The following is a 56,374-nucleotide window of genomic DNA, read 5'->3' as shown; positions in this document are numbered from 1 at the left end:
GGAGATGCTCACCGGCCCGGCTGTGAAGGAAGCGGAGATGCCCCACCGCCCGGCCTCCCCGGCGGCGGTGATTTCCGTGCTGCTTATCCCCTTGGTGTTGATCTTCTGCAACACGGGGCTGAACACGCTAGCGGCGGCCGGGGCCATCGACGGCGAGGCCACCTGGGCGCAGGTGCTCATCATGGTGGGTCAGACCCCCATCGCGCTGCTGATTACCACCTTCGCCGCGATGGCAATCCTGGGCCTGCGCCGCGGGGTGGACAAGAACGCGATGGAAAAGGCGATGGAGTCCTCGCTGGGGCCGATCTGCTCGGTGGTGCTCATTACCGGCGCCGGCGGCATGTTCGGCGGGGTGCTGCGCACCTCCGGCATCGGGGATGCGCTGGCGGATTCGCTGTCGGGCATCGGCATCCCGGTGATTTTGGCCTGCTACCTCATCGCGGTGGCGCTGCGCCTGGCGCAGGGTTCGGCGACGGTCGCGCTGACCACGGCCGCCGCGCTGATGGTCCCGGCGGTCGAGGCCGGCGGCTTCAACGAGGTCCAGCTCGCGCTCATCGTGCTGGCGACGGCCGCGGGCTCGGTCTTCGGCAGCCATGTCAACGACTCGGGCTTCTGGCTGGTCGGCCGCCTGATGGGCATGGACGTGGCCACCACGCTGCGCACCTGGACCGTCAACCAGATGCTCATCAGCGTGATCGGCTTCGTCTTCGCGCTGGTGCTCTTCGGGGTCGCCGCGGCCTTCTAACTCACGGTCTTCTAGCGGGCCGGGAGGGGGCCGCGGCTCGGGTGCGGCTTGGCCTTGGGCGCGGCTCGGCTTTAAGAGCGACCAAACGTTAAGAAGCCAGGCGTTAGGCGGCCAGGTACTCCGCCACCTGGCGGGCGATTTCCTCTTCCGGCTGGTCGACGTCGAAGACGGCGCCGGCTTCGTCGGCCTCTAGCGGTTCGAGGGTGTCGAACTGGGACTGCAGCAGCGAGGCCGGCATGAAGTGGCCGGCGCGGTGCTGCATGCGCTCGGCCAGCACGTCGAATTCCCCGGCCACGTGCACGAAAATGACATCGGGGCAGTGCTCGCGCAGGAGGTCGCGGTAGGAGCGCTTGAGCGCGGAGCAGCCGACCATGGTGCCCGCGGGCTGGGCGGCCAGCCAGGTGCCGATGGCGGTGAGCCAGGGCCAGCGGTCGGCATCGTTGAGCGGGGTGCCCGCGGACATCTTGGCGATGTTTTCGGCCGGATGCATGTCGTCGCCGTCGCGGTAGGCGTGGCCGGTCAGCGCCGCGACGTTGTGGCCGACGGTGGTCTTGCCGGAGCCGGAAACACCCATGATGACGACGTGGTAGGAACTCTTTGTCATTCTCCCGAGTTTAGTGGCGCTACCTGCGCGGCCAGCAAAGGGTGAGCAGGGGCACTTGACGGGGCGCGGTGTGAGGCCGTAAATTAAGCCGCAAACCACAATGCAAACGTTTGCAGCAATCGTTTGCACCCCTCCCCCTCCGACTGGGAAGAAGGTCCGCCCCTACCATGCCTGCCCACAGCGCCAACCTGAAAGACGTCGCCTTAGCCGCGGGGGTCTCGGTGTCCACGGCCTCCCGCGCGCTGGCCGGCAAGGACTCCATCTCCGCGGCCACGCGCCAGCGCGTGGAGCGGGCGGCCCAGGCGCTGAACTACCACCCGAATATCCAGGCCCGTGGGCTGCGCACCGCGCGCACCTACACGCTGGGCCTGGTCATCCCGACGCTGCTCAACCCCTATTTCGCCACCATGGCCGACGCGGTCCAGGCCCGCGCGACCGCCAACGGGCTGGCCACCATCATCACCTCCTACTCGGAGGACTCGACCCTCCTGCGCAACGCGGTGACCACGCTGTCGCAGCAGAACGTCGACGGCATGCTGGTCGTCCCCACCGCGGACGCGCTCTCCCTGCTCGGCGCGGTCAAGGCGGCCGGCACGCCGGTGGTCCTCATCGACCGATCGCTTTCCGGATCCGACCTGCCGACGGTGGTCTCCAACCCGGAGCCCGGGATTTCGGCGGCGGTGGAGTTGCTCTACGCGCGCGGGCACCGGCGCATCGGCTACCTGGCCGGCCCGGAGGAGCTGTCCACCGGCGCGGAGCGCCGGGCGGCCTTTAGTGCGGCGGTAGACCGCCTCGGCATCGGCGGCGACAACGTCTACCAGGGCGGCTTCGAGGTCTCGCAGGGCATCGCGGGCACGCGCGAGCTGTGGGAGGCCGGGTGCACGGCGGTCATCGCGGGCGATTCCATGATGACCCTCGGCGCGCTGGAGTACTGCCACCGCCAGAAGGTGCGCATCGGTAAGCAGCTGGCGCTGGTGGGCTTCGACGACCTGGACTATATGCGGGTCCAGCCCACGCCGCTGACCGTCATCGACCAGGACGTGACCCAGCTGGGCTACCGCGCCGCCGACACCCTCGTCGCCGCCCTGTCCGGCATGTCCCCGCCGGACGTGACCCTGCCGACCCGGCTTATCACCCGTCAATCGACCGAACACTATCTCCAGGAGGTGCCGCGATGAACCACCCGGTCATCATGCGGCTGGAAGGAATCAACAAATCCTTCGGACCCGTCAACGTCATCCGCGACGTCAGCCTCGACGTGCGCGCGGGCCAGGTGCACGCGCTGCTGGGCGAGAACGGCGCCGGCAAGTCGACGCTCATCAAGATGATGTCGGGCGTCTACCAGCCGGATACCGGCCGCGTCCTCGTCGACGGCGCCGAGGTCCAGCTGCCGAACACCAAGGCGGCGGAGGCGCTGGGAATTGCCACCATCCACCAGGAGCTCAACCTGGTGCCGACGATGTCCGTGGCCGAAAACATCATGCTGGGCCGCACGCCCTCGCGCTTCGGGCTGGTCAACAAGAAGTTCCTGCGCAACGAGGCGGCCGCCGCCCTGCGGCTTATCGGCCTGGACGTCAACCTGGACACGCCGGTCGGCGAGCTGGGCATCGCCCGCCAGCAGCTGGTGGAGATCGCCAAGGCGCTGTCGATGAACGCGCGCCTGCTCATCCTGGACGAGCCCACCGCCGCGCTGACCGGCAAGGAAATCGACCAGCTCTTCGCAGTGGTCGAGGACCTGCGCGCCAAGGGCGTCGGCATGGTCTTTATCTCCCACCACTTAGAGGAGCTGGCCCGGATCGCGGATTCCATCTCCGTGCTGCGCGACGGCAACGTCGTCGCCGAGGTCGGCCCGGACACCCCGGAAGCCGAGCTGGTCCGCCTGATGGTCGGCCGCGACATCGACAACCAGTACCCGCGCGAGGCGGAGGCGGCCGGCGAGGCTCTGCTCAGCGTGCGAAACCTCAGCACGCAGGGCAGCTTCGCAGACGTTAGCTTCGACGTCCACGCCGGCGAGGTCGTCGGCCTGGCCGGGCTGGTCGGCGCCGGCCGCACGGAGATCATCCGGGCCATCGCCGGCGCGGACAAGGTGGATTCCGGCGAGGTCCGCGTGGCCGGGAAGAAGCTCAAGCTGGGCGATATCGCCGCCGCCATCCGCGCCGGCATCGGGCACGTGCCCGAGGACCGCAAGTCCCAGGCGCTCATTTTGGACGCCACCATCGGCGAGAACCTCGGCCTGGCCACGCTGAATAAGACCAGCAAGGCCGGGCTCGCCGACCGGCGCGGCCAGAAGGCCCGCGCCCGCGAGGTGGCCGAGAAGCTGCGCATCCGCATGGCCGACATCGACCAGCCCATCCGGGACCTGTCCGGCGGCAACCAGCAAAAGGCCGTCTTCGGCCGCTGGGTGCTGGCCGGCTCCCGCGTGCTGCTGCTGGACGAGCCCACCCGCGGCGTCGACGTCGGCGCGAAGGTGGAGATCTACCGCATCATCAACGAGGTCACCGCCGCCGGCGGGGCCGTCCTGATGGCCTCCTCCGACCTGCCGGAGGTGCTGGGCATGTCCGACCGGGTGCTGGTGGCCTCCGGCGGGAAGATCGCCGGCGAGCTGCCGCCGACCGCCACCCAGGACGAGGTCATGACCCTCGCCGTATCCAACGTCACCAGCACGATTACCGAAAACCCCCACGACTTTGAGGAGATCGCCTCATGACCACCACCGCTACCGCCGCCAGCGCGCCCGCCGGCGCCCCGTCGGGCCCGAGCCGCTGGCACCGGGTATCCAACTGGATGATGAACAACGGCGCGCTTGTCGGCCTCATCGTCCTGTGCGTGGCGCTGTTTATCGCCACCCCGCACTTTTTGACCGTCAACAACCTGGTCAACATCGGCATCCAGGCCGCCACCGTGGCCATCCTGGCCTTCGGCATGACCTTTGTCATCATCACCGCCGGCATCGACCTGTCGGTGGGCTCCGTCGCCGCCCTGGGCGCAATGGTCTCGGCCTCCTTCTTCGTCAACACCGGCCTGCCGGGCTGGGTCACGCTCATCCTCGGCCTGCTCACCGGCCTGCTGGCCGGCGTCATCTGCGGCATGGCGACGGCCTGGGGCAAGATCCCGTCGTTCATCGCCACCCTGGCCATGATGTCGATCGCCCGCGGCGCCACCCTGGTCATCTCCCAGGGCTCGCCGATGCCGACCGCCGACGCCGTCAACTGGATGGGCTCCACCGTGGCCGGGGTTCCCATCCCGATCGTCATGATGGTCATCGCCGGCCTGGTGTGCTGGTTCATCCTGGAGCGCACCGTGCTAGGGCGTTCCATGTACGCCATCGGCGGCAACCTGGAGGCCGCGCGCCTGTCCGGCCTGCCGGTCCGCCAGATCCAGGTCGCCGTCTTCGGCCTGTCCGGCCTCTTCGCCGCCCTGTCCGGCCTGGTCATGGCCGGCCGGCTGACCTCGGCGCAGCCGCAGGCGGGCGTGGGCTACGAGCTGGACGCGATTGCGGCGGTGGTCATCGGTGGGGCATCGCTAGCCGGCGGCGCCGGCAAGGCCACCGGCACCCTGGTCGGCGCGCTGCTGCTGGCCGTCATCCGCAACGGGCTGAACCTGCTCAACGTCTCCTCCTTCTGGCAGCAGATTGTCATCGGCCTGGTCATCGCCCTGGCCGTGGGCTTCGACGTCATCCGTAACAAGACCGCTAACTAAATACTCTCCCCCTCCCCCCGGCGGCGCGCGGGAATACACCCCGCCGTCGCCGCAGAAGAAGTAAAGGAAAACCTCATGTCTGCATCCCGGACCCTTATCCGCAAGTCCCTGGCCGTGGCCTCCGTCGCCGCGCTGACGCTGTCCGTTGCCGCCTGCAATCGCGGCGAGGCCGCCAGCGAGAACGTCACCCTGGCGCTGTCGACCCAGACCAACCCCTTCTTCGTCGAGCTGCGCGACGGCGCCCAGGAAAAGGCCGACGAGCTGGGCATCAACCTGGACGTCCAGGACGCCTCCGACGACGCGTCCACCCAGACCAACCAGCTGAAGAACGCGGAGACCTCCGGCGCGGGTGTGGTGATTGTCAACCCGACCGACTCCGACGCCGTGGGCTCGGCCGTCCAGTCGCTCAACGCCGCGGACATCCCGGTCGTGGCGGTGGACCGCTCCTCGAATGCCGGTGAGGTCGCCTCCTTTGTGGCCTCCGATAACGTCGCCGGCGGCGAGCAGGCTGCCGACGCGCTGGCTAAGTCCATCGGCGAGGAGGGCGAGATCCTCGTCCTGCAGGGCATCTCCGGCTCCTCGGCCTCCCGCGACCGCGGCGAGGGCTTCGAAAAGGGTCTGAAGAAGTACCCGAAGATCAAGGTCGCGGCCAAGCAGACCGCGAACTTCGACCGCACCGAGGGCCTGAACGTGACCACCAACCTGCTGCAGGCCCACCCGAATGTCAAGGCCGTCTTCGCCGAGAACGACGAGATGGCCCTCGGCGCCATCGAGGCCCTGGGCGCGAAGGCCGGCAAGGAGGTCAAGGTCTTCGGCTTCGACGGCACCGAGGACGGCATCAAGGCCATCGAGGACGGCACCCTGGCAGGCACCATCGCGCAGCTGCCGGACGAGCTCGGCGCCAAGGCCGTGGAGCAGGCCGCTGCTATCCTGAACGGCGAGGACCCGGAAGCCGAAATCCCGGTCGAAGTTGTCACCGTCACCGAGCAGAACGTAGCTGAGTACAAATAATGACTGAACCGACCAGCACCCCGTCCACCGCGTCCGCCCAGCCCGGCCGTCTGGCCGTCGTGGGCTCCATCAACGCCGACCTCATGGTGGGCGTGGACCGTCACCCGCACCCGGGCGAGACCCTCCTGGGCAGCGGCGGCGGCATCCTGGCCGGCGGCAAGGGCGCCAACCAGGCCGTGGCCGCCGCGCTGCAGGGCGCGCACGTGGACTTCGTCGGCGCGGTCGGCGACGACCCCTACTCCGCCCCGGCGATGAGCCACCTGCACAGCAGCGGAGTGAACCTGGAGCACGTCGCGACCCGCTCCTCCACGACGACGGGCCTGGCGGTCATCACGGTCAGCGCGGACGGGGAGAACACCATCGTGGTCATCCCCGGCGCGAACGCCACCGTGGACGGCGGCTACGTCGACGCGCACTCCTCCGCGGTGGCGGCAGCCGACATCGTCCTGCTGCAGGGCGAAATCCCCGCGGAAGGTTTCGCGGCGGCCGCCCGGCACGCCCACCGGCTGGTGGTCAACCTGGCGCCGGTCATTGAGGTCGACCGGGACAGCCTGCTGCGCGCGGACCCGCTGGTGGTCAACGAGCACGAGGCCGACCTGGTCCTGGCCCAGCTGGGCGCGCCGGTAGCCTCGGCGGACCCGCACGATTTGGTCCAGGCGCTGCTGGAGGTCGGCTTTAACAGCGTCGTGCTCACCCTCGGCGCCCAGGGCGCCCTGGTGGGTGATGGTTCCGGCCTGACGGATATCCCCACCCCGCGCATCCACGCGGTGGATACCACCGGCGCCGGCGACGCCTTCACGGGCGCGCTGGTGGCCCGGCTGCTGGCCGGGGCATCGCTTAACGATGCCGCCCGGCACGCCGCCCGCGTCGGCGCTTTTGCTGCCCTTTCTGCTGGCGCCCAGCCGTCCTACCCCGGCTTGGACGCGGAACTACCACAGGTATAAAACATGCGTAAACAAGGAATTTTGAACCCCGAGCTGACCTGGGCGATTAGCCGCCTGGGCCACACCGATACCTTCGCCATCGGCGACTGCGGCCTGCCGCTGCCGGACGGCGTGAAGGTCATCGATTTGAGCCTCGTCTTCGGCGTGCCGAGCTTCGCGGACGTCGCCCGAGCCATCCTCAACGAGGTGGTCGTGGAGGCCGTCGCGATTGCCGACAGCACCCCACGCGAAATCCGCGAGCTACTCCCGAACGTGCCCGTCCGGGAGACCACTCACGAAACACTGAAGAACCGGCTCGCGGAGTGCCGGTTCATCGTGCGCACCGGGGAGACTACCCCGTTTGCTAATGCGATTTTCCGCAGTGGCGTCGCCTTTTAGTGGAAGACCATGCCGCCGTCGACCACTAGGGTCTGGCCGGTGACGTAGTCCGAGTCCTCGCCGGCCAGGAAGGAAATCGCCTTGGCGACGTCCTCAACCTCGGACAGGCGCTTGAGCGTGATGTTCTTGGTGAACTGCTCCCAGCCCCACTCCTCCGGCTGGTTGTTGCTCTTCGCCAGGTCCTGGGCGAGCTTTTCCATCAGCGGGGTGCGGACAATGCCCGGGGCGTAGGCGTTGACGGTGATGCCGTCGTCAGCCAGGTCCTGGGCCGTGGTCTGGGTCAGGCCACGGATGGCGAACTTGGTGGAGGTGTACAGCGGGATACCCGGGTTGCCCTTCACACCGGCCTGGGAGGCGGCGTTGATGATCTTGCCGCCGTGGCCCAGCTCGCGCAGCTTCTTCGCCGCGGCCTGGATGCCCCAGATGACACCCTTGACGTTGATGTCGTAGATGGTGTCGATGTCCTTTTCGGTCACGTCGAGGATATCGATCTGCGGCGCGATGCCGGCGTTGTTGACGATGACGTCGAAGCCGCCGAGCTTCTCCACGGTCTGGTCCACCGCCGCGTAGACCGAGTCCCGGTCCGCCGCGTTGACCTCGATGGCGATGGCACCGGCGGCCTCGCCGCCCAGGTCCTCAGCGACCTTCTGCGCGGTGTCCAGGTTCAGGTCCCCCACCGCGACGCGGAAGCCATCCCGGTGCAGGCGCTTGATAGCCGCCTCACCGATTCCCTGGCCGCCGCCGATCATCAGGGCGACCTTGCCGTTTTCTACGCGTTCCGTAGCTTGAGCAGACATTGGTTTTCTCCTTAAGTCCAGCACGTTGGAATCCAACGTAAACTTCTGAATGTGCTCATCCATTAGCCTACTCCGCACCAGCAAAAACGGCATCAACATTAGCTACGAACAGGTATTTCTCGTGAAATTAACCCGGTGCCCGATTGTTTTTGGGTCTTTTTGATTGAATTTTGGCGCACATCTTACTGCTAACGTTGCCTCTGTCACTGCGTTCGGAGAACAGGGCGGTCGGGGGTAGCGAAGATCCGCAGCTACCCAGCGGGTTTAGCACTTGTCCATCCGAGTGCCCGGCAGATGTTCATAATGAAAGAATGAGCGTTGTCATACGAGTTGTGGGCGCGGTCTTCCGCGCCGAGGACAAGATCTTGGCGTGCCGCAAAGCCCCCGGCAAGTCGCTTGCCGGCTACTGGGAGTTCCCGGGCGGCAAGATCGAGGCCGGCGAGTCCCCGGAGGAAGCGCTCGCGCGCGAAATCCGCGAGGAGCTGTCCGTCACCGCCGAGGTGGGGTCGCAAATGACCACCACGACGCACGAGTATGACTTCGCGACCATCGAGCTGACTACGTTCTGGTGCACGATCTCCGCGGACACCCCGCAACTGAGCGATCATGACGAGGCCCGCTGGGTCACCGCGGCCGAGGCCGCCGAGCTGACCTGGGCGCCGGCCGACGTCCCGGCGCTCAAGCTGGTGGTGGACGCCCTGTGAGCCACCACCCCGACGACTCCACGCTGCCCTTCGGCTACTACGAGACTCCCCTCTCCGCCCGGGTGCGGGAGGAGCTGCGCCGGAAAGAGGCCGCCTACCCTACCGCCGGCTTCCAGATTGCCGACGGCGCGAGCGAGGAGGTCTCCCGCCGCTACCAGGCTGCGGTCTCCCAGGGCATCGCCAGCATCCTCGAGCAAAAGCTTCGCGAGCTGACCAAGCCGGCCGACCGCCTGGCATTGGTCAACCGGCTGACCTCGGCTCTGGGCGCCGAGGAGGCCATCGATAGCGAAGAGTTGCTGTATGCCATCTTCGACACCGCGCTCGCCAGCCCGCCCCAGATGCCGGAGATCCCTTTCCATTCGAGCGCCCTTTTTACCAACGCGCCCGAGGAATCGAACCTCTGGACCGAACTCGACCGCGAGATCAAGACCGCCGACGAGGTGCACCTCCTGTGTGCTTTCGTGAAGAACACTGGCGTTTCTGCGCTTACGGAGCAGTTCGAGTACCTCCGCGATAAGGGCATCCCCCTGCGGGTGTTGACCTCTACGTACTGTGGCGCGACCGACGCCCTGGCGGTCAAGACCCTGGTGGAGCGCTACGGCGCGCAGGTGCGCGTGTGCTACGAGCACAAGAGCACTCGCCTGCACGCCAAGGCCTGGTTGTTTAAGCGTAATTCGGGCTTCGATACCGCCTTCATCGGCAGCTCCAACCTCTCCCGGTCCGCGTTGGTAGACGGCTGGGAATGGAACGTGCGCGGTTCTAGCAAGACCACACCGGAGGTCATCGATAAGTTCATCAAGACTTTCGATACGTACTGGCACGACCCCCACTTTGTGGATTTCCAGCCCGAGCGCGACTTCGACAAGCTCGATAGGGCCCTACTCCTGGCCCACGGCGGCGAGCGCAAGAACGAGTCCCTGGAGATCTCCGGCCTGCGGGTCGAGCCCTTGAGCTCTCAGCGGCCGATGCTCGAGGCTTTGGAATCCGAGCGCACCGAACACGACCGGCACCGCAACCTGCTGGTGGCGGCAACGGGTACTGGCAAGACCGTCGTGGCGGCCCTGGACTACCGCAACCTCTGCGAAAAATTCGGCCGCCGGCCGCGCCTGTTGTTCGTGGCGCACCAGAAGAGGCTTCTCCTCCAGGCCCAGCGCACGTACCGGGAGGTGCTCTCCGATGCCACCTTCGGCGAGCTCTTGGTCGATGGCCAGCGGCCCGGCCAGTGGGACTACGTCTTCGCCAGCGTGCAGTCCCTTAAGCCCGCCATCCTTGATCAACTGGCCCCCGATCACTTCGACGTCGTGGTCATTGACGAGTTCCACCACGCCGAGGCGAAGAGCTACCGCCGCATTTTGGACCACTTCGCCCCGCAAGAGCTGTTAGGGCTTACCGCCACGCCGGAGCGCGCGGATGGCGAGAACGTGCAGAAGTTCTTCGATTACCGCGTCGCCTACGAGCTGCGGCTGTGGGACGCCCTGCGCATGCAACGGTTGACGCCCATGCACTACTACGGCATCGCCGACGGCACGGATCTGACCGGGGTGACCTGGAACCGCCGGACCAACGGATACGACATGAACGAGCTCAGCGAGCTCTACGTCAAGGCCGGGCAGAAGCGCACGCGGTTTATCATCCAAGAGATCGAAAAGCGCGTCCTCGACATGTCCGAGCTCAAGGCACTGGGCTTTTGTGTGTCCGTCACCCACGCTCAGTTCATGGCCCAGCAGTTCACCGAGTTCGGAATCCCGGCCAAGGCCATCGACGGCAACACCCCGACGAACCAACGCGAAGCGATTATCCGCCAGCTCCAGGACGGGGACATCAAGGTGATTTTCGCCGTCGACCTTTTCAACGAGGGCGTGGACATCCCCCAGGTCAACACGTTGCTGCTCCTGCGCCCCACGCAGTCCCCAGTAGTCTTCATCCAGCAGCTGGGACGCGGCCTGCGCCTGTCCGAGGGCAAGGACTCCTGCCTGATCCTCGACTTCATCGGGCAGCAGCACCAAAACTTCGACTTCACGGAGCGCTACCAGGCGCTGACTAAGAAGCGCGGGCAGAACCTGGTCAAGGAAGTTGAGAAGGGCTTCTATTCCATGCCGGCCGGCTCCAATATCAGCCTGGACCGGGTGAGCCAGGAGCAGATTCTGCGAAGCATCAAGAAGGCTGCCAGCAGCTCGCTGAAGAAGATCAAGTCCTTGGTCGCGGAGATCCGGACGACCGATTTGTCGCAGTTTTTGGCCGAGTCCGGCATCGATATCAGCGATATTTACAAGACCCGCCCCAACCAGTACTCGTGGACCCGGTTCCTTCGGGAGGCTAACCTCCTGCCAGGCGACGCCGACGAGACCGAGACCTTCTTGCTCAAGCGCCTGCGCACCATGCTGCATATCAACGATCAGGACCGCGCGAACGCCTACCTGCGCTTGCTGGATCCGGACGGCCCCGACCCGGAGAACCTGGAAGGCGACGACCGCGCGTATGCACGCATGCTGGTCTTGTCGTTCTGGGGTGGGCAGTCGACCGTCACGCCGCCCGAGGACTTCGCTGCAGCGCTCCGCCTGCTGCGCAACTACCCCGCCGTGCGCACCGAGCTGGGGCAAATCATGGAATACGCCATCAGCTCCGCCCGCGTCATCCCGCGGCCGACGGGCATCTCGCTACTCAAAAGCCACGCCGAGTATTCGCTGTCCGAGCTCGTCGCCGCCATGGAAGAGCGGCCGCTGCCCAAGATGGTCAGTCTCCCGCGCGAGGGCGTGCGCTACTTCCCGAACCTGAACACGGATCTGTTCCTGGTGACCTTGAAGAAGCGCGAAGATATCAGCGCCTCGACCGATTACCATGACTATCCGGTCTCCCCTGAGCTCATGCGCTGGGAATCCCAGAACAGCACCACGCTAAAGAGCAAGACCGGGCAGCGTTATATTCACCATCAGGAGCTCGGCGGTTCCATCGCCATGGCGACCCGCTACCTCAGCAGCAACGAGGTGGGAACGGCCTCGGCCTATACCTTCCTGGGCAAGGTCGATTACGTCTCCCACCAGGGCGAAAAGCCCATCAAATTCGAGTGGGCCCTGGAGCGGCCCATGCCGGAAAAGCTCTTCGTCGAAGGCCGCACCGTGGCCTAGAACAGCCGGGCAACGCCCGGATCGGAGGAAGGCGACAACTTTCTTCCAAAAATTAACGTGACGCACGGCACATCGGAGTACAGTGACTTCCATCACTGTTCCCTAGTGTCGCCCGTGAAGGAGTGCGTCATGGAAGCTGCCCCTGCTGCCCTTCCGGTTGGTGCGTCCGGTGGCTCGCCGGCTGCTGATGAGGGCCAACAGAAGGTTCGCTGGACCCTGGTGGGGCCCGGCCTGGTGGCGGCGGCCACCGGCGTGGGCGCGGCGGACATGGTGGCCACGATGATTGCGGGCCAGCGCTACGGCTTTGCGCTGCTGTGGGCGGTCATCCTGGGCACGTTCATGAAGATCGTGCTCGTGGAGGGCGTGGGCCGCTACAGCCTGGCCACGGGCAATACCATCTTCCACGGCTGGCGGGAGCTAGGCCCGTGGACGGCTTGGTACTTCGCGCCGTACATCGTGATTTGGGGGCTGGTCTACGGGGCCGCGGCGATGTCGGGCACCGGCCTGGCGCTGTCCGCCCTCTTCCCCGGCACGAGCCTGAACATGTGGGCCATCGGCACCGGGCTGGTCTGTTTCGCGCTGACGTGGCTGGGCCGCTACCAGCTCTTTGAGCGGATCTCCGCGGTGCTGGTGGGCATCATGTTCGTCACCGTCGTGGGCGTCGCCGCGATTACCGCGCCCAACCTGCCCGGGATCATCGCCGGACTGGTCCCCACCGTCCCGGATGGATCGTTCGTCTACGTGCTCTCCATCGCCGGCGGCGTGGGCGGCACTATTACCCTGGCCGCCTACGGCTACTGGCTGCGCGAGAAAAAGTGGTACACCCCGAAGTGGATGAAGGTCATGCGCCTGGACAACTCGGTGGCCTACCTCGTCACCGGAATTTTCGTGCTCGCCATGCTGGTGCTGGGCGCGGAGCTGCTCTACAGCGCCAACGTGGCGGTCTCCGACAACGACGAGGGCTTGGTCGACATGGCTGACGTCCTGGAGGCCCGCTACGGCACCGTCCTGTCCAAGGGCTTCATCGTCGGCTTCTTCGCCGCCGCTTTCTCCTCCTGCCTGGGCGTGTGGAACGGGGTGTCCCTGATGTTCGCTGACTACATCGGCCACCTCAAGAAGCTGCCGCAGGACGATCCCTCCACCAAGACCGGCGGCAAGTACTACCGCGCCTACCTGGTCTGGCTGACCTTCCCGCCGATGCTGCTCCTGCTGCTGGGCAAGCCCACCGGGCTTATCATCACCTACGGGGTCCTCGGCGCGTTGTTCATGCCGTTTTTGGGGCTCACCCTCCTGGTGCTGCTCAACACGAAGCTCACGCCGAAGCGCTGGCGCAACGGCTGGATTGTCAACACCCTGATGGCGGTCATCTCCGTCGCGTTCGTCTACCTGTGCATCACCCAGGTCGCCGGGTTCTTTGACTAAAGGCCCTAGCCAATCTGCACCTTGGTCGAGCAATCAATCTTGGCGTACGGACGGCCCTGGTTGTCCACCGAGGTCAGCGCGTAGTTTCCGCCGTAGGCGCGGCAGCCGTTGTAGGTATCCGGCGCGGGTGCGGCGGGGGCTGGTGCGGCGGGGGCTGGTGCGGCGGGAGCTGGTGCGGCCGGGACATCGTTGGCCGGCGCGGGGTTGGCCGGCGCGGGGTAATCGGCGGTGTTGGGGCGGGCGGACTCGCCGGTCGGGCGGTGGGCTTCTTCCTGGCGTTCTTTATCGCGCTCGGCCTTCTCGACCGCGTCGGCGCGCTCATCGTGGAGGCGTTCCTCGGCCTCGTCGAGTTCGGCGCGGCGTTCGGCCAGGATGGTGTTGAGGCGATCGACCAGGTAGGTGCCGTAGAAGGCGTTGCGGGCGCCGCCCTCGATGGCGTCCAGATCGGCGCGGCGGGCGGCGGTGCCGGCCAGCAGCTTGTCGATGGCAGCCACCTCGTCACCGGAACCATAGGTCGTGGTTGGGGACGAGCTCAGCGCGGTGGCAGCTTCGCCACCGTCGGTGGCGAAGCACTCGGGACCCACCTCGAAGATGCCGCGGCGGTCCTGCTGGGCGGCATCGACGGCCGCCTGGACGGGCGGGTAGAACTTCCGGTTCTCACCGACCAGCATGGCCGCGGCCAGGCCCTCCTCCGCGATGCGCGCGTTGACCAGCTCATCGTCCAGGAAGACGCCGGCGAGCTCACGGCCGTATTTGTCCTGGCGCTCGACGTCGTATTCCAAACGCACGGCGGTGCCGGCGGGCAGGAGATCTGCCAGGAAATCGCGGGCTTCCTCCGCCAGGCAGTCGGCGGGGCGGCCGTCGCGGGCGAGCTCCGAGGTGTCGATGTTGAGCAGGCGGACGCGCTTGTCGCCGTCGGCGGTGTGCACGTCGATGGTGTCGCCGTCGATGACGCGGTTGACGGTGGTTTCCTCTTCCCCGCCGCCCAGGATGGCCACCCCGGCGACCGCGGCGAGGGCCACCCCGCCGACACCCAGAAGCGCTTTCCCAAAACCCATTGCGCAGGTCCTTTCTGTAAGAACAAAATCTTTCAGATCTTAGCCTGCCGGGGCTGTGGGGGTAGTCGGGGAATCCGTGAAACGTAACCCTATTCACAAATCGGCGTGACGCGCGCTACACTGGATCTATCAGATTGTTCAACAATTTTAGGGATGGTGTTGATGTCTTCGCTTGTTATTGATCTCAACGCAGACTTGGGTGAGACGACCGCCGGCAACCCCGTGGCCGATGACGCGGCCATGCTGGAGCTGGTCTCGTCTGCCAACGTGGCCACCGGCTTCCACGCCGGGGACCCGCACTCAATCGCGCAGACGGTCCAGGCCGCGGCCCGCGCCGACGTGGTCATCGGCGCGCACGTGGGCTATAACGATGCCGCCGGTTTCGGCCGCCGCTTCATCGACTACGCCCCGGCGGAGCTGGCCGATGAGATTACTTACCAGATCGGCGCGCTGGAGGCCCTGGCGCGCGCGGCCGGCACCCGGGTGCGCTACGTCAAGCCGCACGGGGCGCTCTACAACACCATCGTGCACGATAAGGCCCAGGCCCAGGCGGTGATCGACGGCGTGCGCGCCTTCGGCGACCTGCCGCTGATGCTGCTGCCCGGCGGCGTGGCCGTGGACATGGCCGAGGACCAGGGCCTGACCGTGGTGCGCGAGGCCTTCGCCGACCGCAACTACAACGCCGACGGCACGCTGGTCTCCCGGCGCGAGGCGCACGCGGTCATGCACGACCCGCAGGCCGTGGCCGACCGCGTCCTGCAGGTGGCCCGTACCGGCTCTATCACCGCCTACGACGGCACCGAGCTGGCCGTCGATGCCCAGTCCGTGTGCACCCATGGCGACTCCCCCGGCGCCGTCGAGCTGCTGCGCGGCGTGGTGGACCTGCTGGGCCAGGAAGGCGTGGAGATTCGGAGCTTCCTCGATGTCTAACCCCACCATCCACCCGGTCGGCACGCGCGCGATGCTCATCGACTTGGACGGGCTCGACCAAGTCATGAGCTGGCACGCGGAGCTGTCAGCGCACCCGCTGCCGCACCAGGTCGACTGCATCGCCGCCGCCACCACCCTGCTGGTCACCTTCGACGCCCCGCGCGCGGCCGAGCTTGCCGCCGAGCAGCTGGCCGAGTTCCAGCCCACGAAGGCGGGCCGACGCGAGCCGCGCACCGTGGACATCGACGTGCGCTACGACGGCGAGGACCTAGCCGACGCCGCGGAGCTGCTCGGCATGTCGGAGCAAGCGCTCATCGACTGGCACACCTCCACCACCTGGACCGCCGCCTTCGGCGGCTTCGCGCCCGGGTTTACCTACTGCGCGCCGGAGGACCCCAGCCAGGCCAAGGCCGTGCCGCGCCGCCCCGACCCGCGTACGGCTGTGCCGGCGGGCGCGGTGGGCATCGCGGGCGATTTCTCCGCGGTCTACCCGCGTGTGTCCCCCGGCGGCTGGCAGCTCATCGGCACCACGAACACCCCGATGTGGGAGTCCCACGCGGAGCCGCCGGCGCTGGTCCAGCCCGGCGACCGGGTGCGCTACAACGCCGTCCGCGAGCTGCCCGAGCTGACCCGCGACCACGACGGGGCCAAGAAGTCCCCGGCGCGCCTGCCCCGCATGGAGGTCGAGGACGCCGGCCTGCTGACCCTGTACCAGGACCTCGGCCGGCCGGGCCGCGGCGACCTGGGGGTTACCCCCTCCGGTGCGGCGGACCGCGCGGCGGCCGCCACCGCCAATATCGCGGTGGGCAACCCGCGCAATGCGACGGTGCTGGAAAACATCGGCGGCATCCAGCTCAAGGCGCTGACCGACACGGTCATCTGCGTCACCGGCGCGACCGCCGTGGTGCGCGTGGGCGAATACCCGCTGCAGCTGGCCCGGCCCATCCTGGTCACCGCCGGCACCACCCTGACCGTCAGCCCGGCCATTACCGGCATGCGCTCGTACATCGCCATCCGCGGCGGCATCATCGCCGACACGGAGCTGGGCTCTTCCGCCACGGACGTGCTCTCCGGGCTGGGGCCGGACCCGGTCCGCGCCGGCGAGGTCATCGGCGTGCTGCCGCGCTCGAACGCCATGACCGACGCCCAGCTGTCCAACCCGCTGCGCGTGCGCGACGACAACGGCACCACCACCGGCGTGCTGCGCTGCGCGCTGGGCCCGCGCGACGACTGGTTCGGCGAGAACGTCCAGCAGTTCCTGGACACCGAGTGGACCGTCACCTCGGACTCGAACCGCGTCGGCCTGCGCCTGGCCGGGGATGCCACCATCGAGCGCGTCGTCGACGGCGAGCTGCCCTCGGAGGGCATGGTGGCCGGCAGCGTCCAGATCCCGCCGAACGGCAAGCCCGTGGTCTTCCTGCGGGACCACGCCGTGACCGGCGGCTACCCCGTCGTCGCCACCGTCTTGGAAGAAGATATTGATATTGCCGCCCAGCTCCCGCCCGGGGCCCGGGTCCGCTTCGAACTAGTCTCAGGAGTCAACTAACCATGGCCATTTCTGCTGTACTGATTGCTAACCGCGGCGAGATCGCCGTGCGCATCGCCCGCGTCGCCCGCGACCTGGGCATCCGCTCCATCGCCGTCTACTCCGAGGCCGACGCCGGCGCCCTGCACACCGTGGTGGCCGACGAGGCCTACGCCCTGCCGGGCAACTCCGCCGGTGAAACCTACATGAACATCCCGGCGCTGCTGGACATCGCCGTGCGCGCCGGTGCGGACGCCATCCACCCGGGCTACGGCTTCCTGTCGGAAAACTCCGAGTTCGCCCGCACCGTCAGCGCCGCCGGCCTGACCTGGATCGGCCCGGGCCCGGACGCCATCGACCTGCTGGGCGACAAGATCGCCGCCCGCCGCGTGGCCGAGGAGGTCGGCGCCCCGCTGGCCCCGGGCACCTCCGATCCCATCGGCGACTGGCAGGAGGCCCGCGCCTTCGCCGAGGAGCACGGCCTGCCGATCGCCATCAAGGCCGCCTACGGTGGCGGCGGGCGCGGCCTGAAGGTCGTGGACACCATGGAAGAGATCGAGGGCGCGTTCAACTCCGCCGGCCGCGAGGCGATGGAGGCCTTCGGCCGCGCCGAGTGCTTCGTGGAGAAGTTCCTGGTCCACCCGCGCCACGTGGAGGCCCAGGTCCTGGCGGATACCCACGGCAACGTGCGCGTGCTAGGCACCCGCGACTGCTCCACGCAGCGCCGCTTCCAGAAGCTCATCGAGGAGGCCCCGGCCCCGAACCTGACCGAGAAGCAGTACCAGGGCATCATCGAGGGCTCCCGCGCCATCTGCCAGAAGGTCGGCTACACCGGCGCCGGCACCGTGGAGTTCATCGTCTCCGAGGACGGCACCATCTCCTTCCTGGAGGTCAACACCCGTGTCCAGGTCGAGCACCCCGTCACCGAGGCCGTGACCGGCGTGGATATCATCGCCGAGCAGTTCCGGATCGCCGCCGGCGAGGAGATCTCCATCGCGGAGGATCCGGTCTCCCACGGCCACGCCTTCGAGTTCCGCATCAACGCCGAGGACATCCTCAACGGCTTCGCCCCCTGCCCGGGCACCATCGTGTCCTTCGAGCCGCCGACGGGCCCCGGCATCCGCGTCGATGCCGCCGTGCGGACCGGGTCCATCGTGCCGCCGTACTACGACTCCCTGATTGCCAAGCTGGTGGTCTGGGGACCGACCCGCCAGGTGGCCCTGCGCCGCGCCCAGCAGGCGCTGCAGGAGTTCACCGTCTCCGGCGTGCGCACCGTGCTGCCCTTCCACCGCGACATGGTCAACAACCCGGCGCTGACCGGCGACGAGCTGGAGCTCTACACCGACTGGGTGGACCACAACTACCGCCCGTCTGCCGGACACCAGACCGAGCAGGTGGAGGCCATCTACACGCAGCGCCGCACCGTTGCCATCGAGGTCGACGGCAAGCTAATGAACATCGGCCTGCCCGTCGAGTTCTTCCAGGCGCCCGCCGGGGCCACTAGCTCCGCCGCGCCGGCCGGCGGCGAGGCCAAGGCCGGATCCGCCGGGGCCGTGACCGCCCCATTCGAGGCCAACCTGGTCGAGTGGAAGGTCGAAGACGGCGCCGAGGTCGCCAAGGGCGATGCCATCGCCACCATCGAGGCCATGAAGATGGAATCCGCGGTCAAGGCGCCCAACGCCGGCACGATTTCCATCAAGATCGACGCCGGCGAGCGCGTCACCCCCGACGACGTCATCGCCACCATCAACTAACCCCCTACCCCGCCGCGTCCCCCGGGCGGCAGTGCGGCCCCCTTTTCGCGGGGCGGTGCCGCCAAGCAGAAGGGCCAAAGTGCCCTGCTAGCCGGGGGTGCGGCATTAGACTGTTACGCATGCTTTCTCAGACCGTCGCGGCGGACCTTAGGGACGCCATCTCCCGGGGCGAGTACCAGCCGGGCGAGCAGCTCAGCGAGGTCAAGGTGGCCGCGCGCTTCGAGTGCTCCCGCAACACCCTGCGCGAGGCCTTCGCCCGGCTGACCGCCGAGCGGCTGGTGGAGCGCATCCCCAACCGCGGGGTTTTCATCGCCACCCCGGACCGCGCCTATATCCAGGATCTCTTCCGCGCCCGCGCCGCCATCGAGCCCTCCGGGGTGCTGTGGGGCGAGTTCGCAGACGCCGACGCGCTGGTCGCGCTGACCGAGTCCGCCCGCGCTTTCGCCGCCCGCGGCGAGCACCAGGAGGTCTCCAACATCAACCAGCGCTTCCACCGGGCGCTGGTGGCCGCGCTCGGCTCGCCCACGCTGGACGAGCAGATGGGCAACCTGCTCGCGCGCATGCGCCTGACCTTCCTGCTGGTCATCCCCCGCTACCCGCTGCTGCACGCCGATCACATCGACGGCAACGTGCAGCTGGCCGGCCTTATCGCCCGCGGCGAGCGCCGCGCGGCCGCCGATCTCTCGCACGCGACGCTGCGCGCGAGCTGCGAGAAGATTCTGGCTGTGGTTTAAGGCCGTGTTTTAGGCCGGCGGCCTAGGGCACCTGGTAGCCCAGGTCGCGGGCGTCGGTGACCAGCATCTGCCCCGGCGCGTGGGTAATCGCCAGGCGCGGCGCCGAGTTCATCACCACCGCCTGCGGGGTCACCCCGCAGGCCCAGAAGACCGGGATATAGCCGGCCGGCACGTCGATGGCCTCGCCGAAGTCGGGCGCGTCCAGGCTATCGATGCCAATCGCCGCCGGATCCCCCACGTGCACCGGCGCCCCGTGGACGCCGGGGTAGCGGGAGGTAATCCGCACGGCATCGGCTACCTGGGAGGCCTTAATAGGCCGCATGGAGACCACCATCGGCCCGCTAAAGACCCCGGCCGGGTTGGTGGCAATATTCGTGCGGTACATGGCCACGTTCTTGCCCTGGGCGATGTGGGGGATCTCCACGCCGTTGTCCAGCAGAGCGGTCTCGAAGGTGAAGGAACAGCCGATGAGGAAGCTGACCATGTCCGGGGTGTAGAAGGAGGTGGCATCGGCAGTTTCCTGCGTCAGCTCGCCGTTTTCGAAGACGCGGTAGCCCGGGATATCGGTGCGGATGTCCCCGCCGGCCAGCAGGCCCGAGGAGTGCTGGCCGGCCTCCAGCACGCCCACGATGGGGCACGGCTTGGGGTTGCGCTGGGCGAATAGTAGGAAGTCGAAGGCGTATTCCTGGGGCACGGCCAGCAGGTTGGCCTGCATATAGCCGCGGGCCAGCCCCGAGGTCGTCGGCAGCGGGTGGTGGCGGGCGAAGGCGCGCACCTCCGCCGGGGTCGAATTCGGGTTGAGTTGCTGGGTGCCTTCCGGTGCCATGGGGTGGCCTTCCTTCTTGTTATTTCGCTGGGGTGCTGGGATTAGGGTGCTGGGCCTAGGGCGCTGGGACTAGGGTGCTGCCGCCTAGGACCAGAGGGCGGCGATGCCGCTGAAGGCCATCACGCCGATGAAGATGGTCAGGAACCAGGCGAGGACGCCCAGGACCAGCAGCCAGGTCGGGTACTTGTAGCCCTGCAGCAGGTCGCGGCGGCGCCAGGCCACCCACATCACGATGGCGAAGCCGATGGGCAGGATGAGGCCGTTGATGGCTCCGGCGAAAATCAGCAGGGTCTGCGGGGCGGAGTTCAGCACCACGAAGGCCACCGCACACACGGCGATGAAGGCGACGGTGGCGAAATTGCGGACCTTGTCGCTGGAGTTCTGGGAGGTCACGAAGGACACGGAGGTGTACGCCGCGCCGATGACCGAGGACAGGCCGGCCGCGAACAGGACCACGCCGAAGGCGCGGAGGCCGAATTCGCCGGCGGCGTGCTGGAAGGCATCGGCAGCAGTGTTGTCCTCAGACAGGGTGACACCGGTAGCGACCACGCCCAGGACGGCTAGGAAGAGCAGCACGCGCATGATGCCGGTGATGATGATGCCGGAGACCGAGGTGTAGGTGATGCTCTTGACGTTCTCGACGCCGGAGTAGCCGGTGTCGATCAGGCGGTGCGCGCCGGCGAAGGTGATGTAGCCGCCCACGGTGCCGCCGATGATGGTGGTGATGACAAACGGGTCGATGGTCTCCGGGGCCACGGTGTTTTTGAGGGCCTCGCCCAGCGGGGGCTGGGAGACGATCGCCACGTAGAGCATGAGCAGGATCATGATGGCGCCGAGTGCGGCCACCAGCCGGTCCAAGGCCATGCCGGCGCGCTTGGACAGGAAGATGAAGATGGCAATGGCGGAGGCGATCAGGCCGCCCCAGCGGGCGTCGAGGCCCAGCATGGCGTTCATGCCCAGGCCGGCGCCGGCGATGTTGCCGATGTTAAAGACCAGGCCGCCAAAGAAGACGAAGGCGGCCAGCACCCAGCCGAGCCCCGGCAGGACCGTGTTGGCCAGGGTGTTGGCGCGCATGCCGGACACACACAGCACGCGCCAGACGTTGAGCTGGATGGCGATGTCAACGATGATCGACACCGCGATAGCGAACGCGAAGGCAGCGCCTATCTGGACGGTAAAGACAGAGGTCTGGGTCAAAAAGCCCGGGCCGATGGCGGAGGTCGCCATGAGGAACATGGCACCCGCCATGGCGCCAATCCCCTTCGAGGCCGGGGACTTCTTCTTGGCGCCCGAGGGGGAGGCGGCGGCATCGGCAGCCGGTTGGGTGGTGCCTGCGGCCTGGGCGGAACCCTGGGCGGGGCCCTGGTTGTCGCTCTGGTTGCTGTGGGCGGGGCCCTGGTTGGAGTCCCGGCCTGGGGTCGAGCCGGTGTGAGAAGTGGATTCGGGTGTCTGTGCACTCATTGTTTTCCCTCCGCGATATAGGTCACACAGGTTTGTGATGCGCATCATCTTAGGGGGTTGTTGAACAATATGTAAAGGCGAACCCCACCCGCCTAACCCCGTGGGCATCGTGGGTACCCCGGGGGAGGCAGTTGGCTGGTGGTTGGTGGGCGGTTGGTTGGCGGTTGGTGAGCGCTGGCAGGTTAGTGCCTACCCCGGGGAACGGGCCCGGATGCCCGTACGGTTTACTAGTAGGCATGGAACCCGTCGATCTCGCCGCGCTGGTAGGTACAGAATCGCGTACTTACCGATCGAGAAAGGTCACCCCGCAAATGCACAACGCGCCGGTGCACGTGGCCATCGCCATGTGGGACATCCCCTGGAAGTCCGCCGCCGAGGGCAAGCTCAACGGGTGGGTCATCGCCGTGGATGCCAAGCCCGGCCCGCGCTTCGTCCGCACCGGGCGCACCACGGAGGAAGACACCGTGGGGCCCGTGATGCGCGACCTCAACGACGCCATCAACGGCATCCGCAGCTTCAACGGCGCCAAGAAGAAGGTATGGTGCAACGTCGGCCGCCGCCGCGGGGCGCTGCGCCTGGAGCTGGAGAAGCAGGGCTACCTGGTCACGGGTAGTTTCTCCGAGTACAACCGCGCCTGCCCGCGGGCCAGCAAGCTGCGCACCGTCGAGGAGACCAAGGCCAAGCGCCAGGGCAAGCGCAACGGGCAGTCCCCCAAGCGCAAGCCCACTCCCCCGCCCGCCACGGAGGCTCACTGGTGGCCGCAGTTCTCCGACTTTTCTAACGCTAACGATGCCACCCCCACCCGCATCGCCACCGATGCCTCCTCCGACACCAACATCAAGGGCGCGTCGTGTTTCGTCGCCAGCAACGGCGACTACCAGCTACTTACCCGCCGCACGAAGGCCTCCACGGACGAGCTCGAGCTCGAGGCCCTCACCCTGGCCTTGAAGTACCTCGTGCACACCGATGCCACCGACGTCCTCATCGAGAGCGACAGCCAGGCCGCCCTACGCGCCGTCGATTACATCACCGGCCAGGGCAAGCTCGGCAAGCGCTGGCGCGGCATCCACCCGGGCGCGCTCTCCCGCTTCCAGCAGGCCTGGAAGGACAACCAGGGGCAGCGCAGCATCACCTTCCGCCGCGTCATGGGACACTCCGGCGACCCGCTCAACCGCGCCGCCGACAAGATCGCCATCATGGGGCTGCGCGCCATCGCCTACCGGCAGAAGGAGGTCCGCGACACCCTGGCGGAGGGCATCGATAAGGCCCTGCAGGAAGCCGCGAAGGACGCCCACAAGCGGGCGGCGTCGCGCCTGCCCGAGTCGGTTACGCGGGGGTCTGAGGCTGGTTCTCGGTCCGGGTCTGGGTCTGGGTCTGGTGCTGGGTCTGGGTCTGGGGCTGGTGCTGGGTCTCGGGCTGGTGCCGGGTCTGGCTCCGGCGCGCGGAATAAGCGGCGACGGGGCGGGCGCCGCGGGGGACGTCGTCGCAGTGGGCGCCGGCGCGGAAGCCCGGGCGCGGGGTCTGGGGCCTAGGTTTTTCGGGCCTAGGTTTTTGGGCCTAGTTTTTGGGGGCTGGTTCTGGGGCCTGTTTGGGGGCTGTTTAGGGCCTGTTTGAGGCTAGTTTGGGGCTAGTCGGGGCGGCCTTCGAGGCGGTGCCGGAGGCGTCGCCAAGCGCAGCGCAGCGCAGAATGCGGCGTCGCGGCGAGCTCGCGGGCATAGTTTTGTAGTTTGTAGCCCTTCGGGGTCGGCGCGGCGACCGTGTGGATGGGAATCTTGAGGTGCCAGGCCCAGAGCCGGGTGCGCAAGATGTGGAAGTTGCTGGTGACGACGGTCATCGTCGAGCCGCGGGGTATCAGGCGCGCGGAATTTTCGAGGTTTTCGTTCGTGCTGGTGGCCAGGGGCTCCAGGATGATGCGCTCCGGGTCGATGCCTTGGGCGGTGAGGTAGTTGTGCATCGGAAGCGCTTCCCCGTGCCCGCTGACCACGATGGGGGCTTGGGGGCATGCCTCGGCGAGGCGGGCGGCGGCGGCGAGGCGGGCGCGGAGCAGCGGTTCGGGACGACCGGCGGTGGTGCGGGAGCCGAGGACGACGATGGGGGCCGTCGGGACAAGTGATGGTCGCCGGGAGGCTTCTCCGCCGTCGTTTTTAAACATAAGAATTAGGATACTTGAGGGCGTTTGCCGCCCCATTCGGCGCCGTCAATGCCTATTTCTGCCAGAGGTTACCCCCGTTTTACTAACAATGTGACCATCTAGAACAAAGTTTTGCTTTAGGGGTTGCGCGGGGTGGTTGCGTGAATAGGATTGAGGTCGTAAGAAACAAAGGTTCGAGCACCTCAAGGGGGTGAAGATCATGACCAAAGCGACTCAATCCATTGCCGAATGTGTAGCCGAAATCGAACAGGCATACTCACGCCTGCACGCCGCCGTCACGGAGGTGGACTCGGTGTACTTTGGTGAGATCTACCCTTATTTCGAGAAGCTCGCTGCCCTCTCCGGCACCATCACTACTATCGATGCCGCCTTCGCGTTCATCGCCGAACGCGACGACGCCGGGCGCCACGTCAACTCCACGCGGGCGATGGACTACCTGATGAACCGGCTGGGGCTGTCCTACGGTGAGGCGAAGGACCGGCTCCGCAACGGGCAGACCATCTTCGGGAACGCTCCCCTGTCGGATCCGCCGCCCCTGCAGGACCCGCCGGAGGATGCTGAAGCGGGCGCCGGTGATGGCGCTGCTGATGGTTCGGCTGACGGTTCTACTGCTGACGGGGACGCTGCGGCCGCCGCACAGGCGGAAGAAGAGCGCCGGAAGCAGGCCGAGGAGCGCCGCAAGAAGGCCGAAGAAGAGGCTCGCATTCGCCGGGAACGCGAGGAAAAGGCCCGCGCCGAGGCCCAGCGCAAGCTGCGGGAGAAGGAAGCTCTTCGCGGGCGCTACCTGTCCATCATCGACCGCGAGCTCAAGCACCTAAACGCCCACGCCACCCCAGGGCCGAACGAGCTGCGCAACAAGGCCATTGACGAGGCGAAGAAGCGAAATCTGAAGGACTTCGCCCAGTGGTTGCGCCGCGAGGTCCGTGCGGCGAATGCGCGCAGCAGGGATCCCTTCGGCAACCGGGACCGGTTCGCCGCCACCCGCAAGCGTCATTTGGAGTTCAGCCCTGCGGATGCCGACGGCGGCGTCCACGTCAGCGGTTACCTGGATGGCGCCACCGCGGCGCTGATGAGCCAGGCCTTCGCGCCCGCCACGCGTCCGGGCACCCCGGACCTGCCGCCGGAGGAAGACAAGCGTAACTACCGCCAGCGGATGGCGGACCAGTTCACCGCAATTTTGCAGGAGTACCTCGGCTCGCGCGAGAAGGCGCACCCCGGCCTGGGCTCCATCATCATCTCCGGAACGGTCGAGGACTTCGAGAACCTCAAGGCGGATTCCCTGCTGCCCACCAACACCGGGCACTCGCTGACCCCGCTGGACATCATCCGGCTCGGGGCCGCGGCTAGTGATTACCTCTGCATCATGGACTGCGAGGACTTCCAGCCGCTGGCGCTAGGCCGCTCGAAGCGGACGGCGAGCTTCATGCAGAAGCTGGCGCTGATTGCCTCCGAGCTGGTTTGCTCCCACCCCGGGTGCGACCGGGCCGCCAATGCCTGCGATGTCCACCATCTGCAGGCCTGGTACTACGGCGGGGTCACGGACATACACAATCTGACCTTGTTATGCCGCTCCCATCACGTCAACAACAACGACAGACAAGATGGCAGAGGAAACATGGGCCATGCGGCCAGGGATCCTCGCAGCGGACGGGTCGGGTTCGTCAGACCGGGAAGTAGCGACGTCGAATGCAACGAATCAGTCGCCGCCCAAGAGGCCGCCGGGTATAAGCTCCGAAGGCAAACCGCGGCCGCTAGTTAAGACGGCCTAGTTGAAACAGTAGTGAGTGCCGGTAGTAGATGCCTGTAGTGGATACATGGATACCGGTAGTGGAGCCTGCCCGCGGCTAGATCAATGGGATCCGTGTGGGATCCGTGTGGGTTCCGTGTTAGTCACCCAGCAGTTTCCGGCGGAGGTTTGCGTCCTTTTCCTCCACCGAATCTGCCATGTCCTGCTGGTATTTGCTCATCTTCTCGATCAGCTGGGGATCGCCCGCGCCCAGGATCCGGACGGCTAGGAGGCCGGCGTTCTTGGCGCCGCCGATGGAAACGGTGGCGACCGGTACCCCGCCCGGCATCTGGACGATGGACAGCAAGGAATCCAGGCCGTCGAGCTCCTTCAGGGCCCGCGGGATACCGATGACCGGCAGCGGGGTGGCCGCCGCGACCATGCCCGGCAGGTGGGCCGCCCCGCCCGCACAAGCGATGATGGCCTGCAAGCCGCGGGTGTGGGCCTGCTTGGCGTAGGCGAGCATCTTCTCCGGAGTGCGGTGGGCCGAGACGACGCCGACCTCAAAGGGGACGCCAAATTCGGCCAGCACCTGGGCGGCCGGTTCGACGGTGGGCCAGTCGGAATCGGATCCCATGATGATGCCGACGCGGGCCTGGGTGTTCTCTGGGGTAGCGGTCATGCTGTGGGGCACTCCTTTGGTGAGTTTTGGGTTCTGGGTGCTGGGTTCTGGGTGCTGGGTTCTGGATCCTGGGGCCTGGATCCTGGGGCCAGGTTCTGAAGGCCGGGGCAAAGGTACGCGGGGCCTGAAGGCCGGGGTGAAGGTGCGCGGGGCCCGAAAGAAGCTGCCGGGCCCCGGTGGCCTAGTCGTCCCAGCGGGCGTTGACCAGGAAGCCGGCCGCCAGGCGGGCCTCGTGCCGGGTCTGCTCCGCGTCCTGGCCGGTCAGGTTGACGTGGCCAATCTTGCGGCCCGGGCGGTGGCCCTTGCCGTAGAGGTGGATCTTGGCCTGCGGGAAGCGGCGGTGGACCTCGACGGCGCGCTGGGACATCGGCATCTCCGGATCCTCCTCGGCGCCCAGGACGTTGGCCATGACGGTGACCGGGGCGGTCGGGGTGGTCGACCCGAGCGGGTAATCGAGGACGGCCCGCAGGTGCTGCTCGAACTGGGAGGTCACGCAGCCATCCTGGGTCCAGTGGCCGGTGTTGTGGGGGCGCATCGCCAGTTCGTTGATGGCGATGTCTTCCTCGCCGGCATCGTTGGTGAAGGCGAAGAGCTCGACCGCAAGGACGCCGGTGACGCCGAGTGACTCGGCGACCAGGACGCCCAGTTGGGAGGCGCGGGACTCGAGGGCGGAGCTCAGCCCGGGGGCCGGGGCGACCGCCTCGGAGCAGATGCCGTCGCGCTGGACCGACTCGGTGATCGGCCAGGAAGCGGTCTGCCCCGACGGGGTGCGTGCCACCAGGGCGGACAGCTCGCGGGTCAGGGCGACCTTCTTCTCCGCCATCAGCGGGGTGCCGGCATCGAGGAGCTCGCTGACCAGGTTGACCAGCTCCTCCTCGGTGGAGGGGAACCAGACGCCCTTGCCGTCGTAGCCGCCGCGGCGGGCCTTCAAGCAAACCTGGCCGGAGGTGGCGGCCCAGAAAGAGGTGGCATCGTCAGTGCTGGTGATTTCGGCGAACTCCGGGACCGGGGCGCCGAGCTCCCGCAGGCGGCGGCGCATGACGAGCTTGTCCTGGGCGTTGACCAGGGCGGACGGCACCGGCTGCACGTTGTAACCGGCCTCGATGAGGGCCTCCAGGTGCTTGTTCGGGACGTGCTCGTGGTCGAAGGTGACCGCGTCCGCGCCCTCGACGGCCCGCAACAGGTCGTCGTAATCGGTGTAGTCGCCCACCACCACGTCGGCGCAGACCTGCGCTGCCGACGAATCAGGGCTGCCGGCCAGCAGGCGCAGCGATTGGCCCAACTCGATGGCGGCGGTCTGCATCATCCGCGCCAGCTGACCGTCACCAATGACGGTGACCACTGGCATACCGGGGGCATGGGCTTGGGGATTTCCAGCTTGTTCACTCACGTTTTCAATCCTAGCGCGGCGCCGGCGGCTCGCGTGTCACCCCAGGAAACCGGGCATGACGGTACCCCAATTAGCTAGTAGCGGGCCGCTAGCGCCAGATGGGCGATCGCAGCGCCCGCAGCTGATCCCCGATGGCAGCCTCGACCTTCTTGGTCTTCGGCACGTCCGGGAAATACAGGGCCTGGTCGTAGCCGCGGATCGCCAGCGAAATCCCGCCCCGGCGACGCCGGGCGCCCACGATGTCGCGCAGGGGAATCGAATCCGTCCGGCCGCCCAAGCGGGCCGCCCGGGCGATGACGCGGCGGTCCGTGACGATGAAGCGCTTCCGGCGCGAACGGATCACCGGCAGCACGAAGCGCCACACGCTGAGCGCTCCCCACAACACGACCAGCGCGTTGCGCAGGCGCAGGTCCGCCCCCTGCGCGTCCAGCCAGCCGATGGCTATCCAGCACACCCCCGTAATCAGGATGAGCTCCAGCAGCGGGAAGACGAGCGTGCGGAACGGCGCGGTCACGTCGACCCGCTTGGCCTCACCGGGCCCCATCGTCATATATCCCATAGCGCCCTAAAGCTTACCTGGGATGGCATCGGCGGCGAAGGGCGGTGGAGGTTTCTAGCGCTGCGGCCGCAGGTGGGTCACGTCGCCGGCCGAGTAGTACTCGCCGCCCACGTTGATGCGGCCGTCGTCGGCAACGCCCTCGACGATGCCCTCCACATCACCCGTCGGCGCCTCCAAGCGCACCTCCTGGCCAATCGACGAGCACACCGCGCGGTAGTCCCGCATCAGCTGCGGGTCCTGGTTCTGCCACTGCGCGATGCGTCGGCGCAGGTTGGTCAGCAGGTCAATCGCCAGCTGGGTGCGGTCCGTGTCGCGGCCCTCCAGCGCTAGCGATGTCGCCTTCTCAATCGGCAGGTCCTCCCGGGTCAGGGTGACGTTCAGGCCCATGCCCAGCACGACGCGGGCGCTCGGGGCGGCGCCGGCCTCGGTCTTGGGGGCCACCTCGGCCTTGTTGATTTCGGCCTTGTTGACCTCTGCCTTGTTGACCTCGGTCTTGGGGGCCACCTCAGCCTTGTTGATTTCGGCCTTGTCGATCTCGGCCTTGTTGATCTCAGCATCGCCGGACTTGAACTCGCCGGTGGCCTTGCCCGATTTGAACTCGCCGCCCTTGAACTCGCCGGTCTTAAATCCGCCCGACTTGAAGGCGGCGCCGACCGGGCCGGCTTCGGCGAGGATGCCGCAGAGCTTGTTGCCGTCGATGTGGACGTCGTTCGGCCACTTCAGGACGGAACCCTCGACGGTGTCGGTCACCGCCAGGCCGCCCGCCAGGGGCAGGGTACCCAGGTGCTCGAGGGAATCCGGAAGCAGCAGGACCGAGAAGATGAGCTGCTTGCCAGCCGGGGCGACCCACTTGCGGCCCAGGCGTCCCTTGCCGCTGACCTGCTCGTTGGCGAGGAGGACGGTGCCGTCGGCGACATCGTTAGCCCCCATCAGATCCGTGTTCGTGGATCCCGTCTGTTCCTTGTAGTCGACGGTGCTGTAAAGCCCGGACAGCGCGGCGCGGATGCGGTCCAGGTCCAGATCACTGCTGGGGTGCACGGCATCGTTGTGCTCAGTATTGTTTCGCTCAGTCATAACCCAAACAATACCCGCCGGGCCCGCGATCCCAGCGGCTGCGAGCGCCGCCGGGCCCGCGATCCCAGCGGCTGCGAGCGCCGCGGGGCCCACTACCCCCGGCGTGGGGGCAAGAACCCAAAAAACTATTCTTCCGGACGTTGGTGAATATAACCTGAAATACACCTACTGTTTCCCGAAAGGTAAATCACTATGATGCAGTCACCTTCCCGGCGCACCGTGCGCAACGGCGTCATCGCCAGCACCGCCGCCCTCGCCCTGGCGCTGACCGCCTGCAGCTCCGACTCCGGCAGCTCCAACGCCGACGGTTCCGCCACCGAGAACACCGACGGCCGTGGCCCCATCACCTTCGCCATGGGCAAGAACGACACGGACAAGATCCAGCCCATCATCGAGAAGTGGAACGAGGAGCACCCCGAGGAGAAAGTCACCCTCGAAGAGCTCGCCGGTGAGGCCGACGCCCAGCGGGAGACCCTCGTGCAGTCCCTGCAGGCCGGCAACTCCGACTACGACGTCATGGCCCTCGACGTCGTCTGGACCGCCGACTTCGCCGCCAACCAGTGGCTCGCCCCGCTGACCGAGGACCTGGCCGTCGACACCGACGGCCTGCTGCCGGCCACCGTCGAGTCCGCCACCTACAACGACACCCTCTACGCCCTGCCGCAGAACACCAACGGCCAGCTGCTCTACCGCAACACGGAGCTCGCCCCCGAGGAAGTGTCCACCTTCGACGACGTCAAGTCCGCCTGCGAGGCGCTCAAGGACGACACCGACTGCCTGACCACCCAGCTCAAGCAGTACGAGGGCCTGACCGTCAACACCGTCGGCTTCATCGAGGGCTGGGGCGGCAAGGTCCTGGCCGACGACGGCACCATCACCGTCGACTCCGCCGAGGCCAAGGAGGGCCTGCAGGCCCTGGTCGACGCCTACGAGGACGGCACCATCTCCCCGGATTCGACCGCCGCCACCGAGGAGGAGACCAACCTGGCGTTCACCGAGGGCAAGTCGGCCTTCGCCATCAACTGGCCGTACATGTACACCAACGCCGAGGAGTCCCCAGAGACCCAGGGCAAGTTCGAGGTCCAGCCTCTGGTCGCCAAGGACGGCGTGGGCGTGTCCACCCTGGGCGGCTACAACAACGGCATCAACATCAACTCCGAGTACAAGGCCACGGCCCGCGACTTCATCGAGTACATCATCAACGAGGAGAACCAGACCTCCTTCGCGGAGGCCTCCTTCCCGCCGGTGCTGGCCTCCATCTACGATGACCCGGAGCTCATCGAGAAGTTCCCGTACCTGCCGGCCCTGAAGGAGTCCCTGGAGGCCGCCTCCCCGCGTCCGGTCTCCCCGTTCTACTCCGCCATCTCCAAGGCCATCCAGGACAACGCCTACGCCGCCATCACCGACGGCAAGAGCGTTGACGATGCCACCAAGGACATGAAGGCCGCCATCGAGTCTGCCTCCCAGGCCTAGACCTCCCAGGCTTAAGCCTCCCAGGCCTCAGGCCCGCCCGGCCCCGGCCGGACACCAACCTAGCGAACGATGCCCCTTCCCGTGCGGCGAGGTGGCATCGTTCGCTTTTGTATGAACACGGCGAGTTTCGAGGCTGCGTCGGGGCCGTGCGTTATGATCAGTGCCATCCTCAGTGCAAACCATTGCACGCCGCACAGCAGCGGTGATTCGCCGCAGCGTTAATTCGCAGCAGTAGAGCAAACATCAGAAAGGCCAAGCGCGTGACCGAGAAAACCGCCCAACGGCGCCGCCCCTCGCCCAAGTCTCGGGCCTGGGTGCCCGCCGGGCTCATCGCGCCCGCGATCATCGTGCTGGCGATCGTGATCGGCTACCCCGTCATCCGGGCCATCATCCTGTCGTTCAAGGGCAACCGGCAGCTCGACCCGACCACCGGGCTCTTCGTCGAGGGCCAGTTCGCCGGGCTGGACAACTACCTGTACTGGATCACCAACCAGTGCATGTCGCCGTCCGGCGTGGCCGCCACCTGCCCGCCCGGGGTTATTGCGACCGACTTCTGGCCGGCCGTGCAGATCACGCTGTTTTTTACCGTCGTGACCGTGACCCTCGAGACCATCCTGGGCATGGCCATGGCGCTCATCATGAACGGCAACTACCGCGGCCGCGGCTTCGTGCGCGCCGCCGTCCTCATCCCCTGGGCCATCCCCACCGCCGTGACCGCCAAGCTGTGGCAGTTCATGTTCGCCCCGCAGGGCGTAGTCAACTCCCTGCTCGGCACCGACATCGCCTGGACCACCGACCCCTTCTACGCCCGGCTGGCCGTCATCATCGCCGACGTGTGGAAGACCTCCCCGTTCATGGCCCTGCTCATCCTCGCCGGCCTGCAGATGATCCCGAAGGACGTCTACGAGGCCGCCCGCATGGACGGCGCCAGCCGCCTGCAGATCTTTACCCGCATCACCCTGCCGCTGGTCCGGCCGGCCCTGATGGTGGCCATCCTCTTCCGCACCCTCGACGCGCTGCGCATGTACGACCTGCCGGTCATCATGATTTCCAGCTCCTCGAACTCGCCGACCGCCACCATCTCCCAGCTGGTCGTCGAGGACATGCGCCAGGGCAACTTCAACTCCGCCTCCGCGCTGTCCACCCTGATCTTCCTGCTCATCTTCTTCGTCGCCTTCATCCTCATCCGCTTCCTGGGCGCCAACATCGCGGGCACCGCCGAGGAGCCCCGCAAACGGCGAAACCTGCCGTGGGGCCGGAAGAAGGCCCCGGGTGAGCCCGCGGCTGAGGAAGCAGCGGCATCGGCAAGCACCGCGTCGGCAGCGCCTGCCTCTGCCGTACCCGCCTCTGCCCAATCCAAGAAGGAGGCCAAGTAATGAAATCGCGCATCTCCTGGGGAACCGTGGGCCACTTCGCCGGCATCCTCTTCATCATCTTCTGGGGGCTGGCCCCCTTCTACTGGATGGTCGTGACCGCCCTGCGGCACAAGGACCACACCTTTGACACCACCCCGTGGCCGACCCACCTGACCCTGGACAACTTCCGGGACGCCCTGGCCACCGACAAGGGCAACGACTTCCTCGGGGCCCTGACCAACTCGCTGGTCATCTCCCTGGTCACCACCGCCCTGGCCGTGCTGGTGGGCGTGTTCACCGCCTACGCCCTGGCGCGCTACGATTTCCCGGGCAAGGGCATCGTCACCGGCGTCATCCTGGCGGCCTCCATGTTCCCGGCCATCGCGCTGGTCACCCCGCTCTTCCAGCTCTTCGGCGACCTGGACTGGATTGGCACCTACCGGGCCATGATCATCCCGAACATCTCCTTCGCCCTCCCGCTGACCATCTACACCCTGCTCAGCTTCTTTAGGCAGCTGCCCTGGGAGTTGGAGGAGGCCGCCCGCGTCGACGGCGCCACCAAGGCGCAGGCCTTCCGCATGATCTTGCTGCCCCTGGCCGCCCCGGCCCTGTTCACCACGGCCATCATCGCGTTCATCACCACCTGGAACGAGTTCATGCTGGCCCGCCAGCTCTCCTCCACCGACACCGAGCCGGTCACCGTGGCCATCGCGCGCTTCTCCGGGCCCTCGGCCTTCGAGTACCCCTACGCGGCCACCATGGCTGCCGGCGCCCTGGTGACCATCCCGCTCATCATCATGGTCCTGATCTTCCAGCACCGGATCGTGGCCGGCCTGACCGCCGGCGGGGTCAAGGGCTAGGCGGCCGCATGCGCCACTCCCTCCTCTGGGACACGGCCTTAGGGTTTTGCGGCTTCTTCGCCGCCTTGGCTATCCTCCAGGCCGTGGTCAACCTCTTCCGCCCCGAACCGGCCCTCTGGCCCGGCCTCCTGGCCGGAGTCTTGTGCCTGGCGCTGTACGGGATCTACCGTGCCAAGCGCGCGCACCTAGCCCGGACCGGACCGAGCACCCAGCCGCACACCGCGGCCCAAAACACGGCGCCCCACAACACCGCGCCCCGAAACACCCTTCCCCAACAGAAAGACCGAGCATGAGCTGGTACCACAACGCCGTTTTCTATCAAGCCCTGGTGCACGCCTTTAAGGACGGCAAGGGCGAGGGCATCGGCACGCTCAGCGGCGTGACGGAGAAGCTGGACTACCTGCAGTGGCTGGGCATCGATTGCCTGTGGCTGCCGCCGTTTTACGCCTCCCCGCTGCGCGACGACGGCTACGACATCGCCGACTATTGCGAGGTCAACCCGGTCTACGGCAGCATGGAAGACGTCGAGGAGCTCATCGCCGCCATCCACGCCCGCGGCATGCGCATCATCACCGACCTGGCGCTGAACCACACCTCCTCCGATCACCGCTGGTTCCAGGCCTCCCGGCAGGACCCGGAAGGCCCCTACGGCGACTACTACGTCTGGGGCGACGATCCGAACCGCTACTCGGAAATCCGCATCATCTTCACCGACGTCGAGGAGTCCAACTGGGCCTGGGACCCGGTGCGCGAGCAGTACTACTTCCACCGCTTCTACTCCCACCAGCCGGATCTCAACTACGACAACCCGGCCGTGCGCGAAGAGGTCAAAAACGTCATCCGCTTCTGGCTGGACAAGGGCATCGACGGCTTCCGCCTGGACGCCATCCCCTACCTCTACGAGCGCGACGGGCTGGGCGGCGAGTCCCTGCCGGAGACCATCGCCTTCATCGAGGAGATCCGCGCGCTTATCGATGCCGAATTCCCCGGCACCGTCATGATCGCCGAGGCCAACCAGCCGCCGGCCGAAACGCGCGAGTTCTTCGGTGACGGCAACCGCTTCCACATGGTCTTCAACTTCCCCGTCATGCCGCGCCTCTACCAGGCGCTGGCACTGAACTCGGCCACCCCGATCTATGAGATCATGGACTATCTCGGATCCCTGCCCGCCAGCTGCCAGTGGGGCACCTTCCTGCGCAACCACGACGAGCTGACCCTGGAGATGGTCGACGAGTCCGTGCGCGATCAGATGTACGCGGCCTACCTGCCGGACGATGCCATGCGGGCCCACCTAGGCATCGCCCGCCGGCTGATGCCGCTGATGGGCGGAGACCGCCGCAAGGTGGAGCTGATGTTTTCGCTCCTGTTCACCCTGCCCGGCGCCCCGTTTATTTACTACGGCGACGAGATCGGAATGCTGGACAACCCGGCCCTGCCCGACCGGCACGCCGTGCGCACCCCGATGCAGTGGGACGAGACCGAGCACGCCGGCTTTAGCACCCGCGCCCCGCAGCGCTGGGCCGTGGTCGGCGGGGCCTCCGTGGCCGCGCAGGCCAACAACGAGGACTCGCTGCTGCACACGGTGCGCCGCATGATCGCCGCCCGGCACGCCCACCCCGAGCTGGGCACGGCCGAGTTTGAGCCCGTCGAGACGGGCCACGAGGTGGTCCTGGGCTTCCAGCGCGGCGGCCTGCTGTGCCTGCACAACTTCTCCGCCGAACCGGTGGATCTGGGACCGGTCGACCTGGGGCCGTACGGCTACAGCTGGCTGCCGGCCGAATACCTGAGCTAGCGCTAGGCCCAGTCTGGGGCATCGCCCAGCCGCAGCTCGGAGTACTTCGCCTCCGGGGCGCTGGCCTGGTAGGGCTTGCCCGTCGGCTCCCAGACCTGGTCGGTGCTGCAGCGCACGTCCTGGGCGTCGACGTCGAGCATCGTAAAGCCCCAGACCAGCTGGCCCTGCGACTGCGGCGGCAGGGTGTAGGGGCCGACCTTCTGCTTGAGCTTCCAGTGCTGCTCGGAGACGTAGTTGAAGCCGTAGGTCTGGGTCAGCACCTTGGCCAGCTCGCCCTCGCCGGTGATCCCGGCGCCGACCTCGATGGTCTGGGTGCGGGCCTGGGTCACGGTGTGGCTGACCGGCACCGGGCCGTCGGTGTTGTTGGCCACGCTGGTGGCATCGGTCTGCTTGAACCAACGCCGCTGCGCGGAGACGTAGGTGCCCATAAAACCGGGCGTCGCGCAGTGCGATCCCGGGGCGTAGTCATCGTTCCAGCGCTGCGGCAGCTCGAAATCCGCCGCCGGGGAGACCGCACCTGCCGATGCCGGGTAGCCCAGCGCCACCACCACCGGCAGGCACAGCGCCGCGAGTCCGGCGCGCCGCTTTCCCGCCATGCTTACTCGCCCCAATCAGTGTTGTCGCGGGTGGAGACCTGGACGTGGCGCTCCTTCGGTAGGGTGGCGGTGAACTTGCCGCCGTTGGGCTGCCAGGTGTGGTCGGAGCCGCAGACGGTCTTCTGGCCCTCGAAGTCGGAGACGACCCAGCCGGCCTTGAGCACCGCGGTCTTGCCCGGGGCGATGTCGTACGGGCCGACCTGCTCACCGACCTCGTAGGACTGGCTGTCGGTGTAGCTGGAGGAGAAGCTGATGTTGATGAGATCCAGCAGCTTGAAGTCGATGCCGGCAGAGACGTTCCAGGTCTTGGTCTTGGTCTCCTTGATGGAGCGGGTCACTGGCAGCGGCTCATCGTTGTAGTTGGACACGGTCCAGGTGCCGGCGGAGCCGTCGAAGTAGGTGCGCTTGATGTCGACGGTCTGGCCGGTATCGCCCGGGTTGGCGCACTGCTCGCCGATGACGGTCGGGTTGGCCGGGCCCAGGTCGCGGGCCGGCAGGGCCTGGGCGGCCGGGGCGCCGGACGCGGCGGCGACGATGCCGCCGGCCAGGGCCAGGCCGGTCAGGCCGGCGAGGGCGCGGGAAGAGATTGCGTTGAATGCGTGCATGAGGAAACTCCTTGAAGTATGTGGTTTTGGGTGGCCTGGGGTTAGTAGGTGGACTGGGTGGGCACCGGCAGCGACCGGTACTCGTCCGGGGTGACGTCGACGGTGCGCTTGGCCCCGCCCGGGCTGGTGATGGTGGCCTCGGCCCAGAAGCCGCTGGGCGCCGAGGTCTGCTTGTAGTTCGAGGTCAGGCTGTACTTGCCGTCCTTGCCGCAGGTGATTTCGCGGTAGTTGATGCGGGTCATCGTCGTGCCGTACTCGACGCGCACGCGCTCCCCGGCGGCCAGGTCCACGTGGCCCAGCTCCGTGCCGACCGGCATGTAGGCGCGCTTGACGGCGCCGACGGACTCGAGCCAGCCGCGCGGGATGTCGCCGCGGTTGCCCTGCCAGTTGGTGTACGGGTGGTGCTCCGCGCCGACGACGAAGTCGGTGACCGGGGCGTACTCGTAATCCTTCTTCGACCAGTTGAGGAAGTCGGTGGAATAGCCGGGCTTCCGGTAGGTCGGCTGGACGGCGGTGATGTCCAGCGGGTACCAGGTGCGGGTGCCGGCCTCGCAGGCGTCGCCCTCATTGGGCCAGTCGTCCTCGCGCTGCGGCTCGGTGGTCGGTTCGACGACCTCGTCGCGGGCCGGATCGGCGATCTTTTCCAGGCTGGGCCCAGACACGGAGGTATAGGTGCCGTCGGTGGGCTTGCTGTTCGCGCCCGGGGATCGCGAGGGGATCTCCATGGCCAGATCGGAGACGGTGCCGTCCGCCCGGATGATGTAGGCAAACGCGTAGCGCTCAGCCGGGCCGGTGCCGCGCACGACGTTTGCGCCCGGGGTGTTTTCCAGGCGGCCGTCGTTGCAGCTGACGAACATGGAGATGAAGTCTTTTTCAATGACGCCGTACTCGACGCGGAGGGACTCGCCCGGGGCCAGCTTGACCGGGCCGAAGGTTTCGGTATCGCGCCAGCCGTTGGTCATCTTCAGGCCGATGTCGGACTTGGCGGTCGTGTTCCAACCGTTGGGCAGCTTGGCCTTGGAGTTGGCATCGATCTCGTGGTTGGTGCCCGTTTCCACCTCGGCGGTGTAGGGAACTTCCTGATCGGTGGTGTTGGTGAATTGGAGCGTGCCGTCGCTGACGTAGCGACGCCCGGTCTCCCCGAAGCGCCACTCGGGCTCCGGGTTGTTCTTGCCGGCGGCATCGCAGGACTTGTAGAGGTTGACAATAGGGTAGCCCTGCGGCATGGGCGGAACGGCCCGTGCCGGAACTGCGGGGCTGTCCACCAGCGGGACCAGTGCCGCCGCGACGATGGCGACGGCTGCTCGTGCCCAGCCCTTCTTCCCTACGTTTAACGCCTTGGGTGCGTGCACTATAAGGGTTCCTTGTCTTGAGAGTGCGGCCCAAGACCCCTTCACTGAACTATACGGAGATTTTAAGCTTCCCGGAAGCTCCTGCGCAAGGCCGGAGGGAAACCACGTGCTGAACCGGAGCGCCCCGGCGGCGGGCTGGGCCAGCGGCGGGGTGACATCGGCAGCGACATTGGCAGCGGCGAGTTCCCCCTAATGGGGGCAGCCCGGGCACCCGGAAGAAACGTGAGGACAATCTCATATTTGACGCGCGAGCTGCGGATTTGGTTTCTCATGCAAAATTACCGCCGGTTGGGTCTAGAATGGAGGGGACTTTTCGCACTACCATCCCTGAACATGACCATTTCCTCACATTTGACGGAACTAGACAGCTTGAACGACGCCAACACCACCGCCGGCAAGATCGCCGAGCTCAAACGCCGCCGCGCCGAGGCCGAGGCACCCCTGGGCCAGAAGGCCTTCGAGAAGGTGCACTCCCAGGAGCGCCTGACCGCCCGCGAGCGCTTGAACTACCTGCTGGACGAGGGATCCTTCGTCGAGACCGACATGCTGGCCAAGCACCGCACCACCGACTTCGGGATGGATGCCAAGCGGCCGACCACGGACGGCATCGTTACCGGCTGGGGCACCATCGACGGGCGCGAGGTGTGCATTTTCAGCCAGGACGGCACCGTCTTCGGCGGCGCCCTGGGCGAGGTCTACGGCGAGAAGATGGTCAAAATCATGGAGCTGGCCGTGACCACCGGCCGACCGCTCATCGGCCTCTACGAGGGCGCGGGCGCGCGCATCCAGGACGGGGCGGTCTCCCTCGACTGGATCGCGCAGACCTTCTACCAAAACGTCAAGGCCTCCGGCGTCGTGCCCCAGATTTCCGTCATCATGGGCGCCTGCGCCGGCGGCAACGCCTACTCTCCCGCCCTGACCGACTTCGTGGTCATGGTGGACAAGAAGTCCAAGATGTTCGTCACCGGCCCCGACGTCATCAAGACCGTCACGGGCGAGGAAATCACGCAAGAGGAGCTCGGCGGCGCCGGCGTACACATGGTTTCTGCCGGCAACTCCCACTACACCGCCGCCACCGACGAGGAGGCCCTCGACTGGGTCCACGACCTGCTGGGCTACCTGCCGTCCAACAACCAGCAGCGCAGCCCCGTCGAGCCCTTCGAGCCGGTCACCAAGACCAGCGTCGACGACCTGGCTCTGGACGAAATCATCCCGGACTCGCCCACCCAGCCCTACGACGTCAAGGACGTCATCGCCGCTCTGACCGACGACGCCGAGTACCTGGAGATCCAGGCCGAGCGCGCCGAGAACGTCGTCATCGCCTTCGGGCGCATCGAGGGCCAGACCGTCGGGTTCGTGGCCAACCAGCCGCAGGTCTTCGCCGGCTGCCTGGACATCGACTCCTCCGAGAAGGCCGCCCGCTTCGTGCGCACCTGCGACGCCTACAACATCCCGATCGTCATGCTCGTCGACGTCCCCGGCTTCCTGCCCGGCGCGTCCCAGGAGCACGACGGCATCCTGCGCCACGGCGCCAAGCTGCTCTACGCCTACGGCGAGGCCACCGTCCCGAAGATCACGGTGACCATGCGCAAGGCCTACGGCGGCGCCTACTGCGTCATGGGCTCCAAGGGCTTGGGAGCCGACGTCAACCTCGCGTGGCCGACGGCCCAGATCGCCGTCATGGGCGCGGCCGGCGCCGTGGGCTTCATCTACCGCAAGGAGCTCAAGGCCGCCCGCGAGAAGGGCGTCGACGAGCAGGCCCTGGCCAAGTCCTTCGAGCGCGAGTACGAAGACCACATGCTCAACCCGTACAAGGCCGCCGAGCGCGGGCTTATCGATGCCGTCATCCTGCCGTCCGAGACCCGCGCCATGGTGGCCAAGAACCTGCGGCTCTACGCCGACAAGTCCGTGCCGCGGCCCAGCCGCAAGCACGGCAACATGCCGCTCTAGCCCGCCCCTGGCTGGGACGGGCTGCGGCGGTTGCGGGGCTCCCGCTTTTAGGCCGGCGGCACGTTGCCGGCCATCTCAATTTCTTCCGTTACCGGGTTCCAGGCAAAGGACGCGAACGAGCTGCCCGTCGGGTTGGCGTTGGCGTCGCCGTCCTGCGGCCAGCGGTAGGTGACATCCATCTGCCGGTCCGAGGCCCGGGTGATCTCCGGGGCGAAGCCGTAGGGCTCCGCGGTCGCGGTGCCCAGGTATTCGCCCTGGTGGAAGAGCATGATGTGGTACGGCGACGAGGCCGTCGCGCCGGTGACGGTGACGGCCGCCTCCCCCGCAGCGTTGTTGGCGCCGTTGGCGTCCTCGCCGCTCGGGGAGGCGTGGTCTTGCTGTCCCTGGCCTTTCTGTTCGTTGGCAGTGACCGGGTCGGTCTCCGCGACGGAAGCCACGGGGGCCTCGCTGGCGGGGGCGGATTCATTATCGGCTTTGTCTGCGTTCAGGCCCGAGCATCCGGCCAGCGCAAACACGGCGCCGGCGATACCGGTGGTTAGTATTCCTCACATGGTGGACATTGCCACTCCTAGACTCGTCAAGACTCCTGGATAGCCCCCATTATGACATGGGTCACCATGGATCCCGAATAACGTTTCCGCTTCAATGCCATGACAAAAAGCTGCCTGAAAGCTGTCCCTACGGTGTCTTTTAGATGTGTCGGAGCGGTGCCGCTTGGAGGCCAGCGCGGTGCCCCTTGGGTGTCGCCGCCATGTTGGTTGGATGCCGGCGCAGTGCCGGAGGGACGTCGTCGAGGTGCCACGAGGTGTTAACAGAAACGGGGCGGGCGCCGACTAAAAGGGAGGACCCAGGCAGCCGGAGGGGCCAAGGATACCTTCGGCGCCGCCCGCAGACCACAGGCTGCGAGTTTGTTTTATTTTTAGAGGTTGTAGACTAAGCGATTATGACAGATAAACCGGATCTGAAAACGACTGCCGGCAAGATCACCGATCTGGACAACCGCCTGAGCGAGTCCCGCCAGCCCACCGGCGCTGAGGGCTCGACCGACGCCCGCCAGCGGGTGCTCGACCTGCTGGACGAGGGATCTTTCGTCGAGACGGACGCCCTGGCCCGCCACCGCTCCACCGACTTCGGGCGCGAGCACGACCGCCCCTACACCGACGGCGTGGTGACCGGCTACGGCACCATCGACGGCCGCCGCGTCTGCGTCTTCAGCCAGGACGCCACCGTCTTCGAGGGCACCCTGGGCGAGGTCACCGGGGAAAAGATCTGCAAGCTCTACGACCTGGCGCTGAAGACCGGCGTGCCCATGGTGGGCATCCACGAGTCGGCGGGCCCGCGCGTGCAGGAGGGCATCGTCAGCCTGAGCATGCATGCGCGCATCATGGCCGCCGTCACGCGCGCCTCCGGCCTCATCCCGCAGGTGGCCGTCGTGGTCGGCGACAACGAGGGCATGGCCGCCTTCGCCCCGGCCCTGGCCGATCTGGTCATCGTGGCCCGCGGCGGCGCCCTGCACCAGGCGGCCCCGGCCGTGGTCCAGGAGGTCGCCGGCGCCGAGACGACCGCCGAGGAGCTCGGTAGCGCGGACGCCCTGGCCACCAACGGCACCGCCCACCTCATCGCGGAGACCGACGCCCAGGCCCTGGACTTGGCGCGCACCGCCCTGGCCTACCTACCGGTCAACAACCGCGCCGAGGCCCCGCGCACGGACGCGGAGATCTCCCATGGATCCATCGCGGACAACGTCGACGAGACCGCCCGCGCCCTGGATTCCATCGTGCCCGACGAGGAGACCGGCGCCTTCGACATCACCGAGGTCATCGCGGCCGTGGTGGATCCGGATTCCTTCTTCGAAATCCAGGCCGACTTCGCCGGCAACGTCGTGACCGGCTTCGCGCGCATCGAGGGCCGCGCCGTGGGGTTAGTGGCCAACCAGCCGCTGGCCCTGGCCGGCACCCTGGACGGGGCGGCCTGCGACAAGGCGGCCCGGTTCATCCGCACCTGCGACGCCTTTAATACCCCCATCATCGAGTTCGTCGACTCGCCCGGCTTCCTGCCTCAGCCGGCCGAGGAGCAGGCCGGCCTACTGCGCCGCGCCAACAAGCTGGCCTTCGCCTTCGCCGAGGCCAGCGTCGGCAAGCTGACAATCATCACCCGCAAGGCCATCGGCCCGGCCTACGTCTTCATGGGATCCAAGGACCTGGGCGCCGACCTGGCTTATGCCTGGCCCACCGCCCAGATCGCGGTCACCCAGGCCTCCCAGGCCGCCCGCGCCATCTACGGGGACGCGGCCACGCCCGAGCAGGAAGCGGAGCTGGCCGAGCAGTTCTTGCACCCCTACGCCGCGGCCGAGCGCGGGCTGGTCGACGCCGTTATCGAGCCGGCCACCACCCGCGGCCACCTGGTCGAGGGGCTGCGCCTGCTCGAGCGCAAGATTTCCCAACCCTCCATGAAAAAGCACGGTAATATAACGCTCTAACGCCCGCCCCGCCCGTGCCAGTTACCACCCACCGTGAGGAGCCACCCGCAGTGACCGATACCGCCTCCGCAGCAGTGTCCGAATCCAAGCCCCTGTTCCAAGTAGTCAAGGGCCAGCCCAGCGACACCGAGATCGCGGCCCTGACCGCCGTGTTCACCCAGCTCGCCGCCCAGGCCCGCGCGGCCGCCGCCGGCGCCGGCACGGGCGAGCGCAACCTGTGGGGCGCACGCGACTACGGCCGGCGCGGCCTGCCGGGCCGGGTGGAATACAACCCGAACGCCTTCCGCAACGTGCGTTACTACTAACGATGCCCGCTGCTAACAACGCCGCCGCGGCGCGCCGGCCGCGCATCGTCCTGGCCTCCCAGTCGCCGTCACGGGCCGGCATCCTGCGATCCGGCGGGATTGACCCGGTGCTGGCCCCCGCCGGGGTGGACGAGGAGGCCATCCGGGCAGGCCTGCCGGACGCCTCCCCCGCCGAGGTCGTCGCCGCCCTGGCGCGCGCCAAGGCCCAGGCCGTGGCCACCGAACACGCCGCGGACTACGCCGGCGACGTCATCATCGGCGGCGACAGCATGCTCCTGCTGGACGGGCAGCTGCAGGGCAAGCCGCACACCCGCGCGGCCACCGTGGAGCGCTGGCGCGCCCAGGCCGGGCGCACCGCACACCTTTTGACCGGGCACTGCGTTATCTTCAGCGGGGAGGAATTCGTGGAGACCGCCAGCACGGCGGTCCACTTCGCCGCGGCCGAGGAGGCCGACATCGACGCCTACGCCGCAACCGGCGAGCCGCTCGAATGCGCCGGCGCGTTCACCCTGGAGGCCCTGGGCGGCTGGTTCATCGACGGCATCGAGGGCGATTCCTCCTCCGTTATCGGCCTGTCCCTGCCGGTGGTGCGCCGGGCGCTGTACTCCTTCGGCCTGCGCGTGGCGGATTTCTGGGACTAGCCTTTTCTGGGACTAGCGTTGGGCCCCCTAAAACGCCGCCGACAGGACCGGGTGGGCGCGACTATACTGGCATGCCATGGAGATGAAAGACATGCTTGCCCCTAACCCGATCAAGCTGCCGGCGGATCCCGGTGCGGAGTCCACGCAGGACCTGTCCGCCGGCATCGTCGAGCACCCCGACTCGCCGCTGCTGTGGGCCACCCTGGCCGAGCAGGAGCTGGCCCGGCTGCGCTCCGACGAGGCCCTGCCGACCGCGTATATCACCGCCTACGCCTACGCGCGCACCGGCTACCACCGCAGCCTGGACCGCCTGCGCGGCAACGGCTGGAAGGGCTGGGGCCCAGTCCCCTATTCCCACGAGCCGAACCAGGGCGTGCTGCGCGCCATCGCGGCCCTGGCGCACGCGGCCCAGGCCATCGGCGAGCAGGACGAGTACGACCGCCTGCGCCAGATGCTTAGCGATGCCGACCCGGAGTCGGTCGCTGCCCTGCTGGACTAGCTAGGCTGGCTTAGACACTAAAAACCGCCCCGGGAGGCTGATTTAGCCCCGGGGCGGTTTATCGTTGCCGGTGGTTGTTGGCCGGTCTTAGGCGGCGCCGTGCTTGGCCTCGACGCGGGAGATGGCCTCGGCGGCCACCTTCTGCTGGATGCCCATGTCCAGCTCGGAGGTGAAGCCCACGCAGGAGCAGTTGATTTCGCCCAGGACGTAGGTGTCCTCGCCGTTCTCGCCGTCGGCGAGCATGAAGTCGGCGGTCCAGATCAGCGGGATGTTGTCGCCGCCGAGCTTCTCCGCGATGACCGGGCGGACCTCGGCGAACATGTCGACCAGATCCTGCCAGGACTCCGGGGAGTCGTAGGTGTACTTCGCGCCGGAGAACAGCGTGGCGGAGAAGTTGTCGCCGCCCTCGGCCGGCTTCTTGTGGACCACGAAGACCGGCTCCACGCCGACCAGGAGGATGCGGATTTCGCCCTCGACGATGCGCGGCATGAAGCGCATGTCCACCAGCATGCCGTTATCGCCCTCGATGTACTGGTCGCAGAAGTCCATGAACTCGCCCAGCTGGCGCTCCTCGGTGTGGTTGTCCACGGCCTCGGTGCACTTGAGCTCGGTATCCAGCGGCAGCGTGGTGCCCGGCTCAACACTGGCGGCCAGCTCCTTGTCCTTGAGCTGCACGCGCCAGATGCCGGAGCCGGTGGACCCGCGGTTCTGCTTGAGGACGCGCTCGCCGTAGGACAGGGTCTGCGGGAAGGTCTCGTGGAAGCTCTCGACGTCGTAGTAGGCCTGGGTGTCCTCCGGGACCAGGTCGGTCTGATTCAGCTTGACCAGGGCGTCCTTGGCGCCGTAGGCCATCATCTCCTCCGGGGTGGACATGCCCACCAGGCCGGCCTCGGACAGCTTGGTCAGGAGATCGAAGTAGCCCTTCTCCCCGCCCGGGATGTTGCCCGGGTTCACGCGGGAGATGTAGGCGTCGAAGTTGTTGGAGACGTAGTCGAAGAGATCCTCGGACCACTCCGGGCGGAAGTAGACGACCTCGGAGTGCCAGCCGGCCTCCTGCAGAGACTCGACGATGGGCATGGTGTCCTTGCGGTGGCCGTTGAACTGCTTGTCGGATCCGCCTTCAACTTCGAAGACGACGATGGCTTTGTGCATGGGTGAAACCTTTCGGGAAAGGGGGCATCGGTCACGTCTGGGGCACCGGATTTCTAGCGGCTCCCACACCCTTTAATTTATCGGACTTCCCGCCGCCGCGCGCGCCGGGAATTACCCCCTCTATCCCACCTTTAAGCGGGGTTTTTGGGGGTTGATCAGGCCGGGCGGAAAGCGCGCGTGCACCCTACCAGCACACTTGTTATAACCAGCGCCCCGGCGGGGCGGCGCAGGGCCCGGGGAAGGGGCAACGGCGGGCGCAGGAATGTATTAAATACCACACCCGTCGCGGGGAAGTGACCAATCGTTTTCCGCGCGGTAAAGTATGTGGCAGTAAAAGTTATACGCAGATTCAACCGTGACTCAGCCCCGCCGGCCCCAGCCCCGGCGCCTGGGTCAACACTTTTCGGACCGCGCCGTGAAGCCCCCCTTACCCAGCGCACGGCGCGCACCGCACCCCCCGAAGAAAGGTTTCAAAGAGCATGACCGAATTCGACCCGCACCCGCCCTTCCAGGACTTCGCGCACCCCGGCCGCTTGGTCTCCGCGCCGTGGCTGTCCGCCCGGCTGGGGGTCAAAGGCCTGCGCGTCATCGAGGTCGATGAAGACTCCCTGCTCTACGACATCGGGCACATCCCCACCGCCAGCCGCATCAACTTCCAGAAGGAACTGATGGACCCTACCACCCGCGACATCATCGACGGCGCGGCCTTCCAGCAGCTCATGCAGGACAAGGGCATCAGCCGCGAGGACACCGTGGTCTTCTACGGCGACAAGTCCAACTGGTGGGCCGCCTACGCCCTGTGGGTCTTCGAGCTCTACGGACACCCGGACACGCGGCTGCTCGACGGCGGGCGCGACGCCTGGATGGCCGAGGAGCGCGACACCTCCTTCGCCGTGCCGGAATTCGCGGCCTCCGATTACCCGGCCGTCGAGCGCGACGACGCCCCGCATCGCGTCTTCGTCGACGAGCTGCGCTCCACCGACGCCGTCATTGTGGACACCCGCAGCCCCGAGGAATTCGCCGGCCAGCCGACCAGCGACTCCCCGCAGGGCAACTCCGCCTACGGGACCACCATCCGCCACGGCCACATCCCGGGCGCGACCAACCTGGAGTGGGACCGCGCGATGTACCCGAACGGCACCTTCCGCTCCCTGGAGGAGCTGCGGGTCAACTACGGCAACCTGAATGCCGGGGATCCCACCATCCTCTATTCGCACGTCGGCGCGCAGGCCGCGCACACCTGGTTCGTCCTCAAATTCCTGCTGGGAGTCGAGAACGTCCGCACCTACGACGGCTCCTGGGCCGAGTGGGGCAATATGGTTCGAATGCCCATCGAGCGCTAGAATCCTAGTGTCTAAGCCGAGCTGGGTGTAACACGCCGGAGAAATTCCCGTATCTAACCTGGTACGGGATTATTTTTTGCATAATTTTTAGAACCTGACGGTTTTCTCATGTTTTGATGTGCAAGAATAGTAAGCGATCCAATACTAGTTTTTCAGGAGGATTCCTGCTGTGGCAGTTGAACAAAAGAAGATCACCAAGGTGCTCATCGCCAACCGTGGTGAGATCGCAGTTCGCGTCATCCGCGCTGCGCGCGATGCCGGCATCAGCTCCGTAGCGGTCTACGCCGAGCCCGATGCCACCGCCCCCTTCGTCGAGCTTGCCGACGAGGCCTTCGCGCTGGGCGGGACCACCTCTGCCGAGTCCTATTTGGTCTTCGACAAGATCCTCGACGCCGCCGCCAAGTCCGGCGCCGACGCCATCCACCCGGGCTACGGCTTCCTGTCCGAGAACGCCGACTTCGCCCAGGCCGTCCTCGACGCCGGCCTCATCTGGATCGGCCCCTCCCCGGAGGCCATCGCGGCCCTGGGCGACAAGGTCACCGCCCGGCGCATCGCGGAGCGGGCCGACGCCCCCATGGCTCCGGGCACCAAGGACCCGGTGGCCGAGTCCGCGGAGGTCGAGGCCTTCGCCCAGGAGCACGGCCTGCCGGTGGCCATCAAGGCGGCCTTCGGCGGCGGCGGCCGCGGCATGAAGGTCGCCTACACGCACGAGGAGATCCCAGAGCTTTTCGAGTCCGCCACCCGCGAGGCCGTGACCGCCTTCGGCCGCGGCGAGTGCTTCGTGGAGCGCTACCTGGACAAGGCCCGCCACGTCGAGGCCCAGGTCCTGGCCGACATGCACGGCAACGTCGTGGTGGTCGGCACCCGCGACTGCTCCCTGCAGCGCCGCTTCCAGAAGCTGGTCGAGGAGGCGCCGGCCCCCTTCCTGACCGACGAGCAGCGCGCCACCATCCACGACTCGGCCAAGCGCATCTGCCGCGAGGCCGGCTACTACGGCGCCGGCACCGTGGAATACCTGGTCGGATCCGACGGGCTCATCTCCTTCCTCGAGGTCAACACCCGCCTGCAGGTCGAGCACCCGGTCTCCGAGGAGACCACCGGCCTGGACCTGGTGCGCGAGCAGTTCCGCATCGCCCAGGGCGAAAAGCTGCCCTTTAGCGAGGACCCGACCCCGCGCGGCCACGCCTTCGAGTTCCGCATCAACGGCGAGGACGCCGCCGCCGGCTTCATGCCGGCCCCGGGCACCGTGGTGGATTACCGCGAGCCGACCGGCCCGGGCGTGCGCGTGGACTCCGGCGTGCGCGCCGGCAGCGTCATCGGCGGCCAGTTCGACTCCATGCTGGGTAAGCTCATCGTCTGGGGCCCGGACCGCGAGACCGCCCTGCAGCGCTCCGCCCGCGCCCTGGGAGAATTCACCGTCACCGGCCTGCCGACGGTCATCCCCTTCCACCAGGCCATCGTGGCCGACCCTGCATTCCGCGGCGACGGCGAGTCCTTCGACGTCTACACCAAGTGGATCGAGGAGGAGTGGTCCGGTGACCTGCCGGGCTACCAGGATCCGGACGCCGAGGCCGAGGACGTCGAGGCCCTGCCGGCCCAGAAGTACGTCGTGGAGGTCAACGGCCGCCGCGTCGAGGTGGCCCTGCCGGGCGATCTGGTGCTGGGCGCCGGCGCGGGGGCGCCGAAGAAGAAGTCCAAGAAGCGCCGCGGCGGCGGCTCCAAGGCGGCCGTGTCCGGCGACGCCGTGGTCGCGCCCATGCAGGGCACCGTCATCAAGGTCGCCGTCGAGGAGGGCCAGGAGGTCGCCGAGGGCGACGTCCTCATCGTGCTGGAGGCCATGAAGATGGAAAACCCGGTCAAGGCCCACAAGGCCGGCGTGGTCACGGGCCTGGCCGTGGAGACCGGCGCCCAGATCAACAAGGGCAACCCCATGCTGGAGATCAAGTAGCTAGGCTGGTGGGCATGACTGATAATGCCCACTCCCCTTCTGAGCACCGCACCCCGCTGCACCCCGACGTCAACGACACGGGGATCAGGCTGCGGCTGGCCCAGGATGATGACCGCACCTACCTGTCGCGCCTGTTCTACCTGACCGACGTGCTCGGTGACGAGACGGCCGCGCTGGGCGAGGAACACCTGCGCGACATCGGCCCCTACGTGGGCGAATGGTCCCCGCGCGTGGACGGCGGGGTCATCGCCATCTCCGAGTACGAGGTCCCGGCCGGCGGGGCCTGGCTGCGCTACTTCACAGGCGAGCACAAGGGCGTGGCCTACACCGGCCGCCCGGACGCCGATCCCCACGATGACAGCCAGTGGACCACGGAATTCGACCCGGAAGACATCCCCGAACTGTGCATCGCCGTCGAGCGGCGCTACGCCGGCCTAGGCCTGGGCAAGCGCCTGCTGCGCAACGTCGTGGATCTCGCCCGGGAGCAGACCGCGCCGGCCGTCTCCCTGTGGGTCGATCCTCGCAACGAGCGGGCCCGCCGGCTCTACGATGCCGCCGGTTTCACCCCGCTGGAGGTCCCCGGCGGCGAACCGGGGACCATGATTTACTACTTCTAGCTTCTTAAGCTAGCTGACCACCACGATGAGGTCGCCGCCCTCGACCTTGGTGGCCTGGCCGATGGCCAGGCGCTCCACCGTGCCGGACTGGGTGGCGGAGATGGACGCCTCCATCTTCATGGCCTCGATGACGGCGACCTGATCGCCCTCTTCGACCTCGTCGCCGACCTTGACGGTCGGGTTGACCACGCCCGCGAACGGGGCGGCCACGTGGCCCGGGTTGGCCGAGTCGGCTTTCTCCACCGTCGCGACGGTGGACTCGGCGGAGTGGTCGCGCACCTTCATCGGGCGGATCTGGCCGTTGACGTTGAGGATGACCGAGCGCATGCCCTTCTCATCCGGCTCGCCGACCGCGTCCAGCCGCACGACCATGGCGTTAAGCGACTCGCGCTCCGTGCTGTTTTCCGGGAAGAAGTGGACGATCTTCTCCTCGCCCTCGGTCAGGCCGTAGAAGAACTCGGCATCGTTGAGCGCCTCGGTGTTGCCGTACTGGCGGCGGAACTCCTTGAACTCCTCGAACTGCTTCGGGAAGAGCAGGTGGTTGAGGGCCTCGCGGCGCTCGGTGGAATCCTCCGAGTCCAGGTGGCGGGCCTGATCGGCCGGGACCTCAGAAATCTGCGGCCCCTCCTTCTCGCCCGCGCGGCCGGAGAGGATCTTGTCGCGCAGCGGCGGCCAGCCGCTGGACGGGGTGCCCAGCTCGCCGCGCAGGAAGGCGATGACGGAGTCCGGGATGTCGTACTTGGTCGGCTCCTTGGCAAAGTCCGCCGGGTCCACGCCGGCGCCCACCAGGTGCAGCGCCAGGTCGCCCACGACCTTCGAGGACGGGGTGACCTTGGTCGGCCGGCCCAGCATCTCGTTGACGGCGGCGTAGGTGTCCTCGATGACCTCGAAGCGGTCGGCCAGGCCCAGCGCGGAGGCCTGGGCGCGCAGGTTGGACAGCTGGCCGCCCGGGATCTCGTGCTTGTAGACCCGGCCCGTCGGGCCCGGGATGCCGTTCTCAAACGGGGCGTAGACCTGGCGCACGGCCTCCCAGTAGGGCTCCAGGTCGGAGACGGCCTGCAGGTCGATGCCGGTGTCCCGCTTGGTGTTCGCCAGGGCCGCGACGATGGCGGACAGGGACGGCTGCGAGGTGGTGCCCGCCAGCGGGGCCGAGGCGCCATCGACGGCGTCGGCGCCGGACAGGGCCGCCGCGTAGTAGGTGGCCAGCTGGCCGCCCGCGGTGTCGTGGGTGTGCACGTGCACCGGCAGGTCGAAGTTCTTGCGCAGGGCCATGACCAGCTTGCTGGCCGCCTCCGGGCGCAGCAGGCCGGCCATGTCCTTGATGGCCAGCACGTGGGCGCCGGATTCGACGATCTGCTCGGCCAGGCGCAGGTAGTAGTCCAGCGTGTAGATGTCTTCCTTCGGCGAGGTCATGTCCCCGGAGTAGGCCATGGCGACCTCGGCGACGGTGGTTCCGGTCTCGAGGACGGCATCGATAGCCGGGCGCATCTGGCTGACGTCGTTCAGGGCGTCGAAGATGCGGAATACGTCCACGCCGGAGCGGGCGGCTTCCTCCACGAAGGAGTGGCAGACCTTGTCCGGGTACGGGGTGTAGCCGACGGTGTTGCGGCCGCGCAGCAGCATCTGGATGTTGACGTTCGGCATGGCCTCGCGCAGCATGTCCAGGCGGACCCAGGGGTCCTCGTGGAGGAAGCGCATGGCCACGTCGAAGGTCGCCCCGCCCCAGGCCTCCACGGAGTACAGGTTCGGGGTCAGGCGCGCGACGTGCTCGGCGGCGGAGACCAGGGTGGTGCCGCGCACGCGGGTGGCCAGCAGCGACTGGTGCGCGTCGCGGAAGGTGGTATCCGTGACCGCCAGGGCGTCCTGGGCGCGCAGCTTCTCCGCAAAGCCCTTCGGGCCCAGCTCGCGCAGCTCGTCGCGGGAGCCGCGCGGCAGCTCGGAGTCGCGGTGGGAGCGCTCCGGCAGCTTGTCGAAGGGGCGCAGTGGCGTCGGGCGCTCGCCGTTGGGGCGGTTGACGGTGGTCTCGGCCAGGTAGTCCAGGATGCGGCCCGGCTCGTCGCTGGCCGGCGGGGCCTTGAGCAGGTCCGGGTGGTTGGCGATGAACCCGGTGTCAATGCGGTGTGCGGTGAAGTCCGGCTCCCGCAGCAGGGCGCGCAGGAATCCGATGTTGGTGGAGACCCCGGAGACCGTGAACTCGTTGAGCGCGCGGATGGCACGCGCCACCGCCTGCTGGAAGTCCTTGCCGCGGCAGGTCATCTTCACCAGCAGGGAGTCGAAGTTAGGGGAGATCTCCGCGCCGACCGCGGTCGCGCCGTCCAGGCGCACGCCGGCGCCGCCCGGCGAGCGGTACGCCGTCAGCGTGCCCGTGTCCGGGCGGAAGCCGTTGTTCGGGTCCTCGGTGGTGATACGGCACTGCAGCGCCGAGCCGGTCAGGTGGATGGCCTCCTGGTTAAGGCCCAGGTCCTCCAGGCTGGCGCCGGCGGCGATCTGCATCTGGGACTTCACGATGTCCACGCCGGTGACCTCCTCGGTCACGGTGTGCTCGACCTGCACGCGCGGGTTCATCTCAATGAAGACGTGGTTGCCACGCTCGTCGACGAGGAACTCGACCGTGCCGGCGCCCTCGTAGTTGATGTGGCGGCAGAACTTCACCGCGTCCTGGCAGATGCGGTCGCGCAGCTCGGCGTCCAGGAACGGCGCCGGGGCGATCTCCACGACCTTCTGGTGGCGGCGCTGCACGGAGCAGTCGCGCTCGAAGAGGTGGATGACGTTGCCCTGGGAATCGGCCAGGATCTGGACCTCGATGTGCTGCGGGTTAATGACGGCGGTCTCCAGGTAAACGCTGCCGTCGCCGAAGGCCGCCTCCGCCTCGCGGGAGGCCTCCGCCGCCTTTTCCTTGAGCTCCCCCGGCGTCTCGACGAAGCGCATGCCGCGCCCGCCGCCGCCGGCCACGGCCTTGACGAAGACCGGGAACTGGAAGTCCTCGGCATAAGAAACCAGCTGGTCCACGTCGGTGGACGGCTCGGAGTCCTTGAGGGTCGGCAGCCCGGCCTCCTCGGCCGCGTGCACGGCGGCCGCCTTGTCGCCGGTCAGGTCCAGCGTCTCCGGGGTCGGGCCGATGAATTTGATGCCGGCGTCCTGGCACGCCCGCGCCAGATCCGCGCGCTCGGACAGGAAGCCGTAGCCCGGGTAGACGGCGTCCGCGCCGGACTTCTTCGCCGCCCGGATGATCTCCTCAATATCCAGGTAGGCCTTCACCGGCTGGCCTTCGGTGCCGATACGCACGGCCTCGTCCGCGAAAGCCCGGTGGAAGGAGTTTCGGTCCTCCCGGGGATAAACAGCAACGGTGGTGGCCCCGGTCTCAAAGGCCGCACGGAAGGCACGCACGGCAATCTCGCCGCGGTTAGCGACGAGTACCTTCGAGAACGAGGCGGGGGCAGTCTGAACCACGAGTTTTCCTTTCAGTTCAGTGAGTGATGCACCTTACATCCTAGTTCCATCACGACCGTTTTAGGGACGATTTCCAGTGCAAAGATTCACACAGTTGCAACGGGATTCCTGCAAAGCTTGTAAAGCAGGTAGTTCAGGGAAAACTCGGCAGCCCGCCGACGTAAAGCTAAGCCGCCTGGCGCGGCCCCGGGCAGCACCCAGGGCAGGCACCCCCGCCCACCTGCACCCGCTTCCCCTCTCCCACCTATTTTTATTCACCTATACTAAACCCCGTTCAGCCGCTGGCTACCCCGCTTTACTTTTTAAGAATGAAAACAATAGAACTTTCACACGTCACCACCACCCTGGGTTCTGGGCCCCGCGCAACGACGGCTCTGCGGGACTGCTCCCTGACAGCGGGCGCGGGCGAATTCGTCGCGTTGACTGGCAAGAGCGGCTCCGGCAAAACGACCCTGCTGCGCACCATCGCGGGGCTGCTGCGGCCGGACGCCGGAACGGTCGAGGTGGCAGGAGTCCGGGTCGAGGTGGCCGGCGAAAAAGAGATCCTCAAACTCCGCCGGGAAACGGTGGGCATCGTGCACCAAGAAGACCTTTTGCTCGACGAGCTCACCGCCGCCGAAAACCTCCTGCTGGTGCTCACCGCGGCCGGCTCCGACGCAGCCACCGCCCGCGCGGAAGCCCTGCGCTGCCTAGAACAGGTAGGCGTCGCGGATCTGGCCGACCGCCTGCCCCCCCACGAAATGTCCCGCGGGCAGTGCCAACGCGTGGGCATCGCCCGTGCCATTAGCGGTAACCGCCACATTATCCTCGCGGACGAGCCATCGGCCGCCTTGGACAGCGAAAACTCCCGGGCGGTCTTCGGGGTATTCGCCGATCTGAGTTCCCGCGGCCACACGGTGGTGGTTGCCAGCCACGACGAGCTCGTCCATGACTACTGCGACCGAACTCTTAACATCCGGGATGGCAAATTAACCGCGCACGAGCAGCCGGCGTGAGGTAGCGCCAGTGAACTATAAACTGATGCTCCGCGCGCTTCGCCGCGATACCGGCCTACTGGGCCTAGCCCTCGCCCTGACCGCTGGTGTTTTTGTAGTTGTTGACCTAGTCGGTGCAGGCCATGCTGCAGCTTGGGGTAAAGTACTAGCTCTAGCAGCTGTCAACCCCGTGATTGCTGGACTAGCACATGCAGGTGAAACCGTATTCTGAACATGGGTATCTACCCACTGCTAAAAGGAGAACCTCATGCCGCTGCGGATCATCGCAATTGTAGTTTTTTGCTGGAGGCAGCGTTGGCTATGCTCTTGGTCTAAAAAAGCGAATGGAAAATAATCCAAAGCTCCAAGGAAAAGGCCTCCGAGTTTTATTTGCAAATAAATAGAATATTACATTCGCTCCAGTTCGTCACTCATCCAAGTTGACGAACCGGATTTCATCAGGATTAACACGTCAAATAGAGGGCTTCCGTTTCCATTAAGCTTCAAGATGGTGCTTAAAGAGTTTTATCTAACTGTCTAACGGCAGGAGAACCGTCTATTGCCTATGGTTTGTCACCTTTTGCATCCCGCGGGGAGAGTGATTCCAGCTTTGGAAAGTGCACGCTGCACCTTCGTGTTTGAAACTGCGAACTCAGCCGCAGCCTCAACCACAGTTGGGCACTTCCCTGTCTGAGAAGACAGTATCGTCAAAGTATGCGGCGATCCTGTATACCTGACTGCGTCCTCCTGCTGAACGACGCTGTTAGCTTTGATAAGTTCCTTACGCCGCCCCTGTGCGTATTCGCCTTCTGGGTCGGTCTTCCATCGTTGTGCCATTATATTCATGTGGTAGCTAAGGCTGCTAAATGGACTCCGATCTAGCAGCCTGGAAGAACAGAGTCATGGGTGGCAAAGGCTCACACAAACATGTCTAAAGTCTTTGCTACTTATTCTTCAGGTCTGCAATAGAGACCACAACCGGAGCCCGGATACTCATGCCGAAGGCTTCACTGAAGTGCCAACGTACAGACACCCCGCCACGCAAATCTTGCGCGGACGAATACTCGAGATTAACGGTTTCCCTTCGAGCGATTGTGCGGAATACAAAACATCTCACAGTTCGACTCGTCTGTCGTGCCACCCTTGGACCAGGCCGTGATGTGATCAACGTCCATGTCCTTAAGCGGCCAGATCTTCGTAGCTTTCTCGTGAGGGTCGTGAATTAATCAGAGGTGGTCTGTTCCGACGGCTCCTGTGATGTTGCGGATTCGCTCAACTTTCGACGCGTTCCCCCTCAGCTCGTTTAATGGCATCGGCGACTACTTCACCGATTGTTTTAGCACCGGCCTATGTCAGCTCGGCGTCTTTTGCGCGAAGGGCATTCTGGGTAGAAATAACCACCGCCGCAACATGGGCCTCACCGTAAGTTAAATGGCCAGTAGCGACTGGGTCGAGAAGTTCTCGCGCGCGGTTTTGGATATACATTTCATAGTTGCGCTGACTGTCGTCGATCCGCTCCATGACACGTTGTCTAACCCAGGAATCAGACAACGGTAGAAGAATTCTTGAACGAACAATCTAGAAGAACCGAAAAGGAACGAAAATACCTACCCGTTTGAGATCATTCATTGGCCGACAGCATTTTGCATTAGAGCCGACAACTCTATCGTTTCTGCAGCTGTTTTTTGAGAATTGAATATTCTCCAGACATGAGGTCTATTATTCCTGAGAATATTGCGATGATACCTATCCAAGACCCTGTTAAATAGATGAAAAGTGTGCCGAGGAGTATGAAGAAGCAGCTAACTGCCTTTAGCTGTTTCGTTCTTCTGTCATTGGATTCGTCAGGCTGATAGATCCGGGCAACCATGAGGTCAACGGCGGCAACGGCTAGAAAAATATAAGAGATTTTTGTGTAACCGAGTAATGCAAAGGCTCCTGAAACCACAAGCACGGCAATCCCAGCAAAGCCCACCAAACGACTCATCAGAAAAACACTCCAAAAAATGGTTTACTAAGAAACGTCTCTTTAATTCTATTCGAAAAGTGAGGTCTATCAAGTGAAAAAGAAGGTAACGGGAATTGTGCTCGCTCTGAGCATTGCGCTCGGAGGGGCGCATACGGCTGGGGCTGCCGAATCGACGATGGAAGCTACCAAAGAAATCGGTGCGAATGTCGAAGAAACCACTATCACTACAGAGGGAGATGTGACAACGATCAGTGGCCCTGATGGTGTCACGACCCTGACGGAAGATGCTGCGGCGAACACGATCACCATTAATAGCCCAAATGGAGTGACTGTTTTGAATCGCAATGAGGTGCTCGGGTTTGAGGAACAGGGTGGACATGGGCCGGTTGCGGAAACCCGAGCACGTGGAATCGTTACCGACTGGAGAGTCTACCTGTGCAACGCTGCGACTGCAGCTGTTGTAGGTGGACATGAAGCCACTTGGGCAAAAGCTCTGAAGGTCGCGAAAAATGTAGCTAGGCTTCATCCAGCAACCCGTATTGCTCTTGCCGCAGGGCATTTGGGGGCAGGCACATTCCTCTCAACACAGTGCTAATAACCGTAGGATTTAGACTCAGGGACGCCCCTCTGCAAGCCAAAAGCAGAGGGAAGTCCCTGAGTCTTTCTATTAGAGGTAGCGATATAATACGGCCCTGCCAATGCTGAGCCTGCGCGCATCCTCAGCCTTCGGGATACCAGCAGTCACCCACTCGCGTGCCTAGGCAAGCTTTTCATCAGTGAGTGCTTTTAGCCGACCGTTATAAACCCCGCGGGCTTTGCCCGCGCAATACCTTCTGCCTGGTGCTCGCGAATAATTGAGCACTTAAACTCCGCCACACTTCCAAGGAGCCCGAACCTGATCTTGGTAATCGGTGCGGAATTCAACGAATACGTTTGTCCTTCTTTCAGAAACTTCACCGAAATATCCTGGTTGGTTCGTCGACGAGACGATGTAAATCAATCAACGACCGAGCCAAGCGCCCCATACTGCTAACCACAAGTTGTTCACCAGGACGTACATAATTCAACGCCCCATCCAACCCAGGACGGTTGGTGGAGGAACCGCTGACAGTATCTTGGAAGATGCGAAAGCATTTCTCTTTCTTCAACGCTGCGGTTTGCTGCTCTAAGTTTTGGTCTTTAGAAGTCACGCGCGCGTAACCGACTTTTGCCCAAAAATCACTTCCAGCTGTTCAGGAACGTCTAGAGACAATGACGGTTCTGAATTCAGCAGCTGGGCCGATCAAAATCACCCGCACCGGAAAAACACTGTTCCTAGTTTTGATTTTGATGAACCCGGAGAGATTTAACCCCTCGTTAAATATCCGTACCGGTCAATGTATGTACTTGCGCTCTAGCGTGTCCTAGTGGCTACGCCTTCTGTCAAAGCCTAACGGGGACAAAGCTGTTTGGCTCTGTTGTTGATCGAAGGTTAGGGGGTGAAAGGGTGACGGACATTGTCCATGAAGTCTAGGACGCGTACCTGCGTGTGTTGTTCATCAAAACCCACTCGGACGGCTCGCTGTGTTCGTGCGCACGACACAGCGGAATCCGCCTCAACAGTGCCCGCAGATAATCCAGACGAATTTCTAGCCTGGCCACCAGTCTCAAAGAGCAGTTGGGGGACTCAAAATAAAGGAAGCTCCCTAGTGTTTCTCGTCGTTGGAAGCACTAG

50 protein-coding genes and 1 pseudogene (1 of these 51 cut by a window edge) are annotated in these 56,374 nt (G+C 66.1%); 31 read left to right on the top strand and 20 right to left on the bottom strand.

Annotated features, from left to right (window positions below):
• A protein-coding gene (locus VVS03_RS10595; protein ID WP_368520237.1) for a GntP family permease crosses the window boundary here: on the top strand, positions 1–745 show its 3' portion. 650 nt of this gene lie to the left of the window's left edge; the window shows 745 of its 1,395 coding nt (coding positions 651–1,395); the start codon falls outside the window, past its left edge; the stop codon is at positions 743–745.
• A 103-nt stretch (positions 746–848) separates the two neighbouring features.
• On the opposite strand, the gene VVS03_RS10590 is transcribed toward VVS03_RS10595, so the two are convergent.
• Positions 849–1,349, bottom strand: coding sequence for a gluconokinase (locus VVS03_RS10590; protein WP_368520129.1), 501 nt, complete (start codon positions 1,347–1,349; stop codon positions 849–851).
• A 167-nt stretch (positions 1,350–1,516) separates the two neighbouring features.
• Here VVS03_RS10590 and VVS03_RS10585 point away from each other — a divergent pair, with 167 nt between their 5' ends.
• The 6 genes from VVS03_RS10585 to rbsD all read left to right on the top strand — a co-directional run bounded on the left by VVS03_RS10585 (position 1,517) and on the right by rbsD (position 7,381).
• Positions 1,517–2,527: a LacI family DNA-binding transcriptional regulator gene (locus VVS03_RS10585; RefSeq protein ID WP_368534514.1), complete on the top strand. Its 1,011-nt coding sequence runs from the start codon at positions 1,517–1,519 to the stop codon at positions 2,525–2,527.
• Positions 2,524–4,056 (top strand): sugar ABC transporter ATP-binding protein, encoded by a 1,533-nt coding sequence (locus VVS03_RS10580; protein ID WP_368520127.1) that lies wholly within the window; start codon positions 2,524–2,526, stop codon positions 4,054–4,056. Before VVS03_RS10585 ends, VVS03_RS10580 begins: the two co-directional genes overlap by 4 nt.
• A 77-nt stretch (positions 4,057–4,133) precedes the next feature.
• Positions 4,134–5,048, top strand: a complete 915-nt coding sequence (locus VVS03_RS10575; RefSeq protein WP_368520236.1) for an ABC transporter permease — start codon at positions 4,134–4,136, stop codon at positions 5,046–5,048.
• 75 nt (positions 5,049–5,123) lie between these two features.
• A complete protein-coding gene (locus VVS03_RS10570; RefSeq protein WP_368520126.1) occupies positions 5,124–6,059 on the top strand; it encodes a D-ribose ABC transporter substrate-binding protein in 936 nt (311 codons plus the stop codon).
• The gene (locus tag VVS03_RS10565; protein WP_368520125.1) at positions 6,059–7,003 is read left to right on the top strand and encodes a ribokinase; all 945 of its coding nucleotides are present in this window, start codon (positions 6,059–6,061) and stop codon (positions 7,001–7,003) included. The genes VVS03_RS10570 and VVS03_RS10565 overlap by 1 nt, the downstream gene beginning before the upstream one ends.
• Positions 7,004–7,006: 3 nt before the next feature.
• Positions 7,007–7,381, top strand: a complete 375-nt coding sequence (rbsD, locus tag VVS03_RS10560; protein WP_070769273.1) for a D-ribose pyranase — start codon at positions 7,007–7,009, stop codon at positions 7,379–7,381.
• Here the strand turns inward: rbsD and VVS03_RS10555 are convergent.
• Positions 7,378–8,178 (bottom strand): (S)-acetoin forming diacetyl reductase, encoded by an 801-nt coding sequence (locus VVS03_RS10555; RefSeq protein ID WP_368520124.1) that lies wholly within the window; start codon positions 8,176–8,178, stop codon positions 7,378–7,380. The genes rbsD and VVS03_RS10555 overlap by 4 nt on opposite strands.
• Positions 8,179–8,489: 311 nt before the next feature.
• Here VVS03_RS10555 and VVS03_RS10550 point away from each other — a divergent pair, with 311 nt between their 5' ends.
• From VVS03_RS10550 to VVS03_RS10540, 3 genes are all read left to right on the top strand, one after another.
• On the top strand, positions 8,490–8,882 hold the full coding sequence (locus VVS03_RS10550; RefSeq protein WP_368534513.1) for a (deoxy)nucleoside triphosphate pyrophosphohydrolase: 393 nt from the start codon (positions 8,490–8,492) through the stop codon (positions 8,880–8,882).
• Positions 8,879–12,007, top strand: a complete 3,129-nt coding sequence (locus VVS03_RS10545; protein ID WP_368534512.1) for a DUF3427 domain-containing protein — start codon at positions 8,879–8,881, stop codon at positions 12,005–12,007. Before VVS03_RS10550 ends, VVS03_RS10545 begins: the two co-directional genes overlap by 4 nt.
• Positions 12,008–12,136: 129 nt before the next feature.
• Positions 12,137–13,429: an Nramp family divalent metal transporter gene (locus VVS03_RS10540; RefSeq protein ID WP_368534511.1), complete on the top strand. Its 1,293-nt coding sequence runs from the start codon at positions 12,137–12,139 to the stop codon at positions 13,427–13,429.
• 5 nt (positions 13,430–13,434) lie between these two features.
• On the opposite strand, the gene VVS03_RS10535 is transcribed toward VVS03_RS10540, so the two are convergent.
• Positions 13,435–14,487: a thermonuclease family protein gene (locus VVS03_RS10535; protein WP_368534510.1), complete on the bottom strand. Its 1,053-nt coding sequence runs from the start codon at positions 14,485–14,487 to the stop codon at positions 13,435–13,437.
• Between the two features lie 162 nt (positions 14,488–14,649).
• Between VVS03_RS10535 and VVS03_RS10530 the strand changes: the two genes are divergently transcribed.
• From VVS03_RS10530 to VVS03_RS10515, 4 genes are all read left to right on the top strand, one after another.
• The gene (locus tag VVS03_RS10530; RefSeq protein WP_368520119.1) at positions 14,650–15,417 is read left to right on the top strand and encodes a LamB/YcsF family protein; all 768 of its coding nucleotides are present in this window, start codon (positions 14,650–14,652) and stop codon (positions 15,415–15,417) included.
• Positions 15,410–16,963: a carboxyltransferase domain-containing protein gene (locus VVS03_RS10525; protein WP_368520118.1), complete on the top strand. Its 1,554-nt coding sequence runs from the start codon at positions 15,410–15,412 to the stop codon at positions 16,961–16,963. The genes VVS03_RS10530 and VVS03_RS10525 overlap by 8 nt, the downstream gene beginning before the upstream one ends.
• A gap of 2 nt (positions 16,964–16,965) precedes the next feature.
• Positions 16,966–18,696, top strand: coding sequence for a biotin carboxylase N-terminal domain-containing protein (locus VVS03_RS10520; protein WP_368534509.1), 1,731 nt, complete (start codon positions 16,966–16,968; stop codon positions 18,694–18,696).
• A gap of 119 nt (positions 18,697–18,815) precedes the next feature.
• Positions 18,816–19,430: a GntR family transcriptional regulator gene (locus VVS03_RS10515; RefSeq protein WP_368534508.1), complete on the top strand. Its 615-nt coding sequence runs from the start codon at positions 18,816–18,818 to the stop codon at positions 19,428–19,430.
• A 22-nt stretch (positions 19,431–19,452) separates the two neighbouring features.
• Here VVS03_RS10515 and VVS03_RS10510 read toward each other — a convergent pair whose 3' ends face one another.
• Together VVS03_RS10510 and VVS03_RS10505 are read right to left on the bottom strand one after the other, a co-directional pair.
• Positions 19,453–20,256 (bottom strand): putative hydro-lyase, encoded by an 804-nt coding sequence (locus VVS03_RS10510; RefSeq protein ID WP_368534507.1) that lies wholly within the window; start codon positions 20,254–20,256, stop codon positions 19,453–19,455.
• 84 nt (positions 20,257–20,340) lie between these two features.
• Complete coding sequence (locus VVS03_RS10505) at positions 20,341–21,504, bottom strand: NRAMP family divalent metal transporter (protein WP_368520235.1); 1,164 nt, start codon at positions 21,502–21,504, stop codon at positions 20,341–20,343.
• Positions 21,505–21,953: 449 nt separating this feature from the next.
• Here VVS03_RS10505 and VVS03_RS10500 point away from each other — a divergent pair, with 449 nt between their 5' ends.
• Entirely contained in the window at positions 21,954–23,249 is a 1,296-nt protein-coding gene (locus tag VVS03_RS10500; RefSeq protein WP_368534506.1) for an RNase H family protein, read from the top strand.
• A gap of 95 nt (positions 23,250–23,344) precedes the next feature.
• On the opposite strand, the gene VVS03_RS10495 is transcribed toward VVS03_RS10500, so the two are convergent.
• Complete coding sequence (locus tag VVS03_RS10495) at positions 23,345–23,869, bottom strand: YdcF family protein (protein ID WP_368534505.1); 525 nt, start codon at positions 23,867–23,869, stop codon at positions 23,345–23,347.
• A gap of 199 nt (positions 23,870–24,068) precedes the next feature.
• Here VVS03_RS10495 and VVS03_RS10490 point away from each other — a divergent pair, with 199 nt between their 5' ends.
• Positions 24,069–25,628 carry a DUF222 domain-containing protein gene (locus VVS03_RS10490; protein ID WP_368534504.1) on the top strand — a complete coding sequence of 520 codons (1,560 nt, stop codon included), beginning with the start codon at positions 24,069–24,071 and terminating at the stop codon, positions 25,626–25,628.
• Positions 25,629–25,755: 127 nt separating this feature from the next.
• On the opposite strand, the gene purE is transcribed toward VVS03_RS10490, so the two are convergent.
• From purE to VVS03_RS10470, 4 genes are all read right to left on the bottom strand, one after another.
• The gene (gene purE / locus VVS03_RS10485) at positions 25,756–26,277 is read right to left on the bottom strand and encodes a 5-(carboxyamino)imidazole ribonucleotide mutase (RefSeq protein ID WP_368520111.1); all 522 of its coding nucleotides are present in this window, start codon (positions 26,275–26,277) and stop codon (positions 25,756–25,758) included.
• A 181-nt stretch (positions 26,278–26,458) separates the two neighbouring features.
• Complete coding sequence (locus tag VVS03_RS10480; RefSeq protein ID WP_368534503.1) at positions 26,459–27,667, bottom strand: 5-(carboxyamino)imidazole ribonucleotide synthase; 1,209 nt, start codon at positions 27,665–27,667, stop codon at positions 26,459–26,461.
• 88 nt (positions 27,668–27,755) lie between these two features.
• A complete protein-coding gene (locus VVS03_RS10475; protein ID WP_368521601.1) occupies positions 27,756–28,226 on the bottom strand; it encodes a hypothetical protein in 471 nt (156 codons plus the stop codon).
• Positions 28,227–28,280: 54 nt separating this feature from the next.
• Positions 28,281–29,300 (bottom strand): biotin--[acetyl-CoA-carboxylase] ligase, encoded by a 1,020-nt coding sequence (locus VVS03_RS10470; protein ID WP_368520108.1) that lies wholly within the window; start codon positions 29,298–29,300, stop codon positions 28,281–28,283.
• A 195-nt stretch (positions 29,301–29,495) separates the two neighbouring features.
• Here VVS03_RS10470 and VVS03_RS10465 point away from each other — a divergent pair, with 195 nt between their 5' ends.
• From VVS03_RS10465 to treS, 5 genes are all read left to right on the top strand, one after another.
• Complete coding sequence (locus tag VVS03_RS10465) at positions 29,496–30,773, top strand: ABC transporter substrate-binding protein (RefSeq protein WP_368520234.1); 1,278 nt, start codon at positions 29,496–29,498, stop codon at positions 30,771–30,773.
• A 314-nt stretch (positions 30,774–31,087) separates the two neighbouring features.
• Complete coding sequence (locus VVS03_RS10460; RefSeq protein WP_368520233.1) at positions 31,088–32,149, top strand: carbohydrate ABC transporter permease; 1,062 nt, start codon at positions 31,088–31,090, stop codon at positions 32,147–32,149.
• Complete coding sequence (locus VVS03_RS10455; protein WP_368534502.1) at positions 32,149–32,988, top strand: carbohydrate ABC transporter permease; 840 nt, start codon at positions 32,149–32,151, stop codon at positions 32,986–32,988. Before VVS03_RS10460 ends, VVS03_RS10455 begins: the two co-directional genes overlap by 1 nt.
• Positions 32,989–32,996: 8 nt before the next feature.
• Positions 32,997–33,281: a hypothetical protein gene (locus VVS03_RS10450; protein WP_368534501.1), complete on the top strand. Its 285-nt coding sequence runs from the start codon at positions 32,997–32,999 to the stop codon at positions 33,279–33,281.
• Positions 33,278–34,780 (top strand): maltose alpha-D-glucosyltransferase, encoded by a 1,503-nt coding sequence (gene treS / locus VVS03_RS10445; RefSeq protein ID WP_368534500.1) that lies wholly within the window; start codon positions 33,278–33,280, stop codon positions 34,778–34,780. Before VVS03_RS10450 ends, treS begins: the two co-directional genes overlap by 4 nt.
• A 2-nt stretch (positions 34,781–34,782) precedes the next feature.
• Here the strand turns inward: treS and VVS03_RS10440 are convergent, their stop codons facing one another.
• Genes VVS03_RS10440 through VVS03_RS10430 form a run of 3 tightly spaced genes read right to left on the bottom strand, consistent with a single transcriptional unit; the run spans position 34,783 to position 37,207 of the window.
• Positions 34,783–35,376 (bottom strand): hypothetical protein, encoded by a 594-nt coding sequence (locus VVS03_RS10440; RefSeq protein ID WP_368534499.1) that lies wholly within the window; start codon positions 35,374–35,376, stop codon positions 34,783–34,785.
• 2 nt (positions 35,377–35,378) lie between these two features.
• A complete protein-coding gene (locus tag VVS03_RS10435) occupies positions 35,379–35,981 on the bottom strand; it encodes a hypothetical protein (RefSeq protein ID WP_368520104.1) in 603 nt (200 codons plus the stop codon).
• Between the two features lie 41 nt (positions 35,982–36,022).
• Positions 36,023–37,207 carry a hypothetical protein gene (locus VVS03_RS10430; protein ID WP_409338401.1) on the bottom strand — a complete coding sequence of 395 codons (1,185 nt, stop codon included), beginning with the start codon at positions 37,205–37,207 and terminating at the stop codon, positions 36,023–36,025.
• Between the two features lie 459 nt (positions 37,208–37,666).
• Between VVS03_RS10430 and VVS03_RS10425 the strand changes: the two genes are divergently transcribed.
• Positions 37,667–39,283, top strand: coding sequence for an acyl-CoA carboxylase subunit beta (locus VVS03_RS10425; protein ID WP_368534678.1), 1,617 nt, complete (start codon positions 37,667–37,669; stop codon positions 39,281–39,283).
• 47 nt (positions 39,284–39,330) lie between these two features.
• On the opposite strand, the gene VVS03_RS10420 is transcribed toward VVS03_RS10425, so the two are convergent.
• Positions 39,331–39,720: an LppP/LprE family lipoprotein gene (locus VVS03_RS10420; RefSeq protein WP_368534498.1), complete on the bottom strand. Its 390-nt coding sequence runs from the start codon at positions 39,718–39,720 to the stop codon at positions 39,331–39,333.
• Between the two features lie 506 nt (positions 39,721–40,226).
• Between VVS03_RS10420 and VVS03_RS10415 the strand changes: the two genes are divergently transcribed.
• The 4 genes from VVS03_RS10415 to VVS03_RS10400 all read left to right on the top strand — a co-directional run bounded on the left by VVS03_RS10415 (position 40,227) and on the right by VVS03_RS10400 (position 43,207).
• Positions 40,227–41,762: an acyl-CoA carboxylase subunit beta gene (locus VVS03_RS10415; protein WP_368520101.1), complete on the top strand. Its 1,536-nt coding sequence runs from the start codon at positions 40,227–40,229 to the stop codon at positions 41,760–41,762.
• Between the two features lie 50 nt (positions 41,763–41,812).
• Positions 41,813–42,067 (top strand): acyl-CoA carboxylase subunit epsilon, encoded by a 255-nt coding sequence (locus VVS03_RS10410; RefSeq protein ID WP_368520100.1) that lies wholly within the window; start codon positions 41,813–41,815, stop codon positions 42,065–42,067.
• A 2-nt stretch (positions 42,068–42,069) separates the two neighbouring features.
• The gene (locus VVS03_RS10405) at positions 42,070–42,708 is read left to right on the top strand and encodes a nucleoside triphosphate pyrophosphatase (protein WP_368534497.1); all 639 of its coding nucleotides are present in this window, start codon (positions 42,070–42,072) and stop codon (positions 42,706–42,708) included.
• A gap of 76 nt (positions 42,709–42,784) precedes the next feature.
• Complete coding sequence (locus tag VVS03_RS10400) at positions 42,785–43,207, top strand: DUF3151 domain-containing protein (protein ID WP_368520098.1); 423 nt, start codon at positions 42,785–42,787, stop codon at positions 43,205–43,207.
• Positions 43,208–43,294: 87 nt separating this feature from the next.
• Here VVS03_RS10400 and VVS03_RS10395 read toward each other — a convergent pair whose 3' ends face one another.
• Positions 43,295–44,359, bottom strand: coding sequence for a Cj0069 family protein (locus VVS03_RS10395; RefSeq protein WP_368520097.1), 1,065 nt, complete (start codon positions 44,357–44,359; stop codon positions 43,295–43,297).
• A gap of 479 nt (positions 44,360–44,838) precedes the next feature.
• Here VVS03_RS10395 and VVS03_RS10390 point away from each other — a divergent pair, with 479 nt between their 5' ends.
• The 3 genes from VVS03_RS10390 to VVS03_RS10380 all read left to right on the top strand — a co-directional run bounded on the left by VVS03_RS10390 (position 44,839) and on the right by VVS03_RS10380 (position 48,267).
• A complete protein-coding gene (locus VVS03_RS10390; protein WP_368534496.1) occupies positions 44,839–45,702 on the top strand; it encodes a sulfurtransferase in 864 nt (287 codons plus the stop codon).
• Positions 45,703–45,871: 169 nt separating this feature from the next.
• The gene (locus VVS03_RS10385; RefSeq protein ID WP_368534495.1) at positions 45,872–47,650 is read left to right on the top strand and encodes a biotin carboxylase N-terminal domain-containing protein; all 1,779 of its coding nucleotides are present in this window, start codon (positions 45,872–45,874) and stop codon (positions 47,648–47,650) included.
• Positions 47,651–47,664: 14 nt separating this feature from the next.
• Positions 47,665–48,267 carry a GNAT family N-acetyltransferase gene (locus VVS03_RS10380; RefSeq protein ID WP_368534494.1) on the top strand — a complete coding sequence of 201 codons (603 nt, stop codon included), beginning with the start codon at positions 47,665–47,667 and terminating at the stop codon, positions 48,265–48,267.
• Between the two features lie 9 nt (positions 48,268–48,276).
• On the opposite strand, the gene VVS03_RS10375 is transcribed toward VVS03_RS10380, so the two are convergent.
• Complete coding sequence (locus VVS03_RS10375) at positions 48,277–51,717, bottom strand: pyruvate carboxylase (RefSeq protein WP_368534493.1); 3,441 nt, start codon at positions 51,715–51,717, stop codon at positions 48,277–48,279.
• 308 nt (positions 51,718–52,025) lie between these two features.
• On the opposite strand from VVS03_RS10375, the gene VVS03_RS10370 reads away from it, so the two are divergent.
• Positions 52,026–52,712 carry an ABC transporter ATP-binding protein gene (locus VVS03_RS10370; protein WP_368534677.1) on the top strand — a complete coding sequence of 229 codons (687 nt, stop codon included), beginning with the start codon at positions 52,026–52,028 and terminating at the stop codon, positions 52,710–52,712.
• A gap of 1,049 nt (positions 52,713–53,761) precedes the next feature.
• On the opposite strand, the gene VVS03_RS10365 is transcribed toward VVS03_RS10370, so the two are convergent.
• The 3 genes from VVS03_RS10365 to VVS03_RS10355 all read right to left on the bottom strand — a co-directional run bounded on the left by VVS03_RS10365 (position 53,762) and on the right by VVS03_RS10355 (position 54,678).
• Complete coding sequence (locus VVS03_RS10365) at positions 53,762–53,866, bottom strand: HNH endonuclease (RefSeq protein WP_368534492.1); 105 nt, start codon at positions 53,864–53,866, stop codon at positions 53,762–53,764.
• 172 nt (positions 53,867–54,038) lie between these two features.
• Complete coding sequence (locus tag VVS03_RS10360; RefSeq protein ID WP_368534491.1) at positions 54,039–54,212, bottom strand: hypothetical protein; 174 nt, start codon at positions 54,210–54,212, stop codon at positions 54,039–54,041.
• A gap of 142 nt (positions 54,213–54,354) precedes the next feature.
• A complete protein-coding gene (locus VVS03_RS10355; RefSeq protein WP_368534490.1) occupies positions 54,355–54,678 on the bottom strand; it encodes a hypothetical protein in 324 nt (107 codons plus the stop codon).
• A gap of 73 nt (positions 54,679–54,751) precedes the next feature.
• Between VVS03_RS10355 and VVS03_RS10350 the strand changes: the two genes are divergently transcribed.
• The gene (locus tag VVS03_RS10350; protein WP_368534489.1) at positions 54,752–55,255 is read left to right on the top strand and encodes a hypothetical protein; all 504 of its coding nucleotides are present in this window, start codon (positions 54,752–54,754) and stop codon (positions 55,253–55,255) included.
• Positions 55,256–55,446: 191 nt separating this feature from the next.
• Here VVS03_RS10350 and VVS03_RS10345 read toward each other — a convergent pair.
• Positions 55,447–55,850 (bottom strand): annotated as a pseudogene (locus VVS03_RS10345) (recombinase family protein).
• Positions 55,851–56,374 lie beyond the last annotated feature (524 nt).

This window comes from Corynebacterium sp. LK2537, from assembly GCF_040946485.1.
In the GTDB taxonomy this organism is placed as follows: domain Bacteria; phylum Actinomycetota; class Actinomycetes; order Mycobacteriales; family Mycobacteriaceae; genus Corynebacterium.
This window is presented reverse-complemented; position numbering and strand designations above follow the sequence as displayed.

Excerpts from the sequence above, each read along its gene's own strand:
- VVS03_RS10515 (WP_368534508.1), top strand. The coding sequence starts at position 18,816 with ATGCTTTCTCAGACCGTCGCGGCGGACCTTAGGGACGCCATCTCCCGG.
- VVS03_RS10355 (WP_368534490.1), bottom strand. The coding sequence starts at position 54,678 with ATGAGTCGTTTGGTGGGCTTTGCTGGGATTGCCGTGCTTGTGGTTTCA.
- VVS03_RS10415 (WP_368520101.1), top strand. The coding sequence starts at position 40,227 with ATGACAGATAAACCGGATCTGAAAACGACTGCCGGCAAGATCACCGAT.
- VVS03_RS10540 (WP_368534511.1), top strand. The coding sequence starts at position 12,137 with ATGGAAGCTGCCCCTGCTGCCCTTCCGGTTGGTGCGTCCGGTGGCTCG.
- VVS03_RS10490 (WP_368534504.1), top strand. The coding sequence starts at position 24,069 with ATGACCAAAGCGACTCAATCCATTGCCGAATGTGTAGCCGAAATCGAA.
- VVS03_RS10425 (WP_368534678.1), top strand. The coding sequence starts at position 37,667 with ATGACCATTTCCTCACATTTGACGGAACTAGACAGCTTGAACGACGCC.
- VVS03_RS10575 (WP_368520236.1), top strand. The coding sequence starts at position 4,134 with ATGATGAACAACGGCGCGCTTGTCGGCCTCATCGTCCTGTGCGTGGCG.
- VVS03_RS10495 (WP_368534505.1), bottom strand. The coding sequence starts at position 23,869 with ATGTTTAAAAACGACGGCGGAGAAGCCTCCCGGCGACCATCACTTGTC.
- VVS03_RS10550 (WP_368534513.1), top strand. The coding sequence starts at position 8,490 with ATGAGCGTTGTCATACGAGTTGTGGGCGCGGTCTTCCGCGCCGAGGAC.
- purE (WP_368520111.1), bottom strand. The coding sequence starts at position 26,277 with ATGACCGCTACCCCAGAGAACACCCAGGCCCGCGTCGGCATCATCATG.
- VVS03_RS10405 (WP_368534497.1), top strand. The coding sequence starts at position 42,070 with ATGCCCGCTGCTAACAACGCCGCCGCGGCGCGCCGGCCGCGCATCGTC.
- VVS03_RS10500 (WP_368534506.1), top strand. The coding sequence starts at position 21,954 with ATGGAACCCGTCGATCTCGCCGCGCTGGTAGGTACAGAATCGCGTACT.
- VVS03_RS10380 (WP_368534494.1), top strand. The coding sequence starts at position 47,665 with ATGACTGATAATGCCCACTCCCCTTCTGAGCACCGCACCCCGCTGCAC.
- VVS03_RS10390 (WP_368534496.1), top strand. The coding sequence starts at position 44,839 with ATGACCGAATTCGACCCGCACCCGCCCTTCCAGGACTTCGCGCACCCC.
- VVS03_RS10370 (WP_368534677.1), top strand. The coding sequence starts at position 52,026 with ATGAAAACAATAGAACTTTCACACGTCACCACCACCCTGGGTTCTGGG.
- VVS03_RS10505 (WP_368520235.1), bottom strand. The coding sequence starts at position 21,504 with ATGGCGGGTGCCATGTTCCTCATGGCGACCTCCGCCATCGGCCCGGGC.
- VVS03_RS10580 (WP_368520127.1), top strand. The coding sequence starts at position 2,524 with ATGAACCACCCGGTCATCATGCGGCTGGAAGGAATCAACAAATCCTTC.
- VVS03_RS10400 (WP_368520098.1), top strand. The coding sequence starts at position 42,785 with ATGGAGATGAAAGACATGCTTGCCCCTAACCCGATCAAGCTGCCGGCG.
- VVS03_RS10585 (WP_368534514.1), top strand. The coding sequence starts at position 1,517 with ATGCCTGCCCACAGCGCCAACCTGAAAGACGTCGCCTTAGCCGCGGGG.
- VVS03_RS10510 (WP_368534507.1), bottom strand. The coding sequence starts at position 20,256 with ATGGCACCGGAAGGCACCCAGCAACTCAACCCGAATTCGACCCCGGCG.
- treS (WP_368534500.1), top strand. The coding sequence starts at position 33,278 with ATGAGCTGGTACCACAACGCCGTTTTCTATCAAGCCCTGGTGCACGCC.
- VVS03_RS10465 (WP_368520234.1), top strand. The coding sequence starts at position 29,496 with ATGCAGTCACCTTCCCGGCGCACCGTGCGCAACGGCGTCATCGCCAGC.
- VVS03_RS10475 (WP_368521601.1), bottom strand. The coding sequence starts at position 28,226 with ATGGGATATATGACGATGGGGCCCGGTGAGGCCAAGCGGGTCGACGTG.
- VVS03_RS10440 (WP_368534499.1), bottom strand. The coding sequence starts at position 35,376 with ATGGCGGGAAAGCGGCGCGCCGGACTCGCGGCGCTGTGCCTGCCGGTG.
- VVS03_RS10530 (WP_368520119.1), top strand. The coding sequence starts at position 14,650 with ATGTCTTCGCTTGTTATTGATCTCAACGCAGACTTGGGTGAGACGACC.
- VVS03_RS10470 (WP_368520108.1), bottom strand. The coding sequence starts at position 29,300 with ATGACTGAGCGAAACAATACTGAGCACAACGATGCCGTGCACCCCAGC.
- VVS03_RS10365 (WP_368534492.1), bottom strand. The coding sequence starts at position 53,866 with ATGGACGTTGATCACATCACGGCCTGGTCCAAGGGTGGCACGACAGAC.
- VVS03_RS10570 (WP_368520126.1), top strand. The coding sequence starts at position 5,124 with ATGTCTGCATCCCGGACCCTTATCCGCAAGTCCCTGGCCGTGGCCTCC.
- VVS03_RS10455 (WP_368534502.1), top strand. The coding sequence starts at position 32,149 with ATGAAATCGCGCATCTCCTGGGGAACCGTGGGCCACTTCGCCGGCATC.
- VVS03_RS10435 (WP_368520104.1), bottom strand. The coding sequence starts at position 35,981 with ATGCACGCATTCAACGCAATCTCTTCCCGCGCCCTCGCCGGCCTGACC.
- rbsD (WP_070769273.1), top strand. The coding sequence starts at position 7,007 with ATGCGTAAACAAGGAATTTTGAACCCCGAGCTGACCTGGGCGATTAGC.
- VVS03_RS10555 (WP_368520124.1), bottom strand. The coding sequence starts at position 8,178 with ATGTCTGCTCAAGCTACGGAACGCGTAGAAAACGGCAAGGTCGCCCTG.
- VVS03_RS10590 (WP_368520129.1), bottom strand. The coding sequence starts at position 1,349 with ATGACAAAGAGTTCCTACCACGTCGTCATCATGGGTGTTTCCGGCTCC.
- VVS03_RS10535 (WP_368534510.1), bottom strand. The coding sequence starts at position 14,487 with ATGGGTTTTGGGAAAGCGCTTCTGGGTGTCGGCGGGGTGGCCCTCGCC.
- VVS03_RS10360 (WP_368534491.1), bottom strand. The coding sequence starts at position 54,212 with ATGGAGCGGATCGACGACAGTCAGCGCAACTATGAAATGTATATCCAA.
- VVS03_RS10450 (WP_368534501.1), top strand. The coding sequence starts at position 32,997 with ATGCGCCACTCCCTCCTCTGGGACACGGCCTTAGGGTTTTGCGGCTTC.
- VVS03_RS10525 (WP_368520118.1), top strand. The coding sequence starts at position 15,410 with ATGTCTAACCCCACCATCCACCCGGTCGGCACGCGCGCGATGCTCATC.
- VVS03_RS10520 (WP_368534509.1), top strand. The coding sequence starts at position 16,966 with ATGGCCATTTCTGCTGTACTGATTGCTAACCGCGGCGAGATCGCCGTG.
- VVS03_RS10395 (WP_368520097.1), bottom strand. The coding sequence starts at position 44,359 with ATGCACAAAGCCATCGTCGTCTTCGAAGTTGAAGGCGGATCCGACAAG.
- VVS03_RS10430 (WP_409338401.1), bottom strand. The coding sequence starts at position 37,207 with ATGCCGCAGGGCTACCCTATTGTCAACCTCTACAAGTCCTGCGATGCC.
- VVS03_RS10565 (WP_368520125.1), top strand. The coding sequence starts at position 6,059 with ATGACTGAACCGACCAGCACCCCGTCCACCGCGTCCGCCCAGCCCGGC.